This window comes from Mongoliibacter sp., assembly GCF_007692705.1.
In the GTDB taxonomy this organism is placed as follows: Bacteria; Bacteroidota; Bacteroidia; order Cytophagales; family Cyclobacteriaceae; genus Mongoliibacter.
The window spans coordinates 1-54,879 of sequence record NZ_REBN01000168.1 but is presented as its reverse complement, the minus strand read 5'-3'; the positions used below and the strand labels follow the sequence as shown (position 1 = coordinate 54,879).

The following is a 54,879-nucleotide window of genomic DNA, read 5'->3' as shown; positions in this document are numbered from 1 at the left end:
TCAACCCAATTGCCTGATCAATTCCCGCTTAGGTCTTCCTGTCAGTGATCCCGATATAGATTATGAAACATTGGGAGACAATCAATTGGGGGCTGTTTATCAAAAGAATCCTTGGCAGACACCTGGTACTATTGCCCACTCATGGGGATATCACGCCTTGGAAAACGATTGGAAATCCACCAATCAATTGCTCCAGGCATTGATCAACAATGTCAGCCTCAACGGTAATTTTATGCTCAATATTGGTCCAAGAGCAGATGGCGGCCTTCCGTATGAATCTGTATCAAGGTTAGAGGACATGGGAAGGTGGCTAGAAATCAATGGAGAAGCCATTTATGGTGCAGGAGGATTGGATTTGAGACCAAAGCAACATGATTGGGGAAAGCTTACGATTAAAAAAGAACAAGGTACTGAGAAGGTTTTTCTCCACGTATTTAATTGGCCATTGGATAAAAATCTAAGGCTAAGTGGAATCACTTCAAATCCGAAAAAAGCCTATCTCCTGGCTGACAAGCTTCAAAAACCCTTGAATTTTACCCAATCTGGCCCAATGCTTCACATCCAATTACCTATTAGACAACCGGATGCTTTTGTATCGGTAGTGGTACTGGAGTTTGATGAAAATGTAATACTGGATAAAGAAGTGGCAGCTGAATCTACCTTCGGAGGCATAGCCTTGCATGCTGGGAATATATTGGAAGAAAATATGGAAATCAATCGACTTGAAACTGTAAATCGAATGGTTTCCCCAGAGCACCTCAATTTGAAAAAGGATCAAAATATCAGTTGGAAGGTCTATGTTTCCGAAGCAGGCAAGAAAAAAATGAGTATTTCATTTGCCAATCCAAGCGAAAAAGAATTAAAGGCTGAGGTGATTATTGCTGATCAAAAACACAAAATCAATTTATCGCCTACAAGTAAAGTGGTGGTAGAACCAAACCAAAACTATTATACGGAAGAGTTTGTGGATCTTGCTTTGGGAGAAATGGAATTTAAAACGACAGGTTATTACACTATCCAATTCAGAATTCTTGATGAAATCGAAGAGCCGCTTAGGTTCAACAGAATTTGGATTGACTAAGTAAGCACATTCTTCCACACAATTATCATTGGATGAATCGCTAAGCTTTAAACCAGGTGAAGCCCCTGCTGCATTGGGTGGCAAGGATAATATTTCACCAGTTTTAAAGAGCAAAATCTATCAATCAAGCCTACCAATCATAGCTACCCAAAAGGAAAACATGCTTAGCAGCTGTAATCATATTGGGAATGGAAGCCCACTCATCGGGAAATCCCCTTTGACCACCTCTTTCTCCTCCCAATCCAATGGCGGAAGTTCCCCCCGCAATGGCGATGTTCATATTGCTGCTACCAGCATTAGACATGTTAGGTTCAAAACCCAGAAATCTGCTTACTTCTTGCGCACGGAGAACCAAAGGCGTTTGCAGGACATTTGGGATCTGTCCTCCTGGCGTGATTTGGTAAGGTTCCAGCTTCATTTCTATCTTGGTTTCCTCCATTACATCGGAAAGGATTTCTTTAACCTTAGACTCCATTTCGGCTAAAGTGGCATTGTTCAGACTTCTCATATCCAGGGAAAACCAAGCTTCTTCCGGTTTATGGTTAAACACTTTACCACTTTCTATAATGGATACATTGACTACTGTCCTGTCCTCTTTGTAATCCATTTGGAAAATACGGTCAATGGCTTTGGCCATGGCCTGATTGACATTGGGAAGTCCTCCCCTTAGCGTATGGCCAGCTGGCCCAAAAGCCCTGACTTTGTACCAGTGTATGCCCATAGCACCATAGCTGATATTTCTCCCATCTCCCAGTATATCCACAAAGCCAATACTCCTGTCTTTGTACTTTTCATAAATTGCATGCATCCCTTTCAGGCCGGTCTCTTCCTGTGCCACTGCTGCAAATACCAAAGTATGCTTGGGCTGCTGTCCTGATTTTACAATAGCCTCGGCAGCCAAGAGCATAGACACTGTTATCGAGCTTGTATTGGTACCTGGCCCTATGACTTTATCCCCTTCAATAACTGGGGCGTTCCCAGATGCTTTTTGATGTAAGGCCACTGTTTCCAGATCATCCAAGGTGCTGATGAAAACCAATACATTATCTGTTTTACCAGGGATTACACCTATAGCATTGGGAAGTTGATCCACCTCAACATGAGACAGGCCTATTGCTTTCATGTAATCGGCGACCTTTTCAGCTCTTTTCATTTCCATTCCAGAGGGGCTGATAATACCTCCGATTTCTACCAGCATTTCCGCTGAGCGCTTTTCCTGATTTTCAAGAAAATCCATCGCGGCCTTCTGAGCAGTACTCAGCTTGAGGTCTTGGCTAAGCAAGGGAAAAGAAAAAATCAAAAATAAGAGAAACATCAAAAATGCTTGAATTTTATTCGTTGTCTTCATGGTGGATTTTTTTTTCATAATACCAAAATCTTTTGGCACTGCCCAAATAAAATCTTTAACTGGATTGATAATGTGATAAGCCCATTCATTTCAAATAAATTGGGCTTATTACTGAATTACCAGTAAATTAAGGAATGAATAAAAAGGTTTTTTTTACTGGAATAGTATTTTCACTTCAAGTCTCCTTGGCTATATGCCAAGGGCTTCATATCCAAATGGAGGAAAAGGGGATTGGAATCTATAATAACACACAACTCTTGCTTTTCTATCAGACCCAAAAAGCATTTGTTCCTGATGGAGTTGACAATGCACTTTCCAAATCCGGTTTTATACATCCTTTGAATACCCTTTCGGGGGAAACCCTTACCCGGATACATCCGGAAGACCATTATCATCATTATGGGATATGGGGGCCTTGGACCAAGACCAATATCGCTGGAAGGCAAGTGGACTTCTGGAATATTGGAGACCTAACAGGAAGGGTTGAATTTGACTCATTACTTTCAATCACCGAAGGAGAAAATTATGTGGAAATAAAAGTGAGACAAGATCATCAGGAAATCATGGGTAATGGAACTTATAGAACAGCCCTGCTTGAGGAGCTGGTTATTCGGGTGCATGCACCGAAAGATAATTCTTACCAGGTAGACTATACCAGCAAACTATCCCCTCAAAACCAGAATGTGCTTTTGGAGCAATACAGGTATGGTGGGGGGTTAGGTTTTAGGGCAAGAGCAGACTGGGGTGGGAATAATAGTCGAATCTTGACTTCAGAAGGAAAAAATAGGGCTGAGGCAGATGGAAGTTTGGCGGAATGGTTGCTGGTGCAAGGACCTGGCTTATCTCCAGAAAAAGACTGTGGATTATTGATCATGAGCCATCCTCAAAACAAAACTCATCCTGAGCCTATCAGGACCTGGGAGGAAGATGCTGAAGGTGGGCAGGGGAATGTTTTTATCAATTTTACACCTACGAGACATGATTCTTGGTTGCTGGAAGTAGGTAAAGAATATCAATTACAATATGGTTTGGTTGTGTTTGATGGTGTTTTAGAAAAAGAGGAAGCTGATCAATATTTTCAAGAATTTATAAAAGGCAGGAATTGATGACGTTGAGAAATATGCGGTTCTCATAAAATCCGAAATATAATTCGTAAAATAAGATTGAAATATGCCTTCGGCGAAATATATCTCAGCATCGAGGCTTCAGATCAGCATTATTGTTCTGCATAAAACCTGATCTGTCTCTTGTCAAAATAGTAAATTTGTTTAGAACTTATCTTTCAATTTAGTTCGGAATTATTGACCCGTTCAATTACAGACCCTATTTCTACTATATTTCGCAATAGCGTATTTCTATTGTATTTCTTTAAAAAAAATATCCCCGTCAAATCTAATCTGACGGGGATTTGTTTTTTTATTTTCGAACTTATTACAAAGGCTGGGTCAAAATTGCCAATGCGGTTTTGATACCCTCTTTATAATTACCCAACCTGATATTTTCATTGGGTCCATGCTGATTATTGTCAGAATTCACAGTAGTAACTGTCACTGCAGGAATATTATCCAATGCCTCCACAAAAGGTGAAATCGGTAATGAACCACCACTGATTCTTTTGCGGATAGGCTCCTCTCCAAAGGCTCTGACATAGGCCTTGTTCAACCAAACACCAGGTTCAGAATCAAAAGGAGTTCTGAAAGCCTGATATGAAATACTTCCCTCCCATTTGATCAATTTTGGATAATTTTCTCGCTCTGCATCCGTAGGTTCTGTATCCAAAACATGGTATCCCTGGTCTTCAATATGCTTTCTGATCAGGGAAAAGAGCCTCTCAGGATCAGATTCAGGTACCAACCTGATATCAATCTCAGCAGTTGCATCGGCTGGCACTATAGTCCTAACTTCATCTCCTACCCAACCAGAAGAAAGCCCTCTGATATTCAGGGAAGGGTATTGTAAAGATTCTTGGTAGGTAGTCCCTACTTTATCAGTTGTACCTATTCCGATTTTCTTTTTGATTTCTGTCTCGTCATCCGGCACTTGGGAAAGGATATCTTTTTCTGTTTGGGTTAGGGTAATTCCATCATAATACCCTGGAATAATTACCCTGCCATCATCATCTTTCATGGACGCCAGCAATTGGGCCATTCTGAATGCCGGATTTGGAGCATAATTCCCATAATGGCCACTATGTTGGGCTGCTCTTGGCCCATAAGTTGTCAAAGTAATTTGGGAAATTCCCCTAGCCCCAAAACTTAAAGTAGGCTTATTGCTCAAGTGTCTTGGTCCATCCATGATCAACATCATATCAGCTTTGAGGTCATCTTTGTACTTGTTTACAGCAACGGGAAGATTAGGAGAACCAATTTCTTCTTCGAAATCCAAAATCACTTTGATGTTATAATTGCTCATTAGCCCATTTTCCACCATGGCATCCCATGCTGTCAAAAACATGGCAAAAGGACCCTTATCATCAGAAGATGAACGGGCAAAGATTCTCCACTCCTCATCATATTCTGAATCCAACCTACTCATAGGAATCTGTTCCCACTTGCCTTGCGCATTCATTTTTTTGAGCACTGGCTTATAAGGATCTTCCTGGTCCCACCTCTTTCTGTCTACAGGCTGCCCATCAATATGAAAGTAAAAGAGAACAGTCTTTTCCGCATTTGGCACCTCTTTATGTCCCAGTACCAATGGCGCTCCAGGGGTTTCAAGCTTTTTGGTAATCCAGCCTCTTTGCTGCAGGTTTTCTTCGCACCAGGCTACATTGGCAACCAATTGCTCGGGTATATTAGAATCATTGGGCATACTTAGGATATCATTTAAGATTCCAATTCCCTTTTGGAAATAGGCATCTGTGACTTTATCCAAATTTATTTCCTGCTGTGCTGAAAGTTGCGATTGCATACTTAAAGCTATGAGGGTAATCAGCAATATTGATCTTTTCATATTTAGATTGATTGAATTAAGCAAAGAAATTTAACCTATGTAACTCAGATATAAAAACACATTTGATGAGTGGTAAGAGAAAGAAAATAGGGCAGTTAAAAAAATTGTTAGTCAAATCCTGCCCAAGGTTTTTTTGTTCTCCAGAAAAAATTGTCTGAAAAGTTGCTTAATCACCCGAGGTAAAAGTACTCAACGCTGACTTACAAAAAAATACCCTGTACAGGGTATTTTTACGTTAATTTCAATTTTATTTTTCGATATAATTTAAGAATATCAATAACAGTTGTATTTATCCAAGAATAAAAATTCTTTTTGTATTTTGGAAACTCCTTTACTTTATCAGAGTTTTTGATAAAATAAAAAACAAAAAAACCATCCGAAGATGGTTTTGTATTTTTATGTTGATTGATATTTCCTCAATTCTCAAAAGAGAAGGAGACCGTCACATTATCATTTAACTTTCTTTCTTCAGGTCTGAAAGTAGCTTCGGTTCTTTCTTCTGCCACATCCATTGCCATCATCATTTTTGACTCCCTTGCCATAGGAAAGAAATCCTTCTGTGTATTGCCGTAGCTGACACGGTGTACTTTTATATCAGCAATACCTAAGGAGTTTGCAATGATTTCAGCTTTTGATCTGGCATCAGCCACCGCAAGTTCAATTAATTCTTTTTCCGACTCTTTGCGTAGTCTGTCAGAGACAGAAAACTGAACATTGAAACCCATGTCTGCTGTTTGATGTAGTGTTTCTGTGATTTTCACCAAATCCTTTTCTATACTTTTTACCCTAACCCTTAACGTTTGGGAAGCAACGTAACCGCTGTCTTTGCTGCTGTTTCTTCCATACACCCTATTGACACCTACATAGTAATTGTCTACAAAAAATTCATAATCCTTGACACCGGATTTTTTTAGCGCATCTTCTATGGATTTAGTTTTTTTATTGAGTGCATTTGTGGCATCCGCCACTTTCATCGCTTTTTCATTTAAGGAGAGAAGTATCAGCGCCTCATCAGGCATGATGCGTATTTCACTTTTCCCCTCTACTTCTATCACTTGGTTCTGTGCCATCAATCCTAAGGTAAGCAAGAACATTGGAATTAAGAAAATGATCTGTTTCATGGTACATTAAATTTAGCCAAATTATTATCAGTTACCCAACCGGGAACTGGACAAACTCATGACGTAAAGTATTTCAAAAAGTCCTCCAGTATTTCAACTTTTACAATTTTTAACTTAAATACTGATTCTATTTTCCAATTCAGCAAATCCATCTCAATATCAATTACATGATTGTAGGGGTCGTCACCCAGAGTGTAGCGAAAGCCTACCCCGATGGTTTCGGAGAGTTCCAAGTATAAAAGGTAGGAGATTCTTCCTACGTCAGAATGACGCAGTAACAGTTGTCATTTCCTTTCTGTAAACACCAATTTTTATGAATCAGAATGTCGCCCATGCAATGACATTCCCTTTCTATAAATGGCAAATTGACATTACTATCGTTGACAAGCATAAAATAAAGCTGCCACTATTTCCCTAAATCCAAAATCTCACCGATTTTATTGATGTCTGTCATTTCAGAGTGCAAAGCTGAAGTTTGCTCCTCAGATATCTTATTTCTAAATTCTTGAAGATTCGTTATGTACGCATCCAAGGATTCTAAAATATTCTCTTTGTTGGCTTTCATGATTGGAGCCCACATTCCCGGAGAACTTTTAGCCAAACGTACTGTAGAAGCGAAACCACTTCCCGCCATATCAAAAATATTCCTGTCGTCCTCCATCTTGTCGAGCACTGTTTTTCCCAACATAAAAGAAGAAATGTGAGAGAGGTGGGATACAAAAGCAAGTTGACGGTCATGCTCTTCGGGATCCATAAACCTCAATTTCATATTCAATGCCTCAAAAATATCGTAGGCCATTCCTTTGAGGTGTACATCTGTTTTTTCCATTTCACAGATGATGAACACTTTCTTTTCCAAAAGGTCCTCTTTGGCAGCTTTGGGACCAGAATATTCTGTTCCTGCTATAGGGTGTCCTGCTAAATATTGGGACCTTTTGGGATGATTGGCTACTGTTTGACAAAGGGCATTTTTGGTCGAACCGAAATCGATCACTAAAGTGTTTTCTTTGATTTGCTCCAATGATTTCACCAAAAGGTCTTCCAGTGTATCTACTGGTGTAGCTAAAATAACCACATCGGCATCCTCGGGAATTTCTTCTGAAGCTTCATCGATGATCCCCAAAGTACGAGCATCTTCCATATGTTTTGTATTGGCATCAAAGCCTGTGAAGGTGATTTCTGGCATAACTTTTCTAAGTGCCAGTGAGAAAGACCCTCCCAAGAGCCCCAATCCAATAAGATGTATTTTTTTCATTTTCAGTTTATAGGTTTAATTGATTAAATTCTGGATATGGCCTCTTGTATTTTTTCCTCAGGAAGGCATAGTGAAAATCGGACATATCCCAGCCCATTTTTCCCAAAGATATCTCCTGGAGCAAGAAAAATATCCTTTTCATAAAGCATTTTATCTACAAATCCCATTGCTGTCATGTTTTCAGGCAACTTAGCCCAGACAAACATCCCTGCACTTTCTTTTTCAAATTCCAATTCCATCTTGCTTGCCAGTTCCCAAACCAGTTCCCTTCTTTTTACATAGATTTCATTGAGTGTAGTATACCAATCAGCACCCAAGCTGAGCGCTTCGATAGCTCCTTTTTGTAGGCCTAAAAACATCCCGGAATCCATATTGCTTTTGACTTTGGTGACAGCCTGAATCCAATCCTTTCTACCCAACAGCATCCCTACACGCCATCCTGCCATATTGGAAGATTTGCTAAGTGAGTTCAGCTCTAAAGCTACATCTTTGGCCCCTTCGATTTGAAAAATACTTTTAGGTTCATTTTCCAAGATGAAACTGTAAGGGTTATCATGAACAAGTACCAAATTATGCTTCTGCGCAAACTTTACAAGTTTTTCGAAAACGCTTAAGTCCGCTTTAGCTCCAGAGGGCATATGTGGATAATTACACCACATCAATTTGATATTGGAAAGGTCCTGCTTTTCGAGCGCTTCAAAATCAGGATACCAACCATTTGCTGCATTCAATACATAAGGATGAACCTTAATACCCATTAGTTTTGAAACAGAAGAGTAGGTCGGATAACCAGGATCAGGAACCAAAACACCGTCTCCTTTTTCCAAAAAAGTCATGGTAACATGCATGATCCCTTCTTTAGAACCCATGAGGGGAAGTATTTCTGCATCGGGGTTGAGAATGACAGCGTAATGCTCTTTATAAAAATCCGCAACAGCCTTTCTCAAGCCAAAGATTCCCTGATAGCCTTGATAGCCATGACTAGAACCTTGAGAGGCTGTATGTTTCAGGGCATCAACTACAGTTGGGTGCGGTGCCAAATCAGGACTTCCAATACCCATATTGATAATGGGTTTACCTTCTTGAATTAAGCGGTTAACTTCTTTTAATTTTTTGGAAAAATAATATTCCTCAACAGCACTGACGCTTTTTGCAAATCCCTTCATATTTATTCCTTACTTTCCGCTCTGATATTCCCCAAATACCTTTACCTCTCCTCCACTTTTTATAATTGATTCAATGGCCTTAAGATATTGATTATAATCCTCAAATTGCGTATCTATAAAGAAGGAATAGTTCCAGGGATTCTCAATTACAGGGATTGATTGAATCTTAGAGAGATTCAGACCCAACTCACTCATTTGTGTAAGTAGCAGAGCCAAACTCCCTCTCTCATTACTGATGGTCACTTTAAATGAGGCTTTATTGGGAATAGAGGTGGGTACAGATTTTTCTTTCTGGAGTAATATAAATCTCGTGAAATTATTTTGAACTGTCTGAATGTCGGTAGCTAATATTTCAAGCCCATAGATTTCTGCGGCGATATTACTGGCAATTGCCCCAACACCAACCAACTTTTCATCATGAATACGCTTGGCAACAGTTGCCGTATCCACATCATCCACCAATGTGATATCAGGAAGGGACTGAAAAAAACTTTTACATTGCAAAAGTGCCATGGGATGGGATCTGACTACTTTTAAATCTTCGATCTTTTGATCAGGAAGACACATGAGGTTGTGTGATATAGGAAGGTAAAACTCTTCAAAAATGTGTAGACTGTATCTGTCAATCAACTCATAATTAGGCAAAATCGCCCCTGCAATGGAATTTTCTATAGCCATCACCCCAAACTGCGTTTCTTCTGTTCTGACACTTTTGGCCACTTCCTCAAATGTCTTGTGATTCAATATTTCAGAGTCCTCACCAAAATATTGAAGTGCTACTTGATGATGAAATGAACCTGGAATACCTTGAATTGAAATTTTCATTTTTTAAAGATAAAGTAAACGGCGAGGATCAGGAATCCAAAACCTATAAGGTGATTAACCTTGATGCTCTCGTTTTTGAAAAAAAGAAATGTAAAAACCATAAAAACCACCAATGTGATTACCCCCTGCAATACTTTGAGTTCTACCAGTGAAAAAGGACCTCCGTTTTCACTAAAACCTATTCTATTTGCAGGAACTTGGAAAATATACTCAAAGAATGCATTCCCCCAACTGATCAGCACTATGGAAATCAAACCAAGATTTTCAAACCATTTTAATTCTTTGAATTTGAGGTGCCCATACCATGCGAATGTCATAAAGGTATTGGAAAGCACCAAGAGCAGAATGGTAAAAACGCTTTTCATTTTAACAGTACTAAAATATCTGGAATATTTTTTTTGACTGCCTCTGCTGATATATATACTAAGTTAAAATATATTTCAGGCAGCTGCATTGAATTGATGGTTTATTTTGAGATTCCTAAAATATCAAAGACAAAAGCATATTCCCTTGCAACTTCTTTGAGACGCTCAAACCTCCCACTTGCACCTCCATGTCCTGCATCCATATTGGTGTAAAGAAAGAGGTTATTGTTATCCGTCTTCATGGTTCGGAGTTTGGCTACCCACTTGGCCGGTTCCCAGTATTGAACCTGTGAGTCATGCAAGCCTGTAGTCGCTAAAATATGGGGATAATCTTTAGCCTCCACATTGTCATAGGGAGAATACGAGAGCATGTATTCGTATTGCTCCTGAATGTTTGGATTACCCCATTCCAGCCATTCAAAAGTGGTTAGCGGAATGGATTCATCCATCATAGTTGTCACTACATCTACAAAAGCTACTGCAGCAATTACTCCCCTGTAAACTTCTGGAGCCATGTTCAGAATCCCTCCCATCAGCAATCCTCCAGCACTTCCACCTGAAGCAAAAAGTTTATCTTTGGCTACATAACCATTTTCCTGAAGCCATTTGGAACAATCAATGAAATCATAAAAAGAGTTCTTTTTATTCATCATCTTTCCATCTTCATACCAGTCACCTCCCATCTCTTGTCCACCTCGTATATGGGCAATAGCATACACCATCCCCCTATCCAGCAAACTTAATCTTGCTGAACTGAAAGAAGCATCCATGGAATAGCCATAAGAACCATAGGCATAAATCCAGCCGGGCATGCTGCCATCCCTCTTGAATTTATCTTTTCTATATACTATTGACATCGGGACTCTTTTACCATCTCTTGCAGTAACCATGACCCTTTCTGTCTGGTAATTATTTTTATCAAAATCACCCAACACAGGCTGCTCTTTCATCAATTCCTTTTCCCTGCTTTCCATGTTATAATCATACACAGAGTTAGGGGTCGTCATAGAAGTGTACGAGTACCTGACTATATCTGTATCAAAAGCGGGGTTATAACCCAAACCGGCTGAATAGGCAGGTTCATCAAATTCAATCTCATGCTCTGAATTGCCTGCATATTTGACAATTCTGATTTTGGCGAGACCTTCCTTTGTCTCTTCAACTGCCATGTAATCTTTGAAATAGTCTACATTTTCAAGAAAAACATCAGTTCTGTTTGGAATGACATTCTTCCAATTTTCCTTAACCGGATTCGATATGGGCGCTTTTACCAGACGGTAGTTGACTGCATCTTTATTGGTATGGATAAAGAAATCATCTCCCCCGGCATGGTCTACACTATACTGCACATTGTCCTCTATAGGAGCAATCAGTTTAGGTTTACCGGGCTTATTGGCATCTATAAAGTAGGCATACGAAGCATCGGTTCTACCTGAACCAATGATTATATATTCCTTGGATTTGGTGATTCCTACCCCACAATTAAGGGTTTGGTCTTTTTCCTCGAACACCACTTCATCTTGTGAAGGATCTTGTCCGATGATATGTCTTTTTACCTGATAATTTCGAAGCGTTTCGGTATCCGGAATGGAATAATAAAAAGACTTATTGTCTTTGGTCCATACAGCAGAACTTCTGATGTCTTCGATCTTATCCGGAAGGATTTCGCCTGTCCGCAAATCTTTGATCATCACATTATAAAAATTCCGGCCTTGCGTATCCATGATAATAGCCACAAGATTATGGTCATGACTGACAGAAGTAAAGAAATTGAGGAAAGACTTTCCTTTGCCCAATTCATTCCCATCCATGATGATCTGCTCTTCTGCATCAAGAGAGCCCTTTTTTCTTGCATAAATTGGATATTCACCCCCTTCTACATATCGGGAATAATAGTAGTAATCATCCAATTTGTAAGGCACTGAAGCATCATCTTCTTTGATACGGCTTCTCATTTCCTTGAAAAGTTGATCTTGAAAACCCTTCGTATGGGCCAACATGGTATCCATATAAGCATTTTCAGCATTCAGGTAATCTATTACTTCCTGATTTTCACGGTCATTGAGCCAATAGTAATTGTCTGTGCGAACATGGCCATGTTTGGCCGTGATTTCATGGGTTTTTATTTTGGCTACAGGCGGATGAACTTCTGGCAAACCAGAAGTTGACTCTTCAGGGGAACAAGCTATACTCATGCTTAAGGTTAATAGTAAAAGGATTTTGGTCTCTATTTTCATATTCCAAACTAATGCTCCCAAAGATAGGTGTTTGTTTTAAGATTTGAACTTGGTGGGTCAAGGGCATTTGGTCATTCATGACCAAAAAAAAATAAAACCTCCTAACATGGTGTCATCTATTTAACACTTCTGATGATTGTCTGGCTACCAATTGCCAAGTATTTTCAGACCTAATCCATACATTGGTAAACCTTCTCGGTATCCATTCTTCCTGATTTTTTGTCATGGAAGGAGGTTGCTGCAGTTCTTTCCCCATGACAATTGCAATATTTTGATTGAAGGTGATTTTTTCAATGATCCTTTCAACCTTGGGAAAAACATGTCCACTTTTCATCAATCCCACAATTTTTTCCGGGGTCACAATTTCTCCATTGGGATTGTTTACCACATAATCCTTTGTCCATATTTTCAATAATGAGGTGGTGTCTCCTTGGTCTAGCAAATCGGTCCAGTACTTTTCCAACCTTTTTATTTCCAGTTCATCTTTTGATTGCCCAAAACTAACTGAAGAAACAAAAAAGAAAATGGGTATTAATAGAAAGATAGGTTTCATATTTTTGCTGCTTTATTTAAAGGAATGATTTTTACTGTAAAGGTAAGCTTTTCACGTTTGAAAGTCTGAAAGCAATCAATGTGATTTCTTTGAATGAAAATTCAAGGGTTTCCAATTACATTAATCTATTTAAACGTATAATGAGTAACCCACTGTTTTTACATCTTTTTTATTCGTATAAAAACCATGACAGTTACTAAAATATTCATGACCTCCTTCAGGAAAATCAAGCAGGTTGGATTTTACAAAATGCTTGAATTTATTATTCAATCCTCAAAACCATTTCTCCAACCCTCTTTCCCAAGCCTTCAGCCTTTTTCAAAAAAATCTCCTGCACTTCTTCCCCTGCAAAATCACCTTCTCCAGTAACTGCCGAAGCTCCAAATGCAGCCTCCACTGCATCTCCTCCTACAATGACCATCCCGTGAATCATCATGGCCCGAATCATAATGAACATAACAGCTTCTTCCCCAATTGAAAATCCTCCTCCTGTGACGAATACCGCTCCGATTTTATCTTTTAAAGGCCTGCCCTCAAATGGCCATGAATTGATAAACTCCTGTACTTGTGGAGTCATGTTGGCATTGTATACTGGGGAGCCTAAGATGATGGCTGATGCATTGAATATATCCTCTTCCAATACTTCTTGAACAGGTTTGAGAATATATGATACCCCATTTACCTGTTCAACACCTTTAGCAACTGCCTTGGCCATGGTTTCCGTTTTGCCGGATTGGGAGTGGTAGGTGATGAGAATGGTCTTTGCTGATTGCGCTTGTACACCAAAGAATGTAAAAACACACAATACAAAAATCATCTTAGGCAGTCGTTTCATAGCCAAAGTCTTTTGTTTTTTTCCTGTACCAAATCATAAACTTTAACTCCCCTTGAAACAGCATAATCGGACAGTTTTGAGTCAGAAGTGATTAAAAACTCGCATTTATCTGCATAAGATAAGAGTAAGGTGTCTGTAATTCCCAAATCATAAAAAGTATATTCCTCTATGACCTTTATCGTCTTTAAATATTTTTCTGTTGAACTTTTTATCAATTCCGAGATTTGAAAAATATATTTGCTTTTTAAATCCCCTTGAAAGTTATTTAATAAGTTGTCTACCTCAGTCCAAACATTTGGCAAAACAATCAAGCTTTCTATATCCTGAATCAGAGAAAACAAATCATAAAAATCTTGTTCATCATATATTGACAAGCGCTTGTGTCTTTTGATTTGTCTAACATCCATAATCCCGACAATCAAAAGTAAAAGAGCGTTTGTATCTATTAGCTTCTTTTTAATTTTCATATATGTAAAAACCAAGTACTTCTTTGTTCGAATTAACTTTAAGTTTTTTAAAAATTCTTTGATTTTTTAAGCCTGGTAGCTCAAATGGACTGGTTCTTTGATTGGTGTTATCTACCAAAAATGAAACTACAATATCCCACTCTTTGGTGTGTTCATTAAAAACAGCCTGTTCTAATCTAAAATCAGGTTCTTGAACTGTACTTAAGTCCTTCAAATTTTCAATTGCAATTTGAAGTAGTTCTTTAAATTTTACTTTTGATTCCATCGCCTTTTTCCAATTTTTGACTCTTAAATATACAATAGTTTTCCCTGTAAAAGAATTCCACTCCACTGTCCATTCACCACTTTCCAACTTACCTTTTGTAGCCTTTAAATCATTTTCAAAATAGAAAAATATCGACCCTAAATGTAGCTTTTGAGACACATCAATACTTTAAGATTACAGAATAATTAATAAGAATTTTCGAACATTTCTAGTTTAAAAGCCTTTCGTTCAAACCCTATTTATTGAGTCCTTTTGCATTTGAGGATGTTAATTTTATACCACAAATAATCATTTGACTACTTCGGGATTTTTCCAGAACTTACTCCTAAATACAGAATAAATTCCTCCTAAAGTGCCCACTATCCCTGTTACATATGCTGTGGCTTGATCCAAAAAACTTCTATCAAAATAGCTGATCATCGCTACCGAAATCAGTACAAAACTAAATACCGCTATCTGTATGGAAGTCGCATTTCCAGTGTTTAATTCAAGTTTTTTGAAGGTATCCTTCTCTTCTCTTGAAATATGAAGCAAAATAAAATACCGAAAAGTGTCACTGAATAGTGAAAAACGGTCTTTCCCCGCTTCATAAACTAGTATACCCTTCTGAATCAGCTCAACAATGACAGGTGCTGCCGCATAATTGAGAAATTCATGGACTGCAAATTCATAAGTAACCTTCTTTTCCTCAGCACTCAATTCTGCCCAAATATTGGTGTAGTCAGCTTTGAAAAATCGCTGTCTCAATAACAGTTTGGTTTCTACATCATGTGGGATAATTGGATTTTCATCAATCACCTTACTGATATGCTCAAAATTACTCTTAGAAAAATCCTTGTCTTTAATGGGAATATAGGAAAACACAAAAGGACTGAAAACTTCGGAAAAATGCAGTTTCTGCTGTTCACCCTCAACCTTTGAAATCATTTGTTTCCACGAAATTCCTGAAATAAGCACCAATAGCATGTCATGCTTTTCACAAAACTCCATCAAGTAAGAAAGCCTTTCGAGAAGTTTACTACTATCAGCAATACAGTGTAAATTCTCAACCATTAAGGTTCCTTGTTTGTCTAAAAATCCTTCCAACTCCCTATCTAATTTAGGGGAAAAATGGTCCAAAACATTGATAAGCTTCCCATCAAAACCATAGATTTCGTCAACTTCAATTTTAAAAAGTTTTGCGACCAATTCCTTATTCCCATCGGAAATCAACCGGTGAATAAAGAAAAACCGACACTGAAGCTCCCCTTGATCATCCATTTGAATGGATTTTCTTTTTTCCAACAACCTTGACTGAATATCAGAAATTGTTTCATTTAGCTTGGGGTTAATCCCTCCGGCAAAAAACATTTTTTTAGCCACTGTTTTATTAAGCCAATAAATTATCCAAAAGAATAAAATAAAGCTCAGAACGCTTAAAATGTCCCTCAATTTTAAATCTGTAAAAAACTCAATTCCATTTTGCTTAATTTCCTTAGAATCTTGTTCATTTTCCTTTTTACTTCTGATCAAAAAATCAATATTTCCAGTGGAAGTAGTCACAAATTCCAATAATTCTTCATCTTCTCTGATCGGAAAAGAGGTAAATAGGTTTCTCCTTTTCTGGCTATAATCCCCAATCCATGAAGAAAAGCCTTCTGCATTCTCTTGTAGCGTTATAGATTTCGCCTGCCAAACCTCTTTTTCTTGCTGAAAAGTCTTGGAGAAAATCATATAACCAGGAAAAAACCCAATCAAAGTAATCCATAAAACAAAAAACCAAGCATAAAGGTGATTGGTCTCTAACCAAGGAATTTGTTTCTTCAGCCAAGTATTGGCATTGCCATTTTCCAATTGTAAAAGAAGTTTTTCAAAATATACTTTCAGCAAAAAACAGCCAAAGACCAATAAAATAAAGATGAAGACAAAACAAAAAGCTAAGAGAGGGTTTGACATAGCGCCCTTGAAAAAAATGGCCAAAAAGACCATTATCAAAGAAGTGAAACCTAAAAATTTTATTGCATAAAGCCTGTTTATGTTTTTCTCCATAGCTGAAGTACCAGCTGTCCATCTCATTTCCAGAAAAATGAAAATCGCCTGAGTTGAAAAAACCATAAAACACAATGTAAAAAAATAAAGTGTAAACATATTTACTGAAAGAAAGTGGTACATTCCTAACATCACCATTATAAGGATCATAAATAACAAGATCAAGAACAAATAATAGGACGAATTGAGCCTGCTAGGAAAGAGATGGTTATAAGAAAAATCAGTCCAAAGTCCATAATTTGATTTTGGACTAAATGACCACCTTAAAATAGCCAGTAACAACAATAACAGTATATAACCCGATAATAGCACGAATGCTTCCAATACGACAAAAAATGAGAAGGAATGCTCTAAGTGCTCATCTTGTAAATAAATAAGCCATGTGGACCGGTCAAAATCACTGACCGGGATTTTTTGAAGATTCAATATGTAAGAGTATCCATCCACATGAAGATTTAAATCCCAGGCGGTTTTTTGGGAAACATCCTTGTTGGATTGCATAATGTTTTTGAGCAAGAGCCAGTTTTCATTTGAAAGTAATCGGGAGAGATTATCAAAGGGAGCTTTCACCTTTTCACTTTTAAAAATCACATCCCCATTGTCTTTTACTAAAATGAACCTATGCTTATCTGATAGCTCCTTTAATGCGTTCCATTTAAATGTTACAGCTTTAACTTCACAATTCAATGTGTCAAGTTTGCTGATTACAGTTTCGAGACTTCCATCTTTTCTCGAGTAATGGCTACCTATGAAAAATTCATTCTCAATTGATTGTGGGTCATTGCATTCCCGGAAATTATTTCCTGAAAAATGGTAAAAATATTCACGCTCGGACAAATTGATGAAGGAACCTCTTCCAGGCAATTGCATATCTCCCAATACCAGAGTTTGCATCTTACCCAGACAATCTATTGTCAGGTATTCCATCAAACCTCCACTGCCAAATGTTTTTCTCAATAAACCCTGATTAGCATCAATCTCTTTTTCTATCTCATCACTAATTCGTTCTCTTTTCTTTGAATGCTCCTCTTCCGAGTAGGGATGATGGTCCTTGACAAACGCAAACCCCAGCCCCATCAAAAGCATAAATCCGAACAGAGAAAGCCCTACACTGAACACCTTGAATCTTGTCAAAACATCTCCGCGCCTAAAGCCAAACAGTGAAATGATAGGGAGGGAAAAAATCATCATCGCCAACAGAAATAGCAACAATGATAAATAACTAAAATCAATTCTAAAGCCCAGCGATTCATAATGTTTTTTACTAATCAACCCGGCAAGAATCAGTTTTTCACCTTCCAGGAAAAATGGAGTGTAATACAAAAAATACGACTGGTCTTGATGAATAATTTCAGCCTTAGTAATAGGAAGGTCTAATCCATCCTTTTCTGTCAATTTCAAGAGTTTTTTACCTATATCCATTGAAGGGTATAGGATTTCACCATTTTCGTCTGCTAAAAGAATTTTTTCGAAAAAATCATGCTGAGCAGACAGGCTGAGAGCATTTGCCAAGGGTATAGTCAAATTAATTTTAGGAGGGTTTCCAACAGAATCAATGAATTTAAATTCTCCATCCTCAAAAAACTCCGGGTTTACAGGATGGCGGATTTTCTTAAGCTCATATTCTCCATTTTTAGAAACAATTTCAAGAGATGAATTTAAGCTATCCTTATTATTCAGGGATTTAAATTCCCTGTATTGTTCTCCCGTGATTGACTTAAGACTTGCTGCAAATTCCTTCCATTCACTTGGGAAATTATTTTCCCCCAACTTTTCAGTAATCACATAACGAACAAACCTGTCTTCATGCTCTGCTAAAAAAGAATGGTAAAAGGAAAAGAACTTGGTTTTAACCATTTCCAGATTCCTGATAGCCTGATTATCCAATTGAACTTTATTGTCCTGTGATTGCTGGAAAAGTATAAACCCCACCACTACAATAGCCGCTAAAAAAAATCCCCATATTTTCAGTTTGCGAAATCCCATGAAAATTCCGATTAAAAACCTATGGAAAGTTACAAAAAATACTGAAAATCAATAATTTATGTTACAATTCTTTTAGTCATTCATATTTGTCTTTACATTTCTAAAGACTCCCGGTACAACTCTGTATATTCCCTACAACATCCTATCAATCTTATTTATTTTGCTGTCTATAAAAGCAGGGCAAGGGTTTATGAAAAGCACTCCTGAATCTATCAAGGTAGGTTTAAGATTTTAAAAAAGTTATACTGAAAAAACCTTTAGAATATCCAAATCAAAGCCTTAGCTTTTCATAATAATACAGCACAGGCACTATGGCATTGCTGAATTCACTTAAGGTGAAATAGCCTTTTTTCTCATCAAAGCAGATCGCTTCACCCTGTGGTTCTGTGGGGTTCCCAAGGATAAAGAGATTTAGTAAATCGGCATGACAAAATCTTCTTCCAAGTTCTGATAATTTTCAAAAAAAAATAGAATTTCAAAAATATCGTAAGCCTAGGTAAATACTGTTCTAAGAAAGACTTTTAATAGAATCATTAAGTATTTATGGATTGAACTTCAAAAAAAAGCCATCAAACCTAATGGCTTGATGGATTTTTAAAAATAGCTATCTCTAAGTGATCTAACAAAAACAAATATGATTAATCACATGAGGAGAAATCGCCGCCACTAAGTTCACCGATCTCGGTTCTGTATGCTGCAATTACACAAAAATCAGCTTCAATTTCTCTTATATCTAAAATAGCGATACCATCTGGAGCTTTTTCGTTTTGTAAGGCACCTTCTTCCATCAAATCAGCCAAAACCGAAAGATCTGTCACAGCTGTATTTCGCATATTCAGTCTCCAGAGGTTTTTGAATTTAGCGATAGTTTCCATGCCTTCATTTCCAAACTCGACATTTCTAGCAATCAAAGTCCCTAAGTCTACATTATTGCCTAATGGGGAAATATCCGTAATACCAGTAACAGTGTTGATGTTGAAATAAGTGATTTTGGTATGCTCACTGAACGGAGTAAGGTCCGAAACCTCTGTTCCATCCAATCTCACAAAAGTAAGATTTGGCATTTTCTCTACCCCAGATATATTTGAGGTAGTAGTACCTCTAAGGTCCAACTCTTCCACAGTTAGAAGTAATTCTTCTGTGATCTCATCTTCATCACCAAGGCCTAGGATCTCTCTCACCCTTCCTTCAAGGCCAGCATCTTCAAAGAAAGAAGCTTCAACTGTATCGCCACAAGTGGAACCATCCCATCCTTCTAGCTCTCCTTGTGGAAACTGATCAACCCACTGAGCGATCAAACATGGATTTGTGATGTTATTATTTTGAAGGTCAAGAGAAATTTTATTCCCATATAAATCAGATAGCTCCTGGGTAAATGCACCTGCCTCAAAGATTGCTACTAAAGGTGTGATATCTGTAATACCAGTATTCCTGATATTAGACTCCACCAATTTTGTGTATTGTGCAAATTGTTGGAATTGCTCATCACCAACTTCAGCATTTCTTAAACTTAGATAATAAAGGTTCACCATTCCATCAAGTGGAGAAATGTCAGTGATATTCCCACATCTATTGAAGTTCAAATACTCAAGTTGTGTCATTCCTGCGAGAGGAGAAAGATCTGAAACAAAAGCCTCTCTTAAGTTAAGGTGCTTTAAAGTAGATTTTCCTGCCAATCTTGAAATGTCAGAAGTTGGCGTTTCTCTCAAATCTAAAAACTCAAGTTCGTTTAGGTTTTGAACAAAATCAAGTATAGCCGCACCTTGACCTTCTAAGTCAAGATTCCAAAGATTCAATTCTTTTAGACTTGTCAGATCCTGTATAGGAGACATATCTGTTACATTGGTAAAGTTCAAATTCAAAACTTCTAAGTTGGTGGCCTTTTCCAAACCAGAGATAGAAGCTACCTGTGTATTTGCAATATTTAAAGTGGTTAGATTTGCCAATCTTCCTACAGTAATATCATTATTGGCTCCAATGTTCAAATCGCTTTTGATAAATCCTTCCAAAAGTTCATCTTCAAACACAACTACCTCATCATTAGGATCCTGAGTTGGGGGAGTGTCATCATCATCAGTACATGCTATCGTCATTGCTCCAAAAAGCAAGGCCAGCATCATTATTCGCAAATTGTAAAGTTTAGTCATGTTTATAAAGTTTAGTTTTGTAGTCTTTTGTAATAATATAGTTCTGGAATAATTGCATTAGAAAATTCACTTAAAGTGTAATAACCACCTTCATGATCAAAGCAAATGGCTTCTCCCTGCGCTTCGGTCGGGTTATATGGTGCCAAGGCTGGCTTTGTGGCCATTAAGTCGGCAAAACTTTGTCCTGCCTCCCTTTTCCAATAATAAATCCTATCGTAATTTTTTACCAAAACCTCCATCCCATCCATAGAAACTGTCCCGGCAGTGGCTCTGGTAAATGAAAATGAACCTACTTCAGTAGCAGTGCTTCGATCTGTAGTGCTTTGTGGGTAAGGAAGTACAAATAAAATAGACCTAAAATCTCTTTTGGTAGCCAAATAAATATCTTTAGTTAATGGATCAACCATTAAAGTTTCCACATCATGACTTTTATCCGGATAAACAAACTTGATCTCTTCGAATTCAAGACTTAAATCTACTATTTGGCCCCTATGAGCCTCTTCGAATTGAGGTTCCTCAAATCTATAAATCGTATAATTTGCGTATACTTGATCATTATCGCCAACATCTCCTATATAGAGGTAATCCACACCTTCTACCGGACCATTAGCAATTTCTATATCCTCCCAATCCCTATTTCTAGTTCCCGGGATTCTATATGCCGCCACAGTCTCACCTGTATTGGCATCAAGTAAAAAAAAGCGGTTATCATTGTTTTTATCTTGATGCGACCACACATAACCAGGATTTTTTCTCGAATAAGCCAGACCTGAAGCTTCTATTAGTGTTGATGCTCCCATAGATTCGGCTGGAGAAGCAAATATGTTTAGTCTTTCCATATTCACATCAGAAAAATCCGCCTCAAATGGAATGTGGTTTTGCCAAATATCAATTGGTGAATCTGCCTCTGTACAGGAAAAACAAAGTATAATAAAAGAAACTATTTGAATTGCTCTTAGCATATAAAAAGGTTTGGGAGCCTTAAGCTCCCAAACTATTAGGTTTTAATTAATTAGCTGGTCCGAAAGCACCAAAGTATTCTTGAGGAGTTGGCGTAGTATAAGTTTTGCCGTTTACCTCGTATGATGCATATCTAGGTGAAAATCCAGTATTAGCACCTGTTAATGCAGGAGATCCAGCACTCAATCTAAAATCAGCATCACTAGGCATTCTGTCTACAGTAGAACCTTCTCTTGCTGCTTCAATATCAAAAGATCCGAGGGCATAATTGACAAACATCGGGTCATTTTCACCCACACCGCCAGCAACATCAGTTTCAGGTCTAGGCTGATCTTCAACTCTTCCAACTGTACCGTTGGAAGGATAAAATTCTTCTACTATGATTTCTTCATCCCCATAGTAATATTGAAAGCCCCACACTGTATTAGCCAAATCAGGCTGATCATCTGGTGGTACCATTCTTAATCCATATCTGGAGTTGACTACTATGTTGTTGAAGCACTGCCCCCTAGAGCCATTTTCATAATTTAGAGAACCTCCTCTACCGGCTTGAACTCTTCTCCAGCCAGAGTCTACGATAGTATTATTATAGAAGTAATTGTCTGCCTGAGGAGTTCGGCCTTTTGAATTAGCCACTTTTAGTCCATTCGTCGCTGATCCAAAAATCAAATTGAAACAGAAGTCACCCACTGTACCTGATTTGGTATTGACTGCTTCACCACCTGTTTCACCATTCAATTCAAAAGTAGAATAAGCAATCAAAGTTTTGGCACCATTCAATCTTATGGCATCATCTTTAGAATAAGCAATTCTAGTATGCCACACAATAAAGTTTGAAGTCAATCCATCATCTTGCATGTAAATTGCATACCTAGGTTCTCCTTCAGAAATTTCACCTTCTTGAACAATTGGGTTATTGGCTTCACCTGGAGCGCCTGCATATTCAATATCAGCATATTCAAATACTAAATCTCCCACAGTCTCAGTGGCAGTAAATCCTCCCCAAAGACCCGCAAAAGTATTTGCAACAGTTCTTCTTCCTTCAGGAACTGTAAATGTTACCCTTGCATTTTCAGTACCGTAAGCATATAGGCTACCTCTTACTACGATCTCAGGGCTACTTCCTTGACGACCATCGCCATCAATGATAACAGTAACTCCTTCTTCTATTGTTAAACTTTCGCCTTCAGGGACCACTACGTCACCTGTAATAGTATACGTAGACCCTGCGGGCCATACTCCTGACACCTCTCCAAACATGTTTTCAGGAGTAGCTACGACCTCCTCGTCATCATCGTCATTTGGATCCTCCGTTATAGGATCTGGATCACTTTCAGAACAAGCTGCAAATCCGAAGATTATCGCTATGATGAAAGCTGATCTCAACCAATTAGTCTTTTTCATAATTTAAAATTTAAGGTTTAGTTTATGGATATTTAATTTCGTTTAAATCTTAGCCCTACTCTGTAAGACTGCCCATAACGATCAGTTCTTACTGTGGTCTCATTTGGGTTGTCTTGATATGGAAATACTGCATCTTCCCTCGCCAAAGGGCTTTTGACAAATAATTGATAAGGTGAATCAAGAATATTATTTACTCTGACAAATAATGTCATGTATTTATTGATCCTTTGGTCAAAAGAAAAATCAAGTTGGGTAATAGGCTTTGACCAATGATCGTTATCCAAGAATGGGGAAACAAATTCTATTCTCTCACCTGTGTAAACTGCTGCCAATTGGATATCAGTCTTCTCAGACTTGTACATAATACTGAAGTTTCCTATATGATCAGCTTGACCCTGTAGTGGTCTTGTTTGATTTTCAATCACCTGCACCAGTTGAGAGCTCTCGTCTGTCGGATCTTCCCTTCTTCTGGTTATTTTGGTTGTGGTAATCCTTGAATTGGTATAGGTATAATTCATCCTTACACCAATCCTTCTGAAGTATTTGATAAAATCAGCCTCCAATCCCCAGTTAAATGCATCACCAAAATTATTTGGTCTCAAGCTAAGAGGCCCTGAGAAAATTCTATCTCTTACGAGTGTGTATTCAATCGGGTCTTTGATATCCTTTACAAATGCTCCCAAAAAAATCTGCTCCGTCAAAGAAGGAAAGTGTTCCCATCGAATATCATAGTTATTTGCTCTAACTCTATTTAAACCTGGGTTTCCTGATTCATCAAATCCATCATCCTCTGACATTCTGTATGGAACAATCTCATGAAAACCCGGCCTCGCTAAGGCTTTGTAATAAGATGCTCTTATATTGGTTTTTGGGTTTAACCTATGCTTAAAACTTAAAGAAGGCAGCAGGTCCAAATAATTCTGACTAGAATCTGGATTAACATTTTGCTGTGCAACCCTAAGAGAATATCCCTGTTCGGTCATTTCTGCCCTTATCCCTGCATGGATTTCCGTATTGAATATATCCCACCTAGTGGTAACATATCCAGCAGCAATCCTTTCAAAAGATTCAAAATTCAATGGATCTGAAACCCCACCTCTTGGATTCAACAGCTGAAAATTGACATCTTCGAAAGAATCCCAATGTATTCCCTGAATTTGAAAGGCAGGATTAAATGGATCAAAAATATACCTATTGAAAAAACTTTCTCTTTCCTTATCCCTATACATTCCACCAAACTTCACTTGGGTCTGATCATTGATCAGTCTTGGAGAATATGTAAAATTTAGATAAAGTGTCAAATCTCTATCTGTATTGTTTTCCCATCTTCTGTTATTCCTTCTTTCTATATTTTGAGGAAGCTCTTCAAAGTTGGCCAGTTCTCCATTTCTAATGAAATTACCATCATCTGGAGATTCGCTTTTTGCTATAGAAGCTACCGCATTCCAATCAAAAACAAAGTTATTTGACAATTTATGCTCACCGCTTGGATTCAGCGTCTGAATATTTTGAAATCTATTAGTAAACCTAGTAATATAAGTCAAGATACCATTTCCCTCCGTGACACTAAAATTTCTACCTTCGGTGTCAGTATCCAGCATATCTCTTACCCGGAAATCATTTAGTTGATAATTGCCATAGTAAAATTTCAATACATTGTTTTCATTGATGTTATAATCCAACTTGCTGTGGATGGCATAACGTTGTTGCTGTGTTGAAGATTCTCTTTCCTGCAGCCTTTGAAGTGTTGGCCTATTAGACCCGAAATTATCCAAGCCTACTCTATACCATTGACTATCTACACCACGGTAACTATTTTGAAAACTTCCTCCAAGCATTACGCCTAATTTGTTATTTAGAAATCTGTCTCCATAAGTCAAACTCCCAATCACATCAGGTAAAGGCATAACATTTTGTAAAACCATATTTTTGGTGGGGAAATCGGAGGTTTCAGCAAAGTAGTCAGGACCATTCTGCTGATAAGGAGAAAGCCGATTAATTGGGCTACGGTCATAGGTATAAAACCCTCGATCCATGTTTAGCTGGTTATATCCTAATTGAATGTCTCCTTCCAACATAAACTCTTCTGGAGCATCCTTCATCACTAAATTTACAGCACCTCCAATAGCATCACCTTCCATTGAAGCATTAAGAGATTTGGAAACTTCAAGTCTTTCAAGCAATTGGGCAGGAAAAATATCTAATGGAATATACCTGTTTTTATTATCAGGCGAAGGGATTTTCACCCCGTTAATAAGCGTATAATTATACCTTTTGTCCATACCCCTGACAATGGCATGCTGGGGATCACCATTGGCATTTCTTTCAATCGATAAACCAGATACCCTTTGCACAATATTGGCAACCGTAATATCTGGAGAAAGCTCAATCGCTCGTTTGGATATAATATTTAAGGTATTGGGGGAATTACGCTCCAAATTTCTCGCCTGCATTTCCGAGCCCTTAATCATGGATGCAGAAAGTACAAATTCTGAGAGATCACTTAATTCTGATTCTAATTCAAAATTTCTCCTGACAGTGTTGCCGTTAAATTCTATTTCTGTGACTTCTCGTGAATACCCCACAAAGGAGACTTCTACCCTGAAATTACCTTCCGGCACATTTTTGATAATGTAGGATCCATCAAGACCTACGATTGAATACATTTTTTCTCCTGCAGATTTGATTTCCACTGTAGCTCCAATCAAAGGTTCACCGGTTTCCCTATCCTTAACCAGGCCGGTAATAATAGAAGCAAATAATGAGGAATACGTTACAGTAACGAATAATAAGAACAGCAAAATCCTTTTCATGCCACAAATGTGGTCAATCGCTTTTACCCCTTCATTTCCTAAATGTTTTTGTTTTGTTACTAATCAGAGATTTTATGTTAGCTAGATGTTAAATCAATTGGATCCAGTAATGCCTTCCCGGGTAAAACCTTTGAAAAAAGTAGCAAGAGAGTATGGCATTGAGTTATTTTAATGTTAACCAGACAAAGAAAGTTGACGTGTAAAATTTGAATTACTAAAAATGAATTTTAAAAATCTTCTCTTGGTGTAAAATGCATGACAAATTATTTTGATATGATCTCTGATTAAACCTATATAGCAAGTATATCTTTACCCATTCATCTTCGCCATCATCTTCCTCAAGACACCTGGGATCAGACGTGAAATGGCGTACATTACTTTTCCATGGCCTGTGATGACGACCATTTTTTTACGGTTAAGAATTGCTTTAACCATGGCTTTGGCTGCTTGATCTGTTGGCCACATCAGATTCGCAGGTCTTGGGTCCTTGGCTTCGGGGTGGAAGTTTCCTTCATTGTCTATTCTTGTGATATTGCTGTCCACAAAACCTGGGTGAATGGTGGTACAAGACACGCCCGAACCAAGTAACTCCGATTGCAAGGTTTCGCCGATATTGTGTACAGCTGCTTTACTGGCACCATAGGCTCCTAGATTGGGATTGGGAACAAAAGCAGCCACACTGCCTATCAAAGCAAGCCTCCCCTTAGTTTTTCGGAGTTCGGGGAGCGCATACTTAGCCGTGAGTGCTAGTCCTGTCACATTGAGCCTCAATTGCCGATCCCATTCTTCTCCAGAAAGCTTTTCAATCTTCCCCATCACCCCTCCACCGGCATTGGCAATACATACATCCAATTTGCCAAAAGCTTCAATAATTTCATGCAAACACTTTTCAATGGATTGCTCTTCCAATACATCGCAGAAAAAAGCTTGGGCTTTGCCTCCTTCCTGTTGGATTTCCTGTACCAGTTTTTCCAGTAATTCCATTCTTCTTGCGGAAGCTGCAACAGTTGCACCTTCTTTGGCAAATGCTTTTGCGAGATGGAAGCCTATTCCTGAAGAGGCTCCTGTGATCCAGATGATGTGGTTTTTGAATTTCATGGATTTATTTTTTTAAATTCATTATTTCCATCGGTCAATGACCCTCATGACCACTCCTAAGGTCCGAAGCGATATTTGCTTTACCACCAATGACTGAAATAAATTTACAAACCAAAAATGGCAAAACCTCTTAAGGCATCCACCAAGTCATTTCTTTTGGATGTGGACAGAGGAGCTAGTGTTTATATTTCACATTTGGTTTTGGGTTTACTCGGACCTTGTCCCGAGGATCGGGAGAACGCAAAGTGAATCGCAACGAGCGCGGAGGTTTTTGCTGTAATCCCGTTACGATCGTTGCGTTTTATTTCGTTGCGCTCGCCGCGAGAAACCATATCTCTAAATTTATTTGTAATTCAGAAAGCCCACAATACCCTAATGATATGATGGTTTTATAAAAACCATATACCTCAATTCACTTTAGGCACTTGTTTAGTATAACAATGTAAACCTCCGCCTAACCAATTATAAGTTGTAGCGTCTATCCAAACCAATTCTTTATCGGGATACAATTGGGTGAAAATCTTTCTCACACGTTCTTCTTTTTCAGCAGAGCTACCAACAGTCAAGTAAGTTGGTAAGAGCACTTTGTCATTGGAAATCAAAAAATTGAGATAAGAAGAAGCAGATAGATATTGCAATGTATCCCCCAATGCTACCTTTTGGTGGGGAAGAAAATACTCCTTGCCAATAGTTGAGTCATTCGATGCCCAGCCTTGTACAACAATAGTTGGTCGGTAGCGCAAGTCCGGCAAAGGAACTTTGATGATTTTGAACGGTCTTCCATCCTGATCTTTAGCTTTGATCAGAATATCATACGTTTCCTTCATTCGGCGATGGTTTTCAGCATGAACAGGATGCGAATCTTTTTCTTCTTCATCCACCCAGGCCAACAGAATGGTATTCGGGTTAGCAAATCGGATATATTCATCTGTATGACCATCGGTACCAATAGCAACATATCCGGGAACGACTATGTCTGTTGGATAACCATCTTCAACCAATCCTTTCCCCACCCAAATAAAATGATGGACTCCCAAAGTGCGCTTGAGTTCATCTTCAATATCGGTTTTACTTAAAGTTGGATTGAGCTTCAGTAACCTGTATTCATTCAATAAGATGGTTCCTTTGCCATTCACTTCTAACTCGCCACCTTCAAAATTCAAGGTTGAAACAATCACCTCCAATCCATCTCTAGCAGCTATCAAACTGTCCGTTTTTTGATTTCGGTTGAAGAAAGATGCATCTGCCTTTGCCTCGTCAGGATCAACACCTTTCTCGATTAAAAAACGTTCAAAAAAATCCTGAAATGACCAGCGATAGTCCACTGCCTTTTTCTCTCCTAACCCATTAATCATATACACTGGACCGACATCTCTAAGTGATATCGCCTGCCGAATAGGAATGGACACAAAGTTAAATACAGCAGTATCTAGGTTATTTTCTACAAGGTACTGCTTAAATACTTGAGGATTTTCGCTGGTATCTGACACAAATATGACAGAAGTCGAACCATCAAGCGCACGGGCTAAATCGGCTGCCAAAGGAAATAATTCAGTGTAATTTTCTGACCAACCAATGATTATGGCTTCTTGTGGCTCCCATTCAGCGGGATAGTAAAAAATTGTAGGGTCCCTTTGCTCTTGCTTGCAGGAAAAAATTACAACTACCAAAAAGACGAAGAAAGATAGGTTTTTCATGAATTGTGGGCTTTTGTTTCTGGCATGCCTTGTCCCGAGCATCGGAAAACCGTGTCAGTTTTTGCTATAGTCCCGTTGCGGTCGTTGCGTTTTTTTTCGTTGCGTACGTTGCGTGAACTAATTCTCCTAAATTTCCATGAAATCCAGTTAGCTAACAATACCCTAATCATGTGATGGGTAGAATTTTGGGAAGGAGAAAAATTAATAAAAAAACAGCCCCTACACCAACTTAACCAATGTAGTAGCAATAGCCTCTGCAAGCTTTGTATTCACCTTGTACTTGTTAGCATAATCCATCCATTTTGACACTACTTCCTGTACTTCTTGGATAATGCCCAGTGGGTTTCGGATGGAATTTTGCTTGGCAATCACCAAAAAATCATCCAGCATAAAATCTTTCCTTTTGCCATTGATACTCAAGCAATCCTGACTGACCCAAACACTTTCAGGCCTGTAAGCATGGCAAATATCATAAGCAGGAGAAAGACTCCATTTCCCCTCCTGATCCATCAGAAAAGCAAAGTTTTTGGTATGGTCGTCACAGTTGCGGGCAAGCACATTGAACACCATCCTGCGATACAATTGCTCCGCTTCTGCATAGGACAGCCGAAGTTGGCGCATCGTCTGAAACAACTGCTCGTAGCTGTAACTGCTCACATTGTTAAAATCAAAATGCTGCAAAGCACAAAAAGTCTGCATGTGGAGCTTGTCTGTTCCATTGACCCTATCAAAACGCCTGGTCATAAAATGGGCCCTTCCCTCCTCTTCTATCAGTCTGCTTTCTGCCATTTCAATCCCAGCATCTACCGCCATCTGATAGTAGGCCATCTCCACTCGGCCATAACCAAAGGTTTCTCCAAACTGCGTATCATTGACCCCATCAAACTTGATCAACCAATGTTCAAATCCAGCATCTTGCAGCGTCTGTCCCGAGCGGATCATTCCTGTAGCTTCATTGTAAGCGATGATGGCTTTAGGTCTTGCACCTCCAGCAGAAGTCCCCATTTTCAACACATCCAATAAGGCATCCTGCATAGCAGAAGTGGTTTGAGCTTCAAAGCGCTCTCTGCTTTCCAACAACTTCTTGGTCGTCTCTATCAAACTTGATAGTTCCAAGGCCTGTCCTTGCTCTTGAGCAGGTAAAGTTGAAGGTTCAAACTCCAAAGCACCCATCCCCCTGTTTCCGATAAAGCAGAGTAATTCCACAGGATTCAGTGAGTTTTCCGCCCGTCCATTGCGGGCCAACCATCCATTGATCAGTTCATTCCCATAGCGATCAGGCAAGGAATCTGCCAACAAACCAGGAAGTCCTTTGAATGTGGTATTTCTCCTCAATTCCGGAAAGCTGAAAATACGGGAACCTAACGGCATCCGAACAGGAGAGATATCCAATTTCCCAGAAGCAAATCTGCGGTCGTATTCAAAAAAAGCCAATTCCTGCCCTTCATCCCATACCACTGCCCCAATCCGCTGCCCCCAAAGCTTCACAAATGCCGTCCTTACCATCCCAGGTCATCTTTAGGAGGAGACTTTTTACTTTTAGAAGCTCGCTTCCATTTGGCTTCATCTTCCTTCGCCAATTGCATAGGACTGATGGTGGTGACCTCCTGAAAATCATTCAAGACGTACAAAGCATCCAGGACTCTTAATACTTTCAAGAGATTCAGTAGCGCTATATTCTCTCCCCTCTCCAACAAACTGAGTGTAGAACGGCTGATGGCTGCCCGCTTGGAAACTTCTTCTTGGGTAAGATTTTGATCTATCCTTCGGGCTTTGACAAAGGCTCCTACCTTCTTCAAAATAGCCGCATCACTTATGTATGAAATTTCAGTCATTAGTAGATTATTTGGCACACTACGAATCATATTTCATACAAATGTACTGATTTATTATGATAATAAATATTTTTGAATGAAATTTCAGTCGTTAACATATTAAAATGTGCTTAATGAATCATATTTCATACACTATAAATAATTGGTTAGAATAGAAATGTAATAAAAAACTACTTGGGACAAGTTAATTGGATACAAAAATCTGCAAGTTTTTTTTGATGTAAAGATCATTACAAGCACAATTGGCTAATCAATAGTTTTTGGATAAAGCAATTTAGAAACCAGAAACCTACCTTAAACACCTCTCCTAATTGGCTCCTGCTGCGTACTGCAATGAATGCCTCCCAATTGCCAATTGAGCGGCATGGCATCGACGAAAAAAAAAATTAATCGTGTGATAACAGGTTCCAAATAAACCCCTTCAGCTATAAAAATTGGGGATTGGATAGCTCAACCAATTGAGGCGACTGATAAGACCTCTTTGAGATAATCTGAAAGCATTATAAAGAGAAAAACTACAGTACCTATCAGGGCGGCACAGCCGCCAATGACACAGGTATGGGCGAGGATGTTTTCTGTTTGGATTTTCATAGTGCTGATTGTCTGGTTGTTATGCTGCCGAACAGCTTTCATAAATGTACGAAATTGAAACAGCATAAACAATACCCTAATTAGGTTATATCAGAATTTTATTACTACTAAAAACTATTTATCAAAACAATTAACTTATCAATAAATAGATTTAAAGAATATTAAAAATACTTCTAGTTCACGCAACGAACGCAAAGATGAACGCAGCGGTCGCGACGAAGGCTACGCTGCGCTCGCCGCGTAAAACCGTAGCGCCCGCTGCGTGAACTCTTTTATTATTATAATTTAAATTGTAAGTCATATTTAAATCGAAAAACTAAAGCTTATTAGCTAACCTATGAATACCATCTTTTAGGTATTTTACATTAAAATTCAATAGTAACCCCAATTTCTTTTCCGATAGCTTCAAGTACGTCAAAGTTTGAGCAAAATGTACGGGAGCAAGTCCATCATTGGCTTTTATTTCTACGATCACTTTGTTTTCCACCAATAAATCCAGGCGAAATCCTGCTTCAAATTTTACTTCTTTGTAAACGAGGGGAACTGGCACTTGGGAGACCACAAAAATACCGGCCTGAATCAATTCATATTCCAGAGCCTTTTCATAAACTGATTCCAATAATCCGGGACCCAAGTTTTTATGAATTTCAAAGGCCTTATCCAAAATGATGGTTGCTATTTCATTTTCTTTCATGATTTAAAAAATTTATTTGACTCAAATTACAAAAGAAAATAGAGCTGTAAAAACTTAAAAATATGAATTAGTCGGTTAATTAATCGGTTATCTTACTAATAAATTTCTCGCAACGAGCGCAACGAAAATAACCCATGTATAATGTAATCGTTGCGGCCGTTGCGTGATTCCCTTTGCGTCCGCTGCGTGAAACAAAAAATCTAAAATTCTAAATACACCCTCACTTCATCCGAAAGCACCAAACTCTTCTCCCCTAGTCCAAAATCCAATCGATCAATAACAAACTCTCCTTTAAACTTCCTTTGTTTTTCTGAATTAGCCACAGAAAATGGAATTTCCACCTCCTTTTTAACAGCCCTAATCTGAAGCTCAAAAATCCCTATAAAAGTATTTTTTCCATTGGTTTTGAATGACTTGGATTGCAAACGTATTTCAGGATATTTCTTCACATCAAAATATTCCCTGCCTTGCAAATGCCTATCCCGTAACTTGATGCCCGTTTCTATACTGACTGGATTGGCTGTTCCTTGGATGCTCGATTGAGCCAATTTCTTCGGATCAAAATCCACCTCCACCATCCAGTCCGAAATTGTCCCATCCACTGTGATGCCTGCATTTTTGATTTTGAATTGAATTGGGTTTTCTGGTTTGATCGTTTGGGCTACAAGTGAAAATGAAATAAATAAAATCACTAACAACAAACTTAGCGTTAGTTGGATTTTCTTCTTTTCCAAGATTGAGTTCACGCAGCGATCGCAACGTAAAATACGCAACGAGCGCAGCGGGTCAAGAACAATATCCAAATATCCAGTATCCATCAATATCAATATTCAAAGCGTCAACAAATACGTAATCAAAGCTTTCCTGTCCATATCATTCAACTCCATCCCAAATTCATGCCCCTTTACAGCCTTGGTTTTAACATCATGTGGTTTGAATGCGGTAGGTACATAATCATCCCTTAGTCTGTCAGAATCAAACAAATCTTCCAACTTGGCCAGGGAAGCATCATGAAGAAAGGGTCCCCTGTACCATAATCCCAACAAAGAAGGGACTTTATAATAGCCCGTTCCTCTTCTGGTCTTCATCGTGTAACCAGGATCTGTACCTACAGATATATCGAAGATGTCATATTTGTCATAATGTTCATCGGGGACTTCAAACCCATCGGCAGGGGTCAACTTATTATTGGTAAAAAGAGGCGGGGTATGACAGGTAACACAGCCTTGTTCGGCGAAAATGATCCTTCCTTTTTCGCTCAATTCACTGGACTTGTTCGGATTTTCAGGAGGAGTTAAGAAATAAACATACTTTGCAAGTGCATACAATTGTGCTTCTGAATGTCGATCATGGGTTCCCGGAAAAAAAATGGGCTGACCGCTGTACAGTCGTTCTTTGGTCAGGCCCAGTGAATTATAATCCCCATAAAAATTCAAAAAATCCAAGGCCTGATTCATGGCGATATAACGCATCATGTCTTCGATATTTCTGTGTTGTCCCAAACCCCCATGATCCAGGTATTTTCTATCCTTTACTCCAATAAGGTTAGGTGCCTGAGGAGGATACAAAATACTAGTTCCTTGCCTGCCAAAGGCTCCTTCTGGCACTGCCTTATACGCTTCAATAATAGCATCTTTACCACTAGAAAGAAGTTGTCCATGCGGGTCTCCTTCTACAAATGGACTTCCAAAAAGTGCATTTGTGACTCCTTGGATACCTCTTTCCGATGCACCGTCTGACTCAAGTGCAAATGCAAATGCCTTATCTCCAGGCCAATTTCCTTGGGCACCCTTCAGCAAAGACCCATCCTCCATTACCCGGGTATGGCACATAGCACAGGAGAGATTGCCCAAATATACTTTCCCCTTGCCTGACACTACCCATTGTGCAAAAGGCATTACTCCCTCTGGAGTTAAGGGCATATTGGTTGCTTTATAAAAATCAGGATTCCGCACATGTTGGGTATTGATGATTGCACCAAGGGTGTCAATGGGGTAATCAAATAATAACTCCCCTGCCCTGATCCAATCCTCTTCGGTCAAGAGCTTGCTTTCATCCAATACAACCTCGGCTTCTTGTTCGTGCAGCCATTCCCAATACCCTTCAGGTTCATGTTCCGGATGATACACAGGATAAGTTTTAAAAATGACCCGCTCGGGCAAATTATAATAAAACTCCTCAGAAACAGGCTGTGCGGAAAAATCCGGATTGGAATTGGGTAGTTCCCAATCCTTCATGGCTTCATCAGTCCAAATGCGGGGGATTTCAATGACTTTAAAAATTACATTACCCTGATGCATTAAACCGAAAGCTAGCAATGGAAGTAACATGCAGCCATACAACCACATTGGGATCCTAGAAAGCTGTTTTTTAATTTTCATACTTATTCCTTATTATCAATCTTTTACACAATTTACCATTTTCAAAAACCGAGCACAATACCCTAATCATGGGATAAGACCTGGCAGGTCTCAGTCAAAAACTTACCAAAATTTCAATTCCACGTCTTGTCTCGCCTTGGTTCTGGAAATCACCTTGTACGCAAAGCGCTGATTGGTGCCTAGAATGCTTCCCTCGGACTCGATGACCAAGAGGTAATCTTCTTCAGTCCTAGGTTTATTATATTCTTCATACCTTGAGGCAATCCCTTTTCGGGGATTGAGGGCTTCTAATTCAGGAAGGGTTAGTATACCATCCGAAATGGCATTCAATAGGGGAGCACTATCCACAAACCAAACCGGCATATTAGACCCTGTTCCATAAGCAATGGCCGGAAATGTACCCATAGGTGCATTTGGTTCAATCAAGCCTCTCCCAGAAAGTGTCAAAGGACAAAAAAATCCATTCGGAACATGGTACAGGTCGAGCAAATTGAATTCAGGATCTATACATTGAACCTCCCGCATCATGGGAATCACAATGGTACCATTGGACTCCATAATCAGTTTATCAGGACCCAAAACTGCAATTCTGGCATAAAATGGTGGTCCTGGATCATCTTCTGGAAAAGCCAGCTCAACAAATGCATGATTGGCTTTCATTTCTTCGTATTCCATTCGGGCTTTTTCAAGCTCGGAAACTACAGGTTGTTCATCTTCATTAGCGCAAGCCAGTACCAAAATAACTGAAACTATGGCGGCCTTGCTTAACTTGAAGTAAATTGCTTTTTCCATGACTTTGATATTAGGATTTCAAATAATTACCCTACAAACCTAGTCTCAAAGCAAAAAAATGGATAGTAAGAAAACGACATGTTTATTTAAATTGTACAAAGTACCATGTACGAAGTACCAAGCTACGCACGTCATGGTTCATTGTACTTGGTGCTTGGTACCAAAAACTAAAACCTAATTTCCTTCTGAAATCTCAATGGCTTCCTTTTCAACTCCTCCTCCATCATCGTGGGAGTGATTCCTGCAAAGTCTTTGAAGTCTTTGATAAAGTGCATCTGATCGTAATATCCGGAGAGATAAGCTATTTCTGACCAATTGGGTCTTTCAGATCTTTCAAAAAGTCTGTAGGCATTGGAAAACCTGATCAATCTGGAATAGACCTTCGGGGAAAGCCCCAATCTTTCTTTACATTTTCTTTCAAATTGCCTCAAGCTCAGGCATGCCAAATCCGCCACTCGAGTGATTGGCATATGGCCTTGGTAATTGAGCATGTGAAAAAATGCTTTGTCTACAGGAAGCAACTCTTTGACCTTGATTAATTTTCCAAATAAGTAATGCTCTATGCATTCATGGATGTTGTCCAATGACTTCATTTCGGCACACCTTTCTACTAGTTCATTGATATCCGGTCCCATCAATTCTAATCCGTCAAAGCCATCATCAAAAATCTCTTCCATAGGAATTCCCAGTAACCTAAAAAGACCTCCAGGACGGAAACCTATAACTGCAACTGTATAATCATGGCTAACTGTCAACTCCATTCGGGTTACCTGTGGGCCTACTACCACTGCTTTTGGCCTTAACTTAAATTTATTTTCATTGACTTTTTTTGCTTGGAACTTCTCTTTGATATACAAAAAAATACAATGCTGGGGTGTTGGAGGATATTGACCGACAATTGCCCCCTCACCTGGTTCAAGGATATGATCCACCAAGAAAATACTTTGGACAAAACTTGCCAAAAGCGGATGGGGGTCGAAAAATTTGTATTGGATCATATTTTTATCTTCATTTTAGCATCAAGACATATATTTAATGTAGAAGATATTCATGGATATTTGGATATTGATAGATATTCAATCCAGACCTGCCAGGTTTTGAAAACCTGGCAGGTCTCAACCAATATCTTATTATCTAAAAATATCCACTAATATCATTTCAAACCAAGCCTTCATTAATCGCCTTCGATACCGCCTCAGTCTGACAATGGACCTGAAGCTTTTCATAAATACGCTTGATGTGGGTTCGCACAGTATCTATACTGATTTTACAATCGGCTGCAATCAACTTAAAGCTATTGCCTTTGCTTAATGAAAGCAGCACATCTTTTTCCCGCTCAGTCAATCCATAATCTATTGATTCCTGTGGCTTCTGCATAGATTGGATCACCAACTTGGCCACAGCAGGTGACATCGGAGCACCTCCCTCCATAATTTCATCTATCGCTGAAAACAAACGGGTCGCAATGTATTTTTTCAATAAATACCCTGAAGCTCCTGCTTTGATTGCATTCAGGACATTTTCAGAATCATCAAATACGGTAAGAATCAAAATAAATGTCTCAGGTAGCAACTTTTTAACCAACTTGGTTGCTTCTATTCCTGACCTTCCCGGCATTTCAATATCCATCAGAATTAAATCAGGATGGTATAGCTTTATCTGCTCTTCTACATCATTGGCATGTGCAAAAGCTCCCAATAGCTCCATACCCCCACTCAAAGCAACCATACTGCTGATGCTTTCGCGGAGAAGGTCGTTGTCTTCGTATAATAAAACCTTAATGGGCATATCCTTGGTTTTCAATGGGACTTCAATTATGGCTAAGTTCTTTAATTGAAATATACCTTCGGTGAAATAGAATGGAAATATGCTTTGCGAAATAAAGTGGAAATAAGCTTAGTTAAATATATTTAAACGAAACACACTGTAATACAGCGTATTGAATTCCTTTATTTCTACCCTATTTCAATTTTATTTCCATCATATTTCCACCTTATTTCTACTTTATTTCCACCTTATTTCAATTAACCTAAATATCGCCAAATTCATCAACCTAGAAAATACCCCAATCATGTGATAAGAAAACTCAAGCAATCGGCGCACTGAGTTGGATGGTGGTACCCATGTTGGGGAAGCTTTCAATGACCATATTTCCTCCCATCATGCTGGCTCTTTGCTGCATATTAAAGAGGCCATTGCCTTTTTTGATATGTTCCTGATCGAAGCCCTTTCCGTCATCCTTGATCAGAAGGTTCAATTTTCCGCCCTCCATTTTCAATTTGATATCCAAATGCTTGCTTTCTGCATACTTGGCAGCATTGTTAAGCGCCTCTTTAAAAATCAAGAAAAGATTTCTCCTTTTCTCCAAATCGAGCTTGATATGCGCTGCACCTTCTCCAATTTCGAATTGATAAGTGATGCCTTTAGGTTCTAGAATCTCTGCAACAAACTCCTGCATTTTGCTGAGCAGCTGCTCCAAGGTATCATTATTGGGATGGATAGACCAGACGATATCACTCAATTTATCCATCATATTGGCCGTCTGATTATTGATTTTTGAAAAAAGATTTTTATCGGGCGTACCTTCTTTTTGAAGGGCCATCTGGGAAAGTATATGAATACTCGAGAGCGTACTTCCTAAGTCATCATGCAAATCTCTTGCAATGGAGTTTCTTAGTTTTTCCACCTCCAAAAGCCTCTTGGTACGACCCACTATTCTGTATTTATTGACTAAAATCCCAGCAATCAAAATCAAAAAAGAGAAAATCACGATTGTCAAATTTTGCTTGGCTTTCCGTTTGGCCAATTCAGCCCTGTCCAATTCCTGTTCGGTTTTCAGCAAGCTAATCTCGTTTTCTTTAAGGTCTAGCGCGTACGTAGATTCTAACTCCTTGAGTTGGGCTTGTAAGGCCCCTATACCTATGGAGTCCCGGTATGCATATTCCAAGACTTGTGCCTCCAAAGCCTCCTTGAATTTGCCTTGAGCTTGGTAATACTCTTTCAGATTTTTAAAAGCTGTAATAGCATCTCCCAATTGTTTTTGATTCACAGCACTTTCGGAGGCGGCTACCAAACTTTTGTATGCTTCTTTTTCTTGAGATAGCATATGCTGTGTTTTTCCTAGATCTGCCAATATTTTAGCATCATAGGTACTGATACCAGCTTCTTTCAATACTTGTTGGGCTTTTTGGAAATGAATTAAAGCCTGTTCATACTCCTCCATTTCGCTGTAATTCTTCCCAAGGTTGTATAATTGGATGCCTACCATCTCTTTGAGCCCCAATTCTTCCTGCTTTTCCATCGCCATGGTAAAATATTCTTGAGCTTTCAGATGCTGCTTGGTGTCCATGTAAATACTGGCTAGGTTTCCTATCACCATAGACTCCCCTCTTTTATCCTCCAAAAGTTTTCTGTATTCCAATGATCTCAAAAGGTACTTTTCAGACTCTTCATAAATCTTGATATGGTAGTGGGCTGTTCCAAGACTATTGTAAACATAAGCCAAACCGGTCTTATTTTGGGTTTTATCAAAAATATCTAAGGCCTTATAGGTAGCATCAAAATTGGCTTGTTGATTATCCATCTGCTTGTAAACATTGGAAAGGTTGATATATAGACCGCCTACATTGTCTAAACCAATTGCCTGATGGTCCAATTTGATGGCTTTCTCATAGCTAGCTAAGGCCTGCTCAAACTTCCCAATTCTATTATAGTGGATACCTTTTCCATTATACAGTGTGTAGACTAGTTTTTGGTCATTAGGGTTGGCTTGTATTATTTTTTCGGCTTTAGCAAAATAATAATCTACAGAATCCAGTACCCCAATAGCTGAATAATTCCCCGCTAAACGGATAGCAGCACTGACTTTGAATTTTTCAAAAGAAGCATCATCCTTCATTTTTAAAAGAGCCCAGTAATTTTCAGTAGAGCCCTTCAGGTCAGAACGCTCCAAATTAATCCCTAAGTTGAGCAGGGCCTTGGCATGTAGGGTATCTTGAATATTTTTATTAATAATGTTTTGAAGACTATCCTGTTTTTGTGATTGAGAAAAAACAGGATTGTTGATGCTAAAAAAAAGCAAAAAGAAGTATTCTTTTTTTCCTAAAAAGTGAAGAAGGTTACACCTCATAAATTTATTATTTACATATTAGTAATATACCAAATCTTCAATAACATAATAAAAAAATTGCAGAATTTAATCTCTATAAATTTTGAATAAGCGAAGTAAAAGCAAATTTTAAAATCATACTTATAATGAAGAATTGGCAAATCAGAACGTAAGGTTTATCTGTGTTGAGGATGTTGATCTCATTAAGTGCTCAGGTCAGGTTCATGATATTTTTGATTTTAAGCGCTTTGATCCGAACAGGGACAAACTCATAGCTGAGGTTCCTGATAATAAATTTTAAGCTTTATCCTCACCTTTGTGCCTAAAATCCGCTCATAACCAAACATCAAATGCTTAGACCATATAAATTTATATCTCTGTTATGCTGCCTGAAACAAGCCCCTTCACTACCTACATTAGTATATTGTAAGGAGATTGGATTTGACTTTGCATACCCAAACCAATAATGGGGAAAATACTTGTGTAAAGCACGCCCCAATCTGTTTACTTACAAATTTTTTATTTACATTAAATAATTTATAATTACCTAAAATATATTTTTTATGCATTTAATTATACTTATTATAGCTTGGCATAATTAATGAACTTAAGATATCAGAACAAAAGGGGTAGCTCACTACCCTACTTGAATACCAAATAAATTTTATAACTAAACCAATTATTATTATGAAAACCAAATTAATTATCCCGGGTATCTTTATTTTAGGACTAGCAACAGCGCCATTGGCTGTAAATGCTGCTTCAGTAGAACCTATTGCTTTCGAAACCAGCTTCACACAAGAAAAAGAAAAGGTGAAGATTGAGGAAGCAAGACTTCCACAACCTGTGAAAGACGCAATCAAGAAGGACAAAAAAACAAATGAGGCTGATGTAAAAGAAGCTTGGCAAATGATGGGTGATGATGGCAAAGTCTATTATGCTATCAAATTTGACCATAATGGCACTGAAATGTCAAAAAAATATGATGCCGCTGGAAATGAGAAAAAAGACAAGGATTTGAAAAAAGATTAATTTTTTTTTAATCTATAATTGATAAAGCACCGGGAACTCCCCGGTGCTTTATTTATTTATAACATGAATAAATATAAAAAATTGAAATAAGAATTATTTTGAAGTGTCTTTGATAAAATCAGCCAAGTCTTTTTTAAACTTTTCCAATGATGGCATATGCGTATAAAACATATGGCCTGCTTCATAATAAGTCATGATGATATTATCTCTGATTTCCGGTCTTAGATTCATTTGATCTACAGTGTGCTCTACTCCATAAAACACCGTAGCTAAATCATAGTAGCCATTCATCATGAGTACTTTCAAGTTTGGATCCTTGTTCAAAGCATCAGCCATATCTATTGCCGTATTGATAGAAATCATACTTCCCCAGCCTTCATTTCCCTTATGGGACCAATCCCACTTAAATCCTGGAGAAGCATAAGCTGAAGTTTTATAGGTAAGATCCTTACTTACGCCTAAATCCCTATGGAAATAGTCTAAGAACCCTGTTGTATAGGCGGGTGATATTGCATCACTCTGCGGGTCGGTTATTGAATATTGGTTTTGAGGCATTGGATTGATTCCTTTGAATCTAGAGTCAAGACGTCCAACAGTCATCCCTTCATCGCGCAATAACTCATTGAAGAACTCATTCGCTCTCATTCTAAGATTATTTCTTTGCCATATTTCAGATGAAATTCCCGTAAACTGTTCCATTTTTGAAGCTATAGCACCTTTTTCAGAGTCAGTCAATCTACCCCCTTTAAACAAAGCAGGCATATATTCTTCTTCAGTAAACTTCCTTGCTTTGTCTACAAATTCTTCTAAATCTGGGGTTTTATTGGCCAATTTATCATGATACCATGCGGTGGCAGCATAGGAAGGGAAATGGACCAAATAGGAATTGCTCTCTTGGACAGGAAAAGCCAAAGACCTGATATCAAAAACTGAAGAAACCATTACCACACCATTCAAAGCGTATCCCTTATCCAAAAGATACTTCATCACACCTGCATTTCTCATGGTACCGTAACTTTCTCCTAAAATATATTTAGGAGATTGTAACCTATCATACTCTTTCAAGAATTGCATGATGAAAAGGCTAATGGCCCTGATATCCTGATCAACTCCCCAAAAATCTTTCCCTTCAGCCTCCCCAACAGGCATACTAAGTCCTGTACCTATAGGGTCCATCATCACCACATCAGCAACATCCAAGATGGAAAAATCATTATTAACAAGCTCGTATGGCGCTGCAGGCGTATATCCAGGGTCCTGCACTACAATTCTTTTAGGTCCCATTACTCCCATATGTAACCAATAGGATGAAGAGCCTGGCCCTCCATTGTAGGAAAAAATAATAGGTCTTTTTGAAGGTCCGTCTTCTTTAAAATAAGCGGTGAATCCATGCAGCGCTATTGGCTTATTGTTTTCATCTCTCAAAAGCATCGTCCCCGCACGGGTTTTGAGGCTGTGTGTGGTCCCTCCAATCCTTACTGTTTGAGTAGATGTGAAGACTTGAGCTTCCGGTATTTCTTTAGATGTCTCTTTTTCTTGGGCAAAAGAAATTGATACACCCAAAAAAAGCATTAGTACAAATAAGTTAAATTTTCTCATATAGCTATTGATAATTTGAGTTTGAAGACTCAATCTACATAATATTCAATAAAAGGTACAGAAATGCTTCAGCTTCTACAAAAGTGGCGTTTTGCTACAATTAGCAGGATTAATCGGATATAAACGGATATATCCGATTAAGCTGATGTCAGTTTGAAAAAGTCTTCTGAAATTCAACATAAGCTTTTTAAAAGGCTAAAATCTTTTCACAATTAACACTAAAAAAAATGAGCAGTATGAGAAACAGGGTACAACTGATCGGGAGATTGGGTACCAAACCGGAAATCAAGGAATTTGATGGAGGCAAAATCAAAGCCTCTTTCAGAATGGCCACCAAAGATTTTTACAGAAATCAAAAAGGAGAAAGTGTGGAAGAAACCACATGGCACAATGTTGTAGCTTGGGATAGGTCTGCCGAAACCGTTCAAAAATACACGGATAAGGGCTCTGAAATAGCAGTAGATGGGAAAATTTCAAATCGCTCTTGGGAAGATAAGGACGGAAATAAAAAGTATATGACCGAAATCGTGGCAGATAGCATAATGCTCCTAGGAGAAAGGGTGGCCAAACTGGCAGAATAATTTTAAAGGCCGTCAGATTTTTTTTAAATGAAATCCGTGAAAACCATCCACTGACGGCCTTTTTTATTCTATTTCAGGAGTATAGCCAACCCTAATATTTTCACACTTGCTTTTCAATTATAAACCGCTTCAATTTCTACCCAAAGAAATCAAGCTTTCTTGTCATTTGCTTTCAATAATGAGTATTTTTGGAATTGAAAAGCCTATTAACTATGAAAAAAATAGCTGTTTTAACTTCCGGTGGAGATGCTCCTGGAATGAATGCATGTATCAGGGCAGTAGTAAGAACTGCCATATTTAAGGAACTTGAAATCTATGGCATCAGCTACGGATACGAGGGAATGATCAACGGACGGATCAAAAGAATGCACTCTTACTCAGTCAGTAATATAATCCAAAGAGGCGGAACCATTCTCAAGTCGGCAAGAAGTGAAGAATTCAGGACCAAAGAAGGAAGGAAAAAGGCCTATGAACAATTAAAAGCCTTTGGAATAGAAGGTTTGATTGTTATTGGAGGAGACGGAAGCTTCACCGGTGCCAAAATATTTTTCGAGGAATACGGTATACCTACTGTGGGCTGCCCGGGAACCATTGACAATGATATCTATGGAACAGATTATACCATTGGCTTTGATACAGCAGTAAATACTGCTTTGGAAGCGATTGACAAAATCAGGGATACTGCCGCAGCACACGACAGGATCTTTTTTGTGGAAGTAATGGGAAGGGATTCCGGTTATATCGCTCTGGAATGCGGAATCGGCGGTGGTGCTGAGTTTGTCATGATACCAGAAACCTCAACAGACCTTAGGCAAGTCACTAAATCATTGAAAAATTTAAGAAAGTCTAAATCTTCTTCCATCATAGTGGTTGCAGAAGGAGATGAGGAAGGCGGAGCGGATGAAATAATGGAAAAAGTGAAGGCCAAAATCAATGATCCGGATAAAGAATTCAAGGTGACAACTTTAGGACATATCCAAAGGGGTGGAAATCCTACTGCAAGAGACAGGGTATTGGCTTCGAGGTGTGGAATGGCTGCCGTTGAGGGTCTTATTTCAGGAGAACAAAATTGCATGGCAGGAATTGTAAATGGAGAAGTTGTATATACCTCTTTCGATGACTGTATCAACAAAACCAAACATTTGAAAGACGACCACCTCAAACTGATTGAAATTCTAAGTATCTAGATTATGGGATTTATACCAATTATTACTACGCTGAGTGCTGCTATTATCCTTTTCTTTTTGACTGTAAATTACAGCCTGAACACAAAGAAAAATAAAGTTATCAATCTTCAAAAAGATATATTACAGGCACTTAAAAAACTGGGATTACTGGAAAATCAATTGGAAGATAATCAGTCAAATAAATTACTTGATCTCCAAACCATATTTAAAAATGCAAAAGCAAAAGTAGACAAAGATAAAACAGATGAATTTATAGCCTCCGTTCAGGCACCTTACCGCGCTCTGAAGCTCACCTTGATACAATACAACAATACCATCGCTAAAAACCCTTACACCTTTGTAGCAAAACTAATGGGCCATCAAGAAATCAAGTTAAAATAGCTTCCATTAAGAATTATTGATCCGGGATTTTATAAAACTCTCAATCGTCTGGCAGTCGTCTGGATGAAACCAGGTATATTCAGGATCCTTTCTAAACCAAGTAAGCTGCCGCTTGGCATACCTTCTGGAATTTCTTTTCAAGAGACGAATGGCTTCCTCCTTATCATATTTGTTCTCCATAAAACCAAAAATCTCAGAGTAACCAACCGTCTGTAAGGCATTGAGATGACGGTAAGGAAACAAGTTTGCTGCTTCCTCAAACAAACCATTCGCTATCATTTGATCCATCCTTAGATCTATTCTTTGGTATATTTCGTCCCTTTCTCTCTCCAAACCAACCTTAATGATTTTGAATGGTCGCTTGACCTTTTTCTTTTTCCTGAATACTGTATAGGTTTTCCCAGTCCCTCTACAGATTTCCAAAGCCCGCATCAGTCTTTGAGGATTTTTCTGGTCTACAATTTCAAAATATTCAGGATCATGCATTTTTACTTGCTGCTGCAGATATACCAAGCCTTTACTGCCGTATTCTGATATAATATTTTCACGGATTTCCGGAGAAATATCAGGAATATCATCAAGTCCGTTACATATGGCATCTACATAAAGTCCGGATCCTCCTGTCAGTATGGCAACATCCTTATTTTTAAATATCTCATTTAAAATATTTAAGACATCATTTTCAAAATCTTTGACATCGTAACTTTCATGTATTGATTTGAAATCCACCAAATGATGAACTGCCCTAGTCATTTCCTCTGCATTTGGTTTAGCAGTACCCAAATTGGTTTCCTTATAAAACTGTCTGCTGTCAGCCGAAATAATCGCTGTATCAAGATAGTTTGCAAGTCGAATACACAACTCCGTCTTACCTACCGCAGTAGGGCCAATTACCACAATTAAATAATTATTTTTATCTTCCAAATCTATTTTTGCTTTGTACTCACTATACTTGTCAAAAGTATTACAAAACATATGAAAAATAAAAAGGTATTGATAGTGGATGATAATGCGCTCAATAGAAGGGTATTTGAAAACATCATCGGCCAGATGTACCAATTCGAATCGGCTGAAAACGGAAGCCATGCTATAAAAAAGCTTAAGGAAAATTCATATGACCTGATTTTAATGGATATTCAGATGCCTATAATTGACGGTATCAATACTTTAAAAACAATAGGCTCTGATCAGCTTTCCAATGCTCCTGTAATTGCAGTCTCTGCTTTTGCAAGCAAAGACGACAAAGATTATTTTCTTTCGACTGGTTTTGATGATTTTATTCCAAAACCTGTGAAGCCTAAAGTTTTGCTTGAAACTATACACAGGCTGATACAGCAAAATGAGCAAGGATCAAATGAAAGTTCAATAGATTGGGAAACTTTCGAGATCCTAGACGACAAAGTCGTAAAACAGTTAATGAAATATAATAATATTGATAATATCAACCTTGTCTATGAAGACTTTTTTGAAGAGTCAGAAAGGCTACTATCAGATATTGAGGCATTAATTAGGGTAGAAAATTTCCCTGAAATAGGAGGTAAACTACATATTTTAAAAGGAAATTCGGGCACCTTAGGCGCTATGCAATTGTTTAAATTTTCAGAGTCATTTGAAAAAAACATAAAAAACAGCAACTTTGATACTACCTTTGAAGAATATTTATATTTACGCAAGCTTTACAGTTCTTTTAAAAAACATTTTCAATCTAATCAACTATTTCATCAATGACAAAGTCAAAAAAAGTACTTGTAGCAGAAGACAGTTCCGTAATCATCAACTTAACTAAAAATGTTTTGATGTTTGAAAATTACGAAATCAAAGCTGTGAAAAATGGACTACAAGTATTGGAGTGCATTGAAAAGGAGCACTTTGACCTCATCTTAATGGATATTAACATGCCTGTCATGGATGGGATTGAGTGTACCAAAGCAATCCGCAAACTTGAAAACAAAGAAAAAGCATCCCTACCCATTGTGGCAATCACAGGGAATTACAAAAACTACACCTTAGATGATTTCAAAAAGGCAGGATTGGATGATTATGTTCAAAAACCACTTGATTACGATCTTCTATTGGCAACTGTAAAAAAACATCTCACATAGAATACAGTTTCATATGAGTATCAAGTATTCCAAAAGTTTTCTGGATAAGCTCGAAAATATTTTCGCTGCTTCAGATTACATTTTAAGATACGAAAAAGGAAATTTTAAATCAGGATACTGTGTACTCAAGGACTCAAAAATTGTCATCATTAATAAATATTATACCTTGGATGGTAAAATCAATACTTTGATAGATATCATAAAGGAAATAGGTTTCAAACCCAAAGATTTTGAAGATAAAAAAATACAGGACTTGATCGCAGAATTACAGCAAACAGAACTAAAACTTTGAAAATCACATTTTTAGGTACAGGAACTTCGCAGGGAGTCCCGGTAATCGGTTGCGATTGTCAGGTCTGTAGTTCGATAGATTTTAGGGATAAAAGAACCCGTTCTTCAATATTTATAGAAACGCAGGGCATAAAAATAGCCGTAGATACAGGTCCAGACTTCAGAGCACAAATCCTCCGAGAAAGAATCAACCGGCTTGATGCTATCCTTTATACACACGAGCACAAAGACCATACTGCCGGCATGGATGATATCAGGCCTTTCAATTTCGCCCAGAAAAAAGACATGCCTATTTATGGTACCAAAAAGGTTTTGGCTCAGATTAAAAGGGAATTTTCCTACGTTTTCGCAGAAGTCAAATATCCAGGTGTCCCTTCTGTAGTCCCCCATGAGATCCAAAATGAAGCTTTTGAAGTAGAAGGAGTCTCAATTCTACCAATAAAAGTCATGCATTATAGACTCCCTGTATTTGGATTCAGAATTGATGATTTCACCTATATTACTGATGCAAAGACTATCGATAATCAGGAATTGGATAAAATTAGGGGTAGCAAAATACTTGTGGTTAATGCTCTTCAAAAAACGCATCACATTTCGCATTTCACTCTGGATGAGGCAGTGGCATTAGTACAAGAATTAAAACCGGAGATGGCATATTTTACCCATATAAGCCACAAATTAGGTACCCATCAAGAAGTGGAAAATCAACTCCCAGCCAATATAAGACTTGCATATGATGGCTTGAAAATCGAAATTGCCTAATGCATTTAAACTATCATTTTTTGAAGTTCTTATGCCCTGCATTAAAGGGCTCATTAACTGGTAAACGCATCTATGAATGTTTTTCTCAAAACAAAGACGAACTGGTTATTGGCTGTAGTGATGGTCACAATCAAATTTTTATCAGAGCCAACTTACTTCCTGTAATTTCTGCTTTGTCTTTTCCTGATGACTTCAAAAGAAGCAAACGTAACACCATTTCGCTTTTCCCAAATATCATAAACCAAGAAATATTGGATATTCAGGTATTCAAAAACGAACGTGCCTTTTGGATTGAGCTTCATAAAGGCACCCGCTTGGTCTTCAAACTTCACGGCACAAGGAGTAATGTTCTGGTTTATGAAAATGGACAGGATTTACCAGGATTATTATTTAGAAATGAACTGAAAGAGGATAAAAATATTTTATTCAAAGACTTGGATGTCAACTTGGATTTAAGTCTTCAGAAGTTTACGGAATTGGAGGGAAATGCATCTAAGTTTATCCCTACACTGGGTAAAATACCACGTAGGTGGCTCAAATACAAAGGTTTTCCTGAAGCAGACTTACAAGTTAAATGGAATTTACTGCAGGAACTTCTCGATATTTTGGACACTCCTCTTTACAGTATAGTCAAGGAAGAAAATGAATATAATCTGAGTCTATTACCTGAGAACAAAGCCATTTTTCAATCTATCGATCCGATCGTAGCTTGTAATGAACTTTTTAGGTATAAAGTGGTCATTCAGGCATTTGAAAAAGAGAAAAAACAATGGAGCAAGACTTTTGAAGATCAAAGGAAAAAAGCCATTTCCTATATCAAAAAGACAGGAGCAAAGCTTTCCGAAATTGAAAATGAAATCGCTCCTTCACAGGTTGCGGATATCATCATGGCTAATCTTCATCAAATTGAACCGGGAATAGAAGAGGTTGTGCTCTTTAATTTTTACACTCAAGAAAACCAAACTTTTCGATTAAAGAAAAATGTAAGCCCCCAAAAATTTGCAGAATCCTTATACAGGAAATCCAAAAACAGGAAAAAGGAAATACAGCACCTTAACGAAAACCTTGAGCTTAAAGAAAAACAACTGGAACAAACGGAAAAATGGCTACAAGAACTTGAAGCAATCAGCCATTTTAGGCAACTCAAGGAGTTTGTCAAAGAAAACCATTTGGTCAAACATCAAAAGGATAGGGAGGAACAAGTACCGTTCAAGCGTTTTGAAATTGATGGGTTTGAAGTCTTGGTTGGGAAATCAGCTAAAGCCAATGATGAACTTTTGAGGTATTTTGCTTGGAAAGATGACCTTTGGCTTCATGCCAAGGATGTATCCGGCTCTCATGTATTGGTCAAATATAGATCCGGCATAACATTCCCTAAAACTGTCATAGAACGAGCTGCCGAATTTGCAGCATACTATTCTAAAAACAAAAATGAAAGCTTGGCCCCAGTCATGTATACTCCGGCCAAATTTGTACGAAAAGTAAAAGGGTCCCCAGCTGGAGCTGTGATGGTTGATAAAGAAAGCGTAATTATTGTTCCTCCAAGAGGACCTCAGGAAGAAGATTGATTTTTACTGCTCAAATCTTGGGGGCTTAGGGGGACCTAGACTTATTTTATTAAACCCCTTGACCAGGACAACCGTCCCCGCAATACCTATAGCGCCTCCCGTGTATAGCAAAGCTTCTCCTAATTCAGGCCTTGTACCCAAAAGCTGTCCTCCTATGATGGTGACTGTATACCCTAGGGTCGCCACAAAAATCCCTCTTTTGAGCTGGCGCTGGGAATTGTATAGATTCAAATTGATATCATAAATTTCTTTATCCAACAGAAGGACAGTTTTTTCCAAGCTATCAATCCGTGCCGATTCAGTAGTTTGCGCTTTACCATATAATTGCGTCCCAAAAAGAAAAATAATAAAAAAACAGTATTTCTTCATTTCAATTATTGATTGATCCAGTTTCTAAATTCGTTAACCCTTTCTCTTGCAACTACTATTTTTGTATCGCTAACCGAAGTCATAGAAAGGAGAAGTCTCCCATTAATATAAGGTTTCATTTCTACCAAACCCTCCAAATGTATAATCGTTGAACGGTTGATTCTATGGAACCTCGCAGGATCCAAAAGATTTTCTTCCAATTCCTGTAGGTTGTGGTCTATCATGTATTTTTTTGACCCATCTTTTTCTACTAAATAGACTGCACCACCTTCAGAATAAAAGAATGAAATATCATCCACTGGGATAAATTTGATTCTTTTACCAATTTTACTCAAAAACCGCTTTTTATACGACTTTCTTTGATAATTTTTTAGCAATTTTTCGAACAAATCAGGGTGTATCAGGGAAGGATTTTGAACCTGTCCTAGTTTTTCAAGCTTTTCAAAGGACTGAATCATTCTCGCTTCATCAATAGGCTTAAGAATGTAGTCAATACAGTTATGCTCAAATGAACGGAGTGCATATTCATCATAGGCAGTTATAAAAATAATCGGAAACTTGGGCTGCTTATCTTTAAAAGCTTTGAAACTGAGACCATCTGCCAGATGTATATCGCAAAGCATGAGATCAATTTCAATATCACCTGAAAAAAACTCCTCCAGTTCCCGGACACTTTGAGCTTTGAAAGAAATTTCCCATTCAGGCCGATGCTGTTTGATGATATTTTCAATCCTTTTCAGCGCCAAAGGCTCGTCTTCTATTAGTGCGGTTTTCATAAGTTTTGATTAGAGGCAGCTCAACTTCAAAAAACTCATCAGAGGCTGCAACCTTAATGTTACTCCCTAAAAACCTATATCTATCAGATATGTTTTGAAGTCCAATGCCCGTAGAGTCTTCCACTACTTCTTTCGGCTGAAGTTTATTTTTAATTTTTATGGTATCGCAATCGGATATGATTTCTACTTCAAGAGGTTCTGAAATAGTGAAATAATTGTGTTTAACAACGTTTTCGACCAATAATTGCAATACTGCGGGGGGCAAAAATAAACCCTTACAAGATTCGTCTATCTCCATTTTAAAGGTAAGAGAATCCTCAAATCGAATGATTAATAAATCTAAATAATTTTTTAAAAATTTAATTTCCTCCTTCAAACTTACCAGTTCTTTATCTTTATTACTCAGTATATACCTATATATCACCGATAGTTTTTGAAGATAAGCATCTGCCGCTTTTACATCCTCGTGAATCAAAGCTGAAAGAGCACTTAGGTTATTAAAGAAGAAATGCGGATTGATTTGGGAATTAAGAGATTCCAACCTAGCTTCCATATTCAATGAATGCAATTTTTCTGCTTCAACTGCCTTTTCTTTAAATTTTTTACTAAAGAAAAAGATTGCATTGACACAATTCAAAAATAGGTTTATCCTAAATGAGAATCCTGAGGTCAACAAAAGGTTTGGCAAGGAATAATTGAATGGTTCTCCAAAAAGTAGCCCTGTTATAAAAACCGATACAAGACTGATTAAAGTTACCGCTACCAGACTAAAAGAAAACTGAAGAAGTAAAGGGTGATATTTTTTAATTTTTGGCAATACAAATTGCTCAATTGACCAGTTGGCAAACCAAACTGCGTAACAAATCAAAAAAATGATATAAAATAATTTTACAGGATCGAGTTCAGCCTGAAACAACCTATCCCCTTCCAATAGCTGTATATTCAAAAATGAATAAACCGCAAGCAAACCTGGGAAAACAAATTTGAAGCGGTGGTTAAACATGGTTGTGAGGTCTAAAGATTTAATCTATTAACGAATAAAAAGAAGCGATCAGATTACATAAAATCAAAAAAGTGAAATAAAGGCAAGGGACGAACCCCTGCCTTTAAGAAATATATTATTCTAAGGTTGGAAGTAATACTCCGTCAATTACATGGACAACACCATTTTCTATAGCAACATCAGCAGCTACTACAGAATAAGTATTTCCTGCTGCATCAGTGACAGTGACATCGGCACCATTTCTTGTAACTGTAAGGTTTTCTCCAGCAAGAGTAGGCACATCATTATCACCCTCAGCTAAATCAAAGGAGAAAGCAACTGTAGGTACAACATGGAACTGTAAAACAGTTGTCACTGCTTCTGCACCTAGAGCATCAATCAATTCTTCTAAAGAACCTACTTCTTGGGCTGCAAGTAAATCCAAAAATGCATCATTGGTTGGCGCAAAGACGGTAATGTCTTCGGCAGATAATAATGCTTCATCTAAACCAGCAGCTAATACTGCATCTATTAATATGGTCAAGTCTGCGGCAGTTGCTGCTTCAACAATATTTGGAATTGCTAATTCAGGTAGTAATACTCCATCTATCACATGAACAACTCCGTTTTCTATTGCTACATCAGCAGCAATAACATTAACTGTATTGCCAGTTGCATCAGTTACTGTGACCCCATCATTTCCAGCATTAACAGTGATTTCCTGTCCGCCAAGGGTTGGGAATACATTTGTTGCTTCAAGATCAGATGAGAAAGCAACTGCAGGAACGACATGGAATCCTAAAACGGTTTCTAAATTTTCAATACCGCCAATTCGGGCTACCAGTTGATCTAAGTTTTCAGCATTGAATGCATCCAAAGCAGCTGCAAAAGCATCATCGGATGGAGCAAAAACTGTAATTGCCTCTGCACCCAATAAAGCGTCTGCTAATCCATCAACAGCTGTAACAGCTGCAAGTAAAATATCTAAACCTGCTTCAGTAGCCGCTTCAACTAAATTTGGAGCTGGTCCATCGCCTATTTCAATTTCCGGTAATAATACCCTATCAATCACATGGACTACTCCATTTTCAATAGCCACGTCCGCTTCTACAACATTTGCAATATCTCCATTTGCATCTACAACTGTTACATTTCCTCCGCTTACATTAACATCTATGCTTTGTCCTGCTAAAGTTGTAAAAGTGTTAGAGGCATTTAGATCAGAAGCAAAAGCTACTGCTGGAACCACATGAAATCCCAATACTGTTTCTAAATTTTCAGGTCCACCTAATCTGTCTACCAAATCTGTTAGGCTATTCGCGCCAAAAGCTTCCAATGCATTTGCGAAAGCATCATTGGTAGGAGCGAAAACAGTAATAGCCTCAGCATTTAATAAGGCGGGAGCCAAACCTGGAATGGCTTGTACCGCAGCTACCAAGGTTGTTAATCCCGCTTCATTTGCAGCTTCTACTAGGTTGGGAGCTGTGGGATCATCTTGCATTGGTGGCTGATCATCTTCATCATTACAGGAGGCGATAACAAAAAGAAACGCTCCTAAAAACAGAAATCTAAATAATTTTTCCATAGTTGATTATGTTTAGTTTAATGTATAAACATAGAATATTCAAAAAGGATACGTTTAATTTCTGTATTGTAAGTTTAGAGCACTAAACTGTTGAATATATTGGCTGAATTGTTCAATACTGTTTTAAAGATAAATAGCACGCTCTTCAAGATTTATACCATATCTCTAAAAAATTCCCGGTATTGAAAATAGTATGATCTTTATTAAGGAGATAAATATAAAAAAGCTACCCTGGTGGATAGCTTTTTGTCTAAATGAGTTTTTGGTTAATAGGAAATCTTTTTTCAAAAATTCCTTAGTTTCAATCAGAAACTAATGGAAAGAAGCCGTCAATTACTCTACTTCGTGGATCTTCAGCATGTTGGTTCTCCCCTTTGCTTTCAATGGCATACTGGCGGTATTGATGATCATGTCTCCTTTTTTGACATAACCGTCTTTTTTCAGCTGATTTTGTATATCCATAAAAGTGGCATCTGTAGAAACATTACTTTCATAATAGTAAGATCTTACACCCCACACCAGACTCAATTGGTTAATCAGTTTTTTATTCCTTGTAAATACAAGCAGATTGGCTAAAGGTCTAAAAGAAGCCAACCTCAATGCTGTCATTCCAGAACTTGTTATTCCTACTAAAGCTTTTGCCTTAACATTCCTTGACAGACGTGCGGCCATGAGAGTAAGGTTTTTGGAATAAAAGTTTTTGTCATCCTCAGGGATTTTATAGAGGTGGTGAAATACATCAGAATTTACCTCAATATAATTGATAATGCTACTCATCGCCTTGACCGCATTGACAGGAAAATCTCCTGAAGCAGTTTCCGCCGAAAGCATCACCGCATCTGCACCGTCCAATACTGCGGTTGCAACATCGTTGGTTTCCGCCCTGGTAGGCCTAGGATGATTCGTCATGCTTTCAAGCATTTGCGTGGCAATAATCACTGGCTTACAGGCAAGTTTACATTTTTGCACCATCTTCTTTTGCCAAAGAGGAACTGTCTCCATTGGCACTTCCACTCCCAAATCACCACGTGCTACCATAATCGCATCTGTGGCCTCAATAATTTCATCTATATTTTGTAGTGCTTCAGGTTTTTCGATTTTGGCAACAATCCTACATTCTTTCCCAGCGGCCTGGATTCTTTCTCTTAAATCATTGATGTCATCAGCAGACCTCACAAACGAAAGGGCAATCCAATCCACATCCTGTTCCAATCCAAAGGCCAAATCTTCAATGTCCTTCTCTGTAAGAGATGGTGCAGAAACCTTGGTATTTGGTAAATTTATACCTTTTCTGGATTTGAGAACACCTCCATGAATGACCACACACCTGACATTTTTACCATCAGTATTATTGACTGCCAATTCAATGTTTCCATCATCTATTAATATTCTATCCCCTGCTTTCACATCGTTGGGAAGGTTTTGATAAACAGTGCTCACCAATTCCGCATTTCCAATCACTGGGTCATTGGTAATGGTAATTTTCTGTCCGGCTTTTATTTGAACTCCACCGTTCTCCATTTCACCGACTCGGATTTTTGGCCCTTGAAGGTCCTGTAGAATTCCCAATGTGAGATTCTTTTCTTTATTGAGCTGTCTTATCATTTTGATGACTTCGGCATGAATGCTATGGTCACCGTGTGAAAAATTCAGCCTGAACACATTCGCCCCGGCACTTGCAAGACTTGCCAAAGTATCTGGATTATTGGAAGCTGGGCCTATTGTTGCTAAAATTTTGGTTTTGTTGTAAAGCGCAATACTCATGTTTATTTTGGAATTAATAGGTAAGTAGATTTTCTCTTGATTTAATTTTTGATATGTCCAGTTTGACTACATTCTGGATGAGTTTAACTTGACTTAAGCGCTCAATATAAGCAATAATATCCAATTGGCAGGTGTGATCCTGTAGGAGTAAGAAGTAATCCATGATCTTAAGTTCTGGTACCAAATAGGTTCCATTTGGACTGGGGGACAGGGATTTGTTTTTTAAAAGCTGGACAAAACCATGTTCTTTTTCCTCCATATACCTGGAAATTTCCATTTTAGGACTTTCAATAAAATCCAATATAAAATCATCACTTTTCACCAGTTTCATCCCCATGTATTGATTGAGCAACCAAGCCATTTTATAGTCTTTGTGAGGGGCTACTAGGCCCAAAAGTTCAAAATCATATTGGTGTTCGACAAATAGCTTTATTTTCTTCATTAAAGGAAGAATTTAGAAAAAACAAAGTTAGAAATAATCCTTCAACTTCCTCCCAAGAATGGTACAACTTGAATTTACTTCTCCCATTTTTTTGGCAATAAGGTTTTAAATATATTTCTTTGCGAAGTGTTTTAAATTAAACTGTTCAAAAAATGTCTGAAATAGCACAAAAAGTAAAAGCCATTATCGTTGATAAGTTAGGCGTTGAAGAATCTGAAGTAACTCCAGAAGCTAGCTTCACTAATGACCTGGGGGCTGACTCTCTGGATACTGTAGAGCTCATCATGGAATTCGAGAAAGAATTCAACATTTCTATTCCGGATGATCAAGCAGAGCAAATTGGAACTGTAGGTCAAGCTATCAGTTATCTGGAAGCAAACGTTAAATAATAAATCACTTAAAATTCATTTATGAATTTAAGAAGAGTTGTAGTAACAGGTTTAGGTGCCCTCAC

50 protein-coding genes are annotated in these 54,879 nt (G+C 38.1%); 13 read left to right on the top strand and 37 right to left on the bottom strand.

Translation table 11 applies throughout. The annotated features are described in order from the left end of the window. Window positions 1-1,081: alpha-L-fucosidase (locus EA341_RS11505; RefSeq protein WP_293014415.1), on the top strand; the 1,081-nt coding region annotated here is incomplete at its 5' end. A gap of 130 nt (window positions 1,082-1,211) precedes the next feature. Here EA341_RS11505 and EA341_RS11500 read toward each other — a convergent pair. Further along, a complete protein-coding gene (locus tag EA341_RS11500) occupies window positions 1,212-2,447 on the bottom strand; it encodes a M20/M25/M40 family metallo-hydrolase (protein ID WP_293014412.1) in 1,236 nt (411 codons plus the stop codon). A 116-nt stretch (window positions 2,448-2,563) separates the two neighbouring features. On the opposite strand from EA341_RS11500, the gene EA341_RS11495 reads away from it, so the two are divergent. Then, window positions 2,564-3,535 carry a PmoA family protein gene (locus EA341_RS11495; RefSeq protein WP_293014410.1) on the top strand — a complete coding sequence of 324 codons (972 nt, stop codon included), beginning with the start codon at window positions 2,564-2,566 and terminating at the stop codon, window positions 3,533-3,535. Window positions 3,536-3,860: 325 nt separating this feature from the next. Here EA341_RS11495 and EA341_RS11490 read toward each other — a convergent pair whose 3' ends face one another. From EA341_RS11490 to EA341_RS11410, 17 genes are all read right to left on the bottom strand, one after another. Next, a complete protein-coding gene (locus EA341_RS11490) occupies window positions 3,861-5,381 on the bottom strand; it encodes a M20/M25/M40 family metallo-hydrolase (protein ID WP_293014407.1) in 1,521 nt (506 codons plus the stop codon). Between the two features lie 416 nt (window positions 5,382-5,797). Beyond that, entirely contained in the window at window positions 5,798-6,502 is a 705-nt protein-coding gene (locus EA341_RS11485; RefSeq protein WP_293014404.1) for an SIMPL domain-containing protein, read from the bottom strand. 406 nt (window positions 6,503-6,908) lie between these two features. After that, a complete protein-coding gene (locus EA341_RS11480; protein WP_293014402.1) occupies window positions 6,909-7,757 on the bottom strand; it encodes a prephenate dehydrogenase in 849 nt (282 codons plus the stop codon). A gap of 23 nt (window positions 7,758-7,780) precedes the next feature. Further along, a complete protein-coding gene (locus tag EA341_RS11475) occupies window positions 7,781-8,923 on the bottom strand; it encodes an aminotransferase class I/II-fold pyridoxal phosphate-dependent enzyme (protein WP_293014399.1) in 1,143 nt (380 codons plus the stop codon). A 9-nt stretch (window positions 8,924-8,932) separates the two neighbouring features. Beyond that, window positions 8,933-9,748, bottom strand: a complete 816-nt coding sequence (locus tag EA341_RS11470; protein ID WP_293014397.1) for a prephenate dehydratase — start codon at window positions 9,746-9,748, stop codon at window positions 8,933-8,935. Continuing rightward, complete coding sequence (locus EA341_RS11465; RefSeq protein ID WP_293014395.1) at window positions 9,745-10,113, bottom strand: DMT family protein; 369 nt, start codon at window positions 10,111-10,113, stop codon at window positions 9,745-9,747. Before EA341_RS11465 ends, EA341_RS11470 begins: the two co-directional genes overlap by 4 nt. A 101-nt stretch (window positions 10,114-10,214) precedes the next feature. Next, the gene (locus tag EA341_RS11460) at window positions 10,215-12,308 is read right to left on the bottom strand and encodes a S9 family peptidase (RefSeq protein ID WP_293014392.1); all 2,094 of its coding nucleotides are present in this window, start codon (window positions 12,306-12,308) and stop codon (window positions 10,215-10,217) included. A 154-nt stretch (window positions 12,309-12,462) separates the two neighbouring features. Continuing rightward, entirely contained in the window at window positions 12,463-12,903 is a 441-nt protein-coding gene (locus EA341_RS11455; RefSeq protein WP_293014389.1) for a nuclear transport factor 2 family protein, read from the bottom strand. A gap of 262 nt (window positions 12,904-13,165) precedes the next feature. Further along, on the bottom strand, window positions 13,166-13,738 hold the full coding sequence (locus EA341_RS11450; RefSeq protein ID WP_293014386.1) for a flavodoxin family protein: 573 nt from the start codon (window positions 13,736-13,738) through the stop codon (window positions 13,166-13,168). Beyond that, window positions 13,735-14,205: a hypothetical protein gene (locus EA341_RS11445; RefSeq protein WP_293014383.1), complete on the bottom strand. Its 471-nt coding sequence runs from the start codon at window positions 14,203-14,205 to the stop codon at window positions 13,735-13,737. Before EA341_RS11445 ends, EA341_RS11450 begins: the two co-directional genes overlap by 4 nt. Then, on the bottom strand, window positions 14,195-14,629 hold the full coding sequence (locus tag EA341_RS11440) for a hypothetical protein (RefSeq protein WP_293014379.1): 435 nt from the start codon (window positions 14,627-14,629) through the stop codon (window positions 14,195-14,197). The genes EA341_RS11445 and EA341_RS11440 overlap by 11 nt, the downstream gene beginning before the upstream one ends. Window positions 14,630-14,758: 129 nt before the next feature. Next, window positions 14,759-18,484: a hypothetical protein gene (locus EA341_RS11435; RefSeq protein ID WP_293014371.1), complete on the bottom strand. Its 3,726-nt coding sequence runs from the start codon at window positions 18,482-18,484 to the stop codon at window positions 14,759-14,761. Between the two features lie 638 nt (window positions 18,485-19,122). Next, the gene (locus EA341_RS11430; RefSeq protein WP_293014368.1) at window positions 19,123-20,631 is read right to left on the bottom strand and encodes a leucine-rich repeat domain-containing protein; all 1,509 of its coding nucleotides are present in this window, start codon (window positions 20,629-20,631) and stop codon (window positions 19,123-19,125) included. A gap of 11 nt (window positions 20,632-20,642) precedes the next feature. Then, window positions 20,643-21,593 carry a hypothetical protein gene (locus tag EA341_RS11425; protein WP_293014365.1) on the bottom strand — a complete coding sequence of 317 codons (951 nt, stop codon included), beginning with the start codon at window positions 21,591-21,593 and terminating at the stop codon, window positions 20,643-20,645. A gap of 46 nt (window positions 21,594-21,639) precedes the next feature. Then, window positions 21,640-22,995, bottom strand: a complete 1,356-nt coding sequence (locus tag EA341_RS11420) for a hypothetical protein (RefSeq protein WP_293014362.1) — start codon at window positions 22,993-22,995, stop codon at window positions 21,640-21,642. 32 nt (window positions 22,996-23,027) lie between these two features. After that, window positions 23,028-25,808, bottom strand: a complete 2,781-nt coding sequence (locus EA341_RS11415) for a TonB-dependent receptor (protein ID WP_293014359.1) — start codon at window positions 25,806-25,808, stop codon at window positions 23,028-23,030. A gap of 309 nt (window positions 25,809-26,117) precedes the next feature. Beyond that, window positions 26,118-26,906, bottom strand: coding sequence for an SDR family oxidoreductase (locus EA341_RS11410; RefSeq protein WP_293014357.1), 789 nt, complete (start codon window positions 26,904-26,906; stop codon window positions 26,118-26,120). A gap of 117 nt (window positions 26,907-27,023) precedes the next feature. On the opposite strand from EA341_RS11410, the gene EA341_RS11405 reads away from it, so the two are divergent. Continuing rightward, entirely contained in the window at window positions 27,024-27,155 is a 132-nt protein-coding gene (locus EA341_RS11405) for a hypothetical protein (protein WP_293014355.1), read from the top strand. A 158-nt stretch (window positions 27,156-27,313) separates the two neighbouring features. Here EA341_RS11405 and EA341_RS11400 read toward each other — a convergent pair whose 3' ends face one another. The 11 genes from EA341_RS11400 to EA341_RS11350 form a co-directional block, all read right to left on the bottom strand. Beyond that, a complete protein-coding gene (locus EA341_RS11400) occupies window positions 27,314-28,603 on the bottom strand; it encodes an agmatine/peptidylarginine deiminase (protein WP_293014352.1) in 1,290 nt (429 codons plus the stop codon). Between the two features lie 219 nt (window positions 28,604-28,822). Continuing rightward, a complete protein-coding gene (locus tag EA341_RS11395; RefSeq protein WP_293014350.1) occupies window positions 28,823-30,109 on the bottom strand; it encodes a type II toxin-antitoxin system HipA family toxin in 1,287 nt (428 codons plus the stop codon). Then, window positions 30,103-30,438, bottom strand: coding sequence for a helix-turn-helix domain-containing protein (locus EA341_RS11390; RefSeq protein WP_293014347.1), 336 nt, complete (start codon window positions 30,436-30,438; stop codon window positions 30,103-30,105). Before EA341_RS11390 ends, EA341_RS11395 begins: the two co-directional genes overlap by 7 nt. A gap of 450 nt (window positions 30,439-30,888) precedes the next feature. Further along, window positions 30,889-31,029 carry a hypothetical protein gene (locus tag EA341_RS11385; protein WP_293014345.1) on the bottom strand — a complete coding sequence of 47 codons (141 nt, stop codon included), beginning with the start codon at window positions 31,027-31,029 and terminating at the stop codon, window positions 30,889-30,891. Window positions 31,030-31,345: 316 nt separating this feature from the next. Continuing rightward, a complete protein-coding gene (locus tag EA341_RS11380) occupies window positions 31,346-31,723 on the bottom strand; it encodes a GxxExxY protein (protein WP_293014343.1) in 378 nt (125 codons plus the stop codon). A gap of 200 nt (window positions 31,724-31,923) precedes the next feature. Beyond that, entirely contained in the window at window positions 31,924-32,457 is a 534-nt protein-coding gene (locus EA341_RS11375) for a YceI family protein (RefSeq protein ID WP_293014341.1), read from the bottom strand. A gap of 96 nt (window positions 32,458-32,553) precedes the next feature. Then, window positions 32,554-34,104, bottom strand: a complete 1,551-nt coding sequence (locus EA341_RS11370; protein WP_293014338.1) for a hypothetical protein — start codon at window positions 34,102-34,104, stop codon at window positions 32,554-32,556. Between the two features lie 102 nt (window positions 34,105-34,206). Beyond that, window positions 34,207-34,896 carry a hypothetical protein gene (locus EA341_RS11365; protein ID WP_293014335.1) on the bottom strand — a complete coding sequence of 230 codons (690 nt, stop codon included), beginning with the start codon at window positions 34,894-34,896 and terminating at the stop codon, window positions 34,207-34,209. A gap of 167 nt (window positions 34,897-35,063) precedes the next feature. Further along, the gene (locus tag EA341_RS11360) at window positions 35,064-35,894 is read right to left on the bottom strand and encodes an AraC family transcriptional regulator (protein ID WP_293014333.1); all 831 of its coding nucleotides are present in this window, start codon (window positions 35,892-35,894) and stop codon (window positions 35,064-35,066) included. 160 nt (window positions 35,895-36,054) lie between these two features. Continuing rightward, a complete protein-coding gene (locus EA341_RS11355; RefSeq protein WP_293014330.1) occupies window positions 36,055-36,684 on the bottom strand; it encodes a response regulator transcription factor in 630 nt (209 codons plus the stop codon). A 298-nt stretch (window positions 36,685-36,982) separates the two neighbouring features. After that, window positions 36,983-39,025, bottom strand: a complete 2,043-nt coding sequence (locus EA341_RS11350; protein WP_293014327.1) for a tetratricopeptide repeat protein — start codon at window positions 39,023-39,025, stop codon at window positions 36,983-36,985. A 666-nt stretch (window positions 39,026-39,691) separates the two neighbouring features. On the opposite strand from EA341_RS11350, the gene EA341_RS11345 reads away from it, so the two are divergent. Next, entirely contained in the window at window positions 39,692-40,036 is a 345-nt protein-coding gene (locus EA341_RS11345; protein ID WP_293014324.1) for a hypothetical protein, read from the top strand. A 93-nt stretch (window positions 40,037-40,129) separates the two neighbouring features. On the opposite strand, the gene EA341_RS11340 is transcribed toward EA341_RS11345, so the two are convergent. Next, the gene (locus tag EA341_RS11340; protein WP_293014321.1) at window positions 40,130-41,635 is read right to left on the bottom strand and encodes a carboxypeptidase; all 1,506 of its coding nucleotides are present in this window, start codon (window positions 41,633-41,635) and stop codon (window positions 40,130-40,132) included. Between the two features lie 227 nt (window positions 41,636-41,862). Between EA341_RS11340 and EA341_RS11335 the strand changes: the two genes are divergently transcribed. The 3 genes from EA341_RS11335 to EA341_RS11325 all read left to right on the top strand — a co-directional run bounded on the left by EA341_RS11335 (window position 41,863) and on the right by EA341_RS11325 (window position 43,784). After that, entirely contained in the window at window positions 41,863-42,216 is a 354-nt protein-coding gene (locus EA341_RS11335; RefSeq protein ID WP_293014318.1) for a single-stranded DNA-binding protein, read from the top strand. Between the two features lie 212 nt (window positions 42,217-42,428). Continuing rightward, window positions 42,429-43,403: a 6-phosphofructokinase gene (gene pfkA, locus EA341_RS11330; protein WP_293014315.1), complete on the top strand. Its 975-nt coding sequence runs from the start codon at window positions 42,429-42,431 to the stop codon at window positions 43,401-43,403. A gap of 3 nt (window positions 43,404-43,406) precedes the next feature. Next, window positions 43,407-43,784 carry a hypothetical protein gene (locus tag EA341_RS11325; RefSeq protein ID WP_293014312.1) on the top strand — a complete coding sequence of 126 codons (378 nt, stop codon included), beginning with the start codon at window positions 43,407-43,409 and terminating at the stop codon, window positions 43,782-43,784. Between the two features lie 6 nt (window positions 43,785-43,790). Here EA341_RS11325 and miaA read toward each other — a convergent pair whose 3' ends face one another. Next, on the bottom strand, window positions 43,791-44,759 hold the full coding sequence (gene miaA / locus EA341_RS11320) for a tRNA (adenosine(37)-N6)-dimethylallyltransferase MiaA (RefSeq protein WP_293014310.1): 969 nt from the start codon (window positions 44,757-44,759) through the stop codon (window positions 43,791-43,793). Here miaA and EA341_RS11315 point away from each other — a divergent pair, their 5' ends adjacent. Genes EA341_RS11315 through EA341_RS11295 form a run of 5 tightly spaced genes read left to right on the top strand, consistent with a single transcriptional unit; the run spans window position 44,760 to window position 48,507 of the window. After that, window positions 44,760-45,512: a hybrid sensor histidine kinase/response regulator gene (locus tag EA341_RS11315; protein ID WP_293014307.1), complete on the top strand. Its 753-nt coding sequence runs from the start codon at window positions 44,760-44,762 to the stop codon at window positions 45,510-45,512. Further along, a complete protein-coding gene (locus EA341_RS11310; RefSeq protein ID WP_293014305.1) occupies window positions 45,509-45,886 on the top strand; it encodes a response regulator in 378 nt (125 codons plus the stop codon). Before EA341_RS11315 ends, EA341_RS11310 begins: the two co-directional genes overlap by 4 nt. Before the next feature lie 13 nt (window positions 45,887-45,899). Next, entirely contained in the window at window positions 45,900-46,178 is a 279-nt protein-coding gene (locus tag EA341_RS11305) for a hypothetical protein (protein ID WP_293014302.1), read from the top strand. Beyond that, the gene (locus tag EA341_RS11300) at window positions 46,175-46,939 is read left to right on the top strand and encodes an MBL fold metallo-hydrolase (RefSeq protein ID WP_293014300.1); all 765 of its coding nucleotides are present in this window, start codon (window positions 46,175-46,177) and stop codon (window positions 46,937-46,939) included. The genes EA341_RS11305 and EA341_RS11300 overlap by 4 nt, the downstream gene beginning before the upstream one ends. Then, a complete protein-coding gene (locus tag EA341_RS11295) occupies window positions 46,939-48,507 on the top strand; it encodes an NFACT RNA binding domain-containing protein (RefSeq protein ID WP_293014298.1) in 1,569 nt (522 codons plus the stop codon). Before EA341_RS11300 ends, EA341_RS11295 begins: the two co-directional genes overlap by 1 nt. Window positions 48,508-48,510: 3 nt before the next feature. Here EA341_RS11295 and EA341_RS11290 read toward each other — a convergent pair whose 3' ends face one another. From EA341_RS11290 to EA341_RS11265, 6 genes are all read right to left on the bottom strand, one after another. Next, window positions 48,511-48,876: a hypothetical protein gene (locus tag EA341_RS11290; protein ID WP_293014296.1), complete on the bottom strand. Its 366-nt coding sequence runs from the start codon at window positions 48,874-48,876 to the stop codon at window positions 48,511-48,513. 5 nt (window positions 48,877-48,881) lie between these two features. Then, window positions 48,882-49,652 (bottom strand): LytTR family DNA-binding domain-containing protein, encoded by a 771-nt coding sequence (locus EA341_RS11285; RefSeq protein ID WP_293014294.1) that lies wholly within the window; start codon window positions 49,650-49,652, stop codon window positions 48,882-48,884. Then, on the bottom strand, window positions 49,603-50,655 hold the full coding sequence (locus EA341_RS11280; RefSeq protein WP_293014292.1) for a sensor histidine kinase: 1,053 nt from the start codon (window positions 50,653-50,655) through the stop codon (window positions 49,603-49,605). The genes EA341_RS11285 and EA341_RS11280 overlap by 50 nt, the downstream gene beginning before the upstream one ends. Window positions 50,656-50,770: 115 nt before the next feature. Further along, window positions 50,771-52,219: a fasciclin domain-containing protein gene (locus EA341_RS11275; protein ID WP_293014290.1), complete on the bottom strand. Its 1,449-nt coding sequence runs from the start codon at window positions 52,217-52,219 to the stop codon at window positions 50,771-50,773. A gap of 333 nt (window positions 52,220-52,552) precedes the next feature. Then, window positions 52,553-53,983, bottom strand: coding sequence for a pyruvate kinase (gene pyk / locus EA341_RS11270; RefSeq protein WP_293014289.1), 1,431 nt, complete (start codon window positions 53,981-53,983; stop codon window positions 52,553-52,555). 13 nt (window positions 53,984-53,996) lie between these two features. Further along, entirely contained in the window at window positions 53,997-54,425 is a 429-nt protein-coding gene (locus tag EA341_RS11265; protein ID WP_293014288.1) for an IPExxxVDY family protein, read from the bottom strand. A gap of 152 nt (window positions 54,426-54,577) precedes the next feature. On the opposite strand from EA341_RS11265, the gene EA341_RS11260 reads away from it, so the two are divergent. Then, window positions 54,578-54,814 (top strand): acyl carrier protein, encoded by a 237-nt coding sequence (locus EA341_RS11260; RefSeq protein WP_008629501.1) that lies wholly within the window; start codon window positions 54,578-54,580, stop codon window positions 54,812-54,814. Window positions 54,815-54,879 lie beyond the last annotated feature (65 nt).

What these genes read in the sequence shown, in the direction of transcription:
- EA341_RS11500 (WP_293014412.1), bottom strand. Translation starts at nt 2,447, where the DNA reads ATGAAAAAAAAATCCACCATGAAGACAACGAATAAAATTCAAGCATTT.
- EA341_RS11495 (WP_293014410.1), top strand. Translation starts at nt 2,564, where the DNA reads ATGAATAAAAAGGTTTTTTTTACTGGAATAGTATTTTCACTTCAAGTC.
- EA341_RS11490 (WP_293014407.1), bottom strand. Translation starts at nt 5,381, where the DNA reads ATGAAAAGATCAATATTGCTGATTACCCTCATAGCTTTAAGTATGCAA.
- EA341_RS11485 (WP_293014404.1), bottom strand. Translation starts at nt 6,502, where the DNA reads ATGAAACAGATCATTTTCTTAATTCCAATGTTCTTGCTTACCTTAGGA.
- EA341_RS11480 (WP_293014402.1), bottom strand. Translation starts at nt 7,757, where the DNA reads ATGAAAAAAATACATCTTATTGGATTGGGGCTCTTGGGAGGGTCTTTC.
- EA341_RS11475 (WP_293014399.1), bottom strand. Translation starts at nt 8,923, where the DNA reads ATGAAGGGATTTGCAAAAAGCGTCAGTGCTGTTGAGGAATATTATTTT.
- EA341_RS11470 (WP_293014397.1), bottom strand. Translation starts at nt 9,748, where the DNA reads ATGAAAATTTCAATTCAAGGTATTCCAGGTTCATTTCATCATCAAGTA.
- EA341_RS11465 (WP_293014395.1), bottom strand. Translation starts at nt 10,113, where the DNA reads ATGAAAAGCGTTTTTACCATTCTGCTCTTGGTGCTTTCCAATACCTTT.
- EA341_RS11460 (WP_293014392.1), bottom strand. Translation starts at nt 12,308, where the DNA reads ATGAGTATAGCTTGTTCCCCTGAAGAGTCAACTTCTGGTTTGCCAGAA.
- EA341_RS11455 (WP_293014389.1), bottom strand. Translation starts at nt 12,903, where the DNA reads ATGAAACCTATCTTTCTATTAATACCCATTTTCTTTTTTGTTTCTTCA.
- EA341_RS11450 (WP_293014386.1), bottom strand. Translation starts at nt 13,738, where the DNA reads ATGAAACGACTGCCTAAGATGATTTTTGTATTGTGTGTTTTTACATTC.
- EA341_RS11445 (WP_293014383.1), bottom strand. Translation starts at nt 14,205, where the DNA reads ATGAAAATTAAAAAGAAGCTAATAGATACAAACGCTCTTTTACTTTTG.
- EA341_RS11435 (WP_293014371.1), bottom strand. Translation starts at nt 18,484, where the DNA reads ATGGGATTTCGCAAACTGAAAATATGGGGATTTTTTTTAGCGGCTATT.
- EA341_RS11430 (WP_293014368.1), bottom strand. Translation starts at nt 20,631, where the DNA reads ATGACTAAACTTTACAATTTGCGAATAATGATGCTGGCCTTGCTTTTT.
- EA341_RS11425 (WP_293014365.1), bottom strand. Translation starts at nt 21,593, where the DNA reads ATGCTAAGAGCAATTCAAATAGTTTCTTTTATTATACTTTGTTTTTCC.
- EA341_RS11420 (WP_293014362.1), bottom strand. Translation starts at nt 22,995, where the DNA reads ATGAAAAAGACTAATTGGTTGAGATCAGCTTTCATCATAGCGATAATC.
- EA341_RS11415 (WP_293014359.1), bottom strand. Translation starts at nt 25,808, where the DNA reads ATGAAAAGGATTTTGCTGTTCTTATTATTCGTTACTGTAACGTATTCC.
- EA341_RS11410 (WP_293014357.1), bottom strand. Translation starts at nt 26,906, where the DNA reads ATGAAATTCAAAAACCACATCATCTGGATCACAGGAGCCTCTTCAGGA.
- EA341_RS11405 (WP_293014355.1), top strand. Translation starts at nt 27,024, where the DNA reads ATGGCAAAACCTCTTAAGGCATCCACCAAGTCATTTCTTTTGGATGTG.
- EA341_RS11400 (WP_293014352.1), bottom strand. Translation starts at nt 28,603, where the DNA reads ATGAAAAACCTATCTTTCTTCGTCTTTTTGGTAGTTGTAATTTTTTCC.
- EA341_RS11395 (WP_293014350.1), bottom strand. Translation starts at nt 30,109, where the DNA reads ATGGTAAGGACGGCATTTGTGAAGCTTTGGGGGCAGCGGATTGGGGCA.
- EA341_RS11390 (WP_293014347.1), bottom strand. Translation starts at nt 30,438, where the DNA reads ATGACTGAAATTTCATACATAAGTGATGCGGCTATTTTGAAGAAGGTA.
- EA341_RS11385 (WP_293014345.1), bottom strand. Translation starts at nt 31,029, where the DNA reads ATGAAAATCCAAACAGAAAACATCCTCGCCCATACCTGTGTCATTGGC.
- EA341_RS11380 (WP_293014343.1), bottom strand. Translation starts at nt 31,723, where the DNA reads ATGAAAGAAAATGAAATAGCAACCATCATTTTGGATAAGGCCTTTGAA.
- EA341_RS11370 (WP_293014338.1), bottom strand. Translation starts at nt 34,104, where the DNA reads ATGAAAATTAAAAAACAGCTTTCTAGGATCCCAATGTGGTTGTATGGC.
- EA341_RS11365 (WP_293014335.1), bottom strand. Translation starts at nt 34,896, where the DNA reads ATGGAAAAAGCAATTTACTTCAAGTTAAGCAAGGCCGCCATAGTTTCA.
- EA341_RS11360 (WP_293014333.1), bottom strand. Translation starts at nt 35,894, where the DNA reads ATGATCCAATACAAATTTTTCGACCCCCATCCGCTTTTGGCAAGTTTT.
- EA341_RS11355 (WP_293014330.1), bottom strand. Translation starts at nt 36,684, where the DNA reads ATGCCCATTAAGGTTTTATTATACGAAGACAACGACCTTCTCCGCGAA.
- EA341_RS11350 (WP_293014327.1), bottom strand. Translation starts at nt 39,025, where the DNA reads ATGAGGTGTAACCTTCTTCACTTTTTAGGAAAAAAAGAATACTTCTTT.
- EA341_RS11345 (WP_293014324.1), top strand. Translation starts at nt 39,692, where the DNA reads ATGAAAACCAAATTAATTATCCCGGGTATCTTTATTTTAGGACTAGCA.
- EA341_RS11340 (WP_293014321.1), bottom strand. Translation starts at nt 41,635, where the DNA reads ATGAGAAAATTTAACTTATTTGTACTAATGCTTTTTTTGGGTGTATCA.
- EA341_RS11335 (WP_293014318.1), top strand. Translation starts at nt 41,863, where the DNA reads ATGAGCAGTATGAGAAACAGGGTACAACTGATCGGGAGATTGGGTACC.
- pfkA (WP_293014315.1), top strand. Translation starts at nt 42,429, where the DNA reads ATGAAAAAAATAGCTGTTTTAACTTCCGGTGGAGATGCTCCTGGAATG.
- EA341_RS11325 (WP_293014312.1), top strand. Translation starts at nt 43,407, where the DNA reads ATGGGATTTATACCAATTATTACTACGCTGAGTGCTGCTATTATCCTT.
- miaA (WP_293014310.1), bottom strand. Translation starts at nt 44,759, where the DNA reads ATGTTTTGTAATACTTTTGACAAGTATAGTGAGTACAAAGCAAAAATA.
- EA341_RS11315 (WP_293014307.1), top strand. Translation starts at nt 44,760, where the DNA reads ATGAAAAATAAAAAGGTATTGATAGTGGATGATAATGCGCTCAATAGA.
- EA341_RS11310 (WP_293014305.1), top strand. Translation starts at nt 45,509, where the DNA reads ATGACAAAGTCAAAAAAAGTACTTGTAGCAGAAGACAGTTCCGTAATC.
- EA341_RS11305 (WP_293014302.1), top strand. Translation starts at nt 45,900, where the DNA reads ATGAGTATCAAGTATTCCAAAAGTTTTCTGGATAAGCTCGAAAATATT.
- EA341_RS11295 (WP_293014298.1), top strand. Translation starts at nt 46,939, where the DNA reads ATGCATTTAAACTATCATTTTTTGAAGTTCTTATGCCCTGCATTAAAG.
- EA341_RS11290 (WP_293014296.1), bottom strand. Translation starts at nt 48,876, where the DNA reads ATGAAGAAATACTGTTTTTTTATTATTTTTCTTTTTGGGACGCAATTA.
- EA341_RS11285 (WP_293014294.1), bottom strand. Translation starts at nt 49,652, where the DNA reads ATGAAAACCGCACTAATAGAAGACGAGCCTTTGGCGCTGAAAAGGATT.
- EA341_RS11280 (WP_293014292.1), bottom strand. Translation starts at nt 50,655, where the DNA reads ATGTTTAACCACCGCTTCAAATTTGTTTTCCCAGGTTTGCTTGCGGTT.
- EA341_RS11275 (WP_293014290.1), bottom strand. Translation starts at nt 52,219, where the DNA reads ATGGAAAAATTATTTAGATTTCTGTTTTTAGGAGCGTTTCTTTTTGTT.
- pyk (WP_293014289.1), bottom strand. Translation starts at nt 53,983, where the DNA reads ATGAGTATTGCGCTTTACAACAAAACCAAAATTTTAGCAACAATAGGC.
- EA341_RS11265 (WP_293014288.1), bottom strand. Translation starts at nt 54,425, where the DNA reads ATGAAGAAAATAAAGCTATTTGTCGAACACCAATATGATTTTGAACTT.
- EA341_RS11260 (WP_008629501.1), top strand. Translation starts at nt 54,578, where the DNA reads ATGTCTGAAATAGCACAAAAAGTAAAAGCCATTATCGTTGATAAGTTA.